This is a genomic window from Planctopirus limnophila DSM 3776 (genome assembly GCF_000092105.1).
Taxonomy (GTDB): domain Bacteria; phylum Planctomycetota; class Planctomycetia; order Planctomycetales; family Planctomycetaceae; genus Planctopirus; species Planctopirus limnophila.
This window is the reverse complement of sequence record NC_014148.1, coordinates 4,832,817-4,890,487: the sequence shown is the minus strand read 5'-3', so window position 1 is coordinate 4,890,487 and position 57,671 is coordinate 4,832,817. Positions and strand designations below refer to the sequence as shown.

The 57,671-nt window shown below is 53.9% G+C and carries 46 protein-coding genes (1 of these 46 only partly in view); 17 read left to right on the top strand and 29 right to left on the bottom strand.

Going from position 1 to position 57,671, the window contains the following annotated elements; all coding sequences use genetic code 11:
• On the top strand, positions 1-341 hold the 3' portion of the coding sequence (locus PLIM_RS19570) for an ExbD/TolR family protein (RefSeq protein WP_230849347.1). The gene continues 118 nt to the left of window position 1, outside the view; only the last 341 of its 459 coding nucleotides appear in the window; the start codon falls outside the window, past its left edge; the stop codon is at positions 339-341.
• Between the two features lie 341 nt (positions 342-682).
• Here the strand turns inward: PLIM_RS19570 and ald are convergent, their stop codons facing one another.
• The 4 genes from ald to PLIM_RS24620 all read right to left on the bottom strand — a co-directional run bounded on the left by ald (position 683) and on the right by PLIM_RS24620 (position 6,647).
• On the bottom strand, positions 683-1,783 hold the full coding sequence (gene ald, locus PLIM_RS19565; RefSeq protein WP_013112047.1) for an alanine dehydrogenase: 1,101 nt from the start codon (positions 1,781-1,783) through the stop codon (positions 683-685).
• 225 nt (positions 1,784-2,008) lie between these two features.
• Positions 2,009-3,187, bottom strand: coding sequence for a type III PLP-dependent enzyme (locus tag PLIM_RS19560; RefSeq protein ID WP_013112046.1), 1,179 nt, complete (start codon positions 3,185-3,187; stop codon positions 2,009-2,011).
• 431 nt (positions 3,188-3,618) lie between these two features.
• On the bottom strand, positions 3,619-3,945 hold the full coding sequence (locus PLIM_RS19555) for a hypothetical protein (RefSeq protein WP_013112045.1): 327 nt from the start codon (positions 3,943-3,945) through the stop codon (positions 3,619-3,621).
• Between the two features lie 395 nt (positions 3,946-4,340).
• Complete coding sequence (locus tag PLIM_RS24620; RefSeq protein WP_013112044.1) at positions 4,341-6,647, bottom strand: thioredoxin domain-containing protein; 2,307 nt, start codon at positions 6,645-6,647, stop codon at positions 4,341-4,343.
• 367 nt (positions 6,648-7,014) lie between these two features.
• Between PLIM_RS24620 and pepT the strand changes: the two genes are divergently transcribed.
• Both pepT and PLIM_RS19540 read left to right on the top strand, forming a co-directional pair.
• Positions 7,015-8,283 (top strand): peptidase T, encoded by a 1,269-nt coding sequence (gene pepT / locus PLIM_RS19545; RefSeq protein ID WP_013112043.1) that lies wholly within the window; start codon positions 7,015-7,017, stop codon positions 8,281-8,283.
• Positions 8,284-8,394: 111 nt separating this feature from the next.
• Positions 8,395-9,921 carry a UxaA family hydrolase gene (locus PLIM_RS19540; protein WP_230849346.1) on the top strand — a complete coding sequence of 509 codons (1,527 nt, stop codon included), beginning with the start codon at positions 8,395-8,397 and terminating at the stop codon, positions 9,919-9,921.
• Between the two features lie 184 nt (positions 9,922-10,105).
• On the opposite strand, the gene PLIM_RS19535 is transcribed toward PLIM_RS19540, so the two are convergent.
• The 3 genes from PLIM_RS19535 to PLIM_RS19525 all read right to left on the bottom strand — a co-directional run bounded on the left by PLIM_RS19535 (position 10,106) and on the right by PLIM_RS19525 (position 13,079).
• Entirely contained in the window at positions 10,106-11,110 is a 1,005-nt protein-coding gene (locus PLIM_RS19535) for a hypothetical protein (RefSeq protein WP_013112041.1), read from the bottom strand.
• Positions 11,107-12,120 (bottom strand): hypothetical protein, encoded by a 1,014-nt coding sequence (locus PLIM_RS19530; RefSeq protein ID WP_013112040.1) that lies wholly within the window; start codon positions 12,118-12,120, stop codon positions 11,107-11,109. Before PLIM_RS19530 ends, PLIM_RS19535 begins: the two co-directional genes overlap by 4 nt.
• Before the next feature lie 185 nt (positions 12,121-12,305).
• Positions 12,306-13,079: a 3-keto-disaccharide hydrolase gene (locus PLIM_RS19525; protein ID WP_013112039.1), complete on the bottom strand. Its 774-nt coding sequence runs from the start codon at positions 13,077-13,079 to the stop codon at positions 12,306-12,308.
• Between the two features lie 419 nt (positions 13,080-13,498).
• On the opposite strand from PLIM_RS19525, the gene PLIM_RS19520 reads away from it, so the two are divergent.
• On the top strand, positions 13,499-14,401 hold the full coding sequence (locus PLIM_RS19520; RefSeq protein ID WP_013112038.1) for an alpha/beta hydrolase: 903 nt from the start codon (positions 13,499-13,501) through the stop codon (positions 14,399-14,401).
• A 122-nt stretch (positions 14,402-14,523) separates the two neighbouring features.
• Positions 14,524-15,675, top strand: coding sequence for a cysteine desulfurase family protein (locus PLIM_RS19515; protein ID WP_013112037.1), 1,152 nt, complete (start codon positions 14,524-14,526; stop codon positions 15,673-15,675).
• 2 nt (positions 15,676-15,677) lie between these two features.
• Here the strand turns inward: PLIM_RS19515 and PLIM_RS19510 are convergent, their stop codons facing one another.
• Positions 15,678-16,409, bottom strand: a complete 732-nt coding sequence (locus PLIM_RS19510) for an RraA family protein (protein WP_013112036.1) — start codon at positions 16,407-16,409, stop codon at positions 15,678-15,680.
• 339 nt (positions 16,410-16,748) lie between these two features.
• Between PLIM_RS19510 and PLIM_RS19505 the strand changes: the two genes are divergently transcribed.
• Complete coding sequence (locus PLIM_RS19505) at positions 16,749-17,066, top strand: hypothetical protein (protein WP_148227195.1); 318 nt, start codon at positions 16,749-16,751, stop codon at positions 17,064-17,066.
• 24 nt (positions 17,067-17,090) lie between these two features.
• On the opposite strand, the gene PLIM_RS19500 is transcribed toward PLIM_RS19505, so the two are convergent.
• The 9 genes from PLIM_RS19500 to PLIM_RS19450 form a co-directional block, all read right to left on the bottom strand.
• Positions 17,091-18,032, bottom strand: a complete 942-nt coding sequence (locus PLIM_RS19500; protein ID WP_013112034.1) for a UDP-glucuronic acid decarboxylase family protein — start codon at positions 18,030-18,032, stop codon at positions 17,091-17,093.
• A 206-nt stretch (positions 18,033-18,238) separates the two neighbouring features.
• Entirely contained in the window at positions 18,239-19,078 is an 840-nt protein-coding gene (gene hemQ / locus PLIM_RS19495) for a hydrogen peroxide-dependent heme synthase (protein WP_013112033.1), read from the bottom strand.
• Between the two features lie 196 nt (positions 19,079-19,274).
• Positions 19,275-21,185, bottom strand: coding sequence for a biosynthetic arginine decarboxylase (speA, locus tag PLIM_RS19490; RefSeq protein ID WP_013112032.1), 1,911 nt, complete (start codon positions 21,183-21,185; stop codon positions 19,275-19,277).
• A gap of 109 nt (positions 21,186-21,294) precedes the next feature.
• Positions 21,295-22,236: a flotillin-like protein FloA gene (gene floA / locus PLIM_RS19485; protein ID WP_013112031.1), complete on the bottom strand. Its 942-nt coding sequence runs from the start codon at positions 22,234-22,236 to the stop codon at positions 21,295-21,297.
• A gap of 422 nt (positions 22,237-22,658) precedes the next feature.
• Entirely contained in the window at positions 22,659-24,635 is a 1,977-nt protein-coding gene (locus PLIM_RS19480; RefSeq protein ID WP_013112030.1) for a metallophosphoesterase family protein, read from the bottom strand.
• 159 nt (positions 24,636-24,794) lie between these two features.
• Positions 24,795-26,027: a hypothetical protein gene (locus PLIM_RS19475; protein ID WP_013112028.1), complete on the bottom strand. Its 1,233-nt coding sequence runs from the start codon at positions 26,025-26,027 to the stop codon at positions 24,795-24,797.
• Between the two features lie 586 nt (positions 26,028-26,613).
• Entirely contained in the window at positions 26,614-27,210 is a 597-nt protein-coding gene (locus PLIM_RS19465) for an RNA polymerase sigma factor (RefSeq protein ID WP_013112026.1), read from the bottom strand.
• Positions 27,211-27,684: 474 nt separating this feature from the next.
• Positions 27,685-28,017: a hypothetical protein gene (locus PLIM_RS19455; RefSeq protein WP_148227194.1), complete on the bottom strand. Its 333-nt coding sequence runs from the start codon at positions 28,015-28,017 to the stop codon at positions 27,685-27,687.
• Positions 28,018-28,058: 41 nt separating this feature from the next.
• Positions 28,059-28,352, bottom strand: coding sequence for a hypothetical protein (locus PLIM_RS19450; protein WP_148227193.1), 294 nt, complete (start codon positions 28,350-28,352; stop codon positions 28,059-28,061).
• A 315-nt stretch (positions 28,353-28,667) separates the two neighbouring features.
• Here PLIM_RS19450 and PLIM_RS19440 point away from each other — a divergent pair, with 315 nt between their 5' ends.
• Entirely contained in the window at positions 28,668-31,139 is a 2,472-nt protein-coding gene (locus PLIM_RS19440; protein WP_013112023.1) for a sialidase family protein, read from the top strand.
• A gap of 32 nt (positions 31,140-31,171) precedes the next feature.
• Here the strand turns inward: PLIM_RS19440 and pelA are convergent, their stop codons facing one another.
• Complete coding sequence (gene pelA / locus PLIM_RS19435; RefSeq protein WP_013112022.1) at positions 31,172-32,224, bottom strand: pectate lyase; 1,053 nt, start codon at positions 32,222-32,224, stop codon at positions 31,172-31,174.
• 269 nt (positions 32,225-32,493) lie between these two features.
• Positions 32,494-33,459: a WG repeat-containing protein gene (locus PLIM_RS19430; RefSeq protein ID WP_081440320.1), complete on the bottom strand. Its 966-nt coding sequence runs from the start codon at positions 33,457-33,459 to the stop codon at positions 32,494-32,496.
• A 673-nt stretch (positions 33,460-34,132) separates the two neighbouring features.
• Here PLIM_RS19430 and PLIM_RS19420 point away from each other — a divergent pair.
• Together PLIM_RS19420 and PLIM_RS19415 are read left to right on the top strand one after the other, a co-directional pair.
• A complete protein-coding gene (locus PLIM_RS19420; protein WP_013112018.1) occupies positions 34,133-34,489 on the top strand; it encodes an ArsR/SmtB family transcription factor in 357 nt (118 codons plus the stop codon).
• A gap of 133 nt (positions 34,490-34,622) precedes the next feature.
• Positions 34,623-36,056 (top strand): complex I subunit 5 family protein, encoded by a 1,434-nt coding sequence (locus PLIM_RS19415; protein WP_013112017.1) that lies wholly within the window; start codon positions 34,623-34,625, stop codon positions 36,054-36,056.
• Between the two features lie 282 nt (positions 36,057-36,338).
• Here PLIM_RS19415 and PLIM_RS19410 read toward each other — a convergent pair whose 3' ends face one another.
• The 6 genes from PLIM_RS19410 to PLIM_RS19385 form a co-directional block, all read right to left on the bottom strand.
• A complete protein-coding gene (locus PLIM_RS19410) occupies positions 36,339-37,520 on the bottom strand; it encodes an alpha/beta fold hydrolase (RefSeq protein ID WP_013112016.1) in 1,182 nt (393 codons plus the stop codon).
• Between the two features lie 127 nt (positions 37,521-37,647).
• On the bottom strand, positions 37,648-39,246 hold the full coding sequence (locus PLIM_RS19405) for a c-type cytochrome (RefSeq protein WP_013112015.1): 1,599 nt from the start codon (positions 39,244-39,246) through the stop codon (positions 37,648-37,650).
• Positions 39,247-39,274: 28 nt separating this feature from the next.
• Positions 39,275-41,371: a YjhG/YagF family D-xylonate dehydratase gene (locus tag PLIM_RS19400; protein ID WP_013112014.1), complete on the bottom strand. Its 2,097-nt coding sequence runs from the start codon at positions 41,369-41,371 to the stop codon at positions 39,275-39,277.
• 172 nt (positions 41,372-41,543) lie between these two features.
• Positions 41,544-43,340 (bottom strand): FAD-binding oxidoreductase, encoded by a 1,797-nt coding sequence (locus tag PLIM_RS23290; protein WP_148227192.1) that lies wholly within the window; start codon positions 43,338-43,340, stop codon positions 41,544-41,546.
• An 80-nt stretch (positions 43,341-43,420) separates the two neighbouring features.
• Entirely contained in the window at positions 43,421-44,407 is a 987-nt protein-coding gene (msrP, locus tag PLIM_RS19390) for a protein-methionine-sulfoxide reductase catalytic subunit MsrP (RefSeq protein ID WP_013112012.1), read from the bottom strand.
• Positions 44,408-44,467: 60 nt separating this feature from the next.
• A complete protein-coding gene (locus PLIM_RS19385) occupies positions 44,468-44,785 on the bottom strand; it encodes a hypothetical protein (protein ID WP_013112011.1) in 318 nt (105 codons plus the stop codon).
• Between the two features lie 818 nt (positions 44,786-45,603).
• On the opposite strand from PLIM_RS19385, the gene PLIM_RS19380 reads away from it, so the two are divergent.
• From PLIM_RS19380 to PLIM_RS19370, 3 genes are all read left to right on the top strand, one after another.
• Complete coding sequence (locus PLIM_RS19380) at positions 45,604-46,692, top strand: FAD:protein FMN transferase (protein ID WP_148227191.1); 1,089 nt, start codon at positions 45,604-45,606, stop codon at positions 46,690-46,692.
• Positions 46,693-46,937: 245 nt separating this feature from the next.
• Entirely contained in the window at positions 46,938-48,152 is a 1,215-nt protein-coding gene (locus PLIM_RS19375) for a DoxX family protein (RefSeq protein ID WP_013112009.1), read from the top strand.
• Positions 48,153-48,317: 165 nt separating this feature from the next.
• Complete coding sequence (locus PLIM_RS19370; protein WP_013112008.1) at positions 48,318-49,874, top strand: Gfo/Idh/MocA family protein; 1,557 nt, start codon at positions 48,318-48,320, stop codon at positions 49,872-49,874.
• A gap of 120 nt (positions 49,875-49,994) precedes the next feature.
• On the opposite strand, the gene PLIM_RS19365 is transcribed toward PLIM_RS19370, so the two are convergent.
• Complete coding sequence (locus tag PLIM_RS19365; protein ID WP_013112007.1) at positions 49,995-50,648, bottom strand: response regulator transcription factor; 654 nt, start codon at positions 50,646-50,648, stop codon at positions 49,995-49,997.
• Positions 50,623-51,807, bottom strand: a complete 1,185-nt coding sequence (locus PLIM_RS23285) for an ATP-binding protein (protein WP_013112006.1) — start codon at positions 51,805-51,807, stop codon at positions 50,623-50,625. Before PLIM_RS23285 ends, PLIM_RS19365 begins: the two co-directional genes overlap by 26 nt.
• 184 nt (positions 51,808-51,991) lie before the next feature.
• Here PLIM_RS23285 and PLIM_RS19355 point away from each other — a divergent pair, with 184 nt between their 5' ends.
• The 4 genes from PLIM_RS19355 to PLIM_RS19340 all read left to right on the top strand — a co-directional run bounded on the left by PLIM_RS19355 (position 51,992) and on the right by PLIM_RS19340 (position 54,949).
• Positions 51,992-52,798, top strand: coding sequence for a MotA/TolQ/ExbB proton channel family protein (locus PLIM_RS19355; protein ID WP_013112005.1), 807 nt, complete (start codon positions 51,992-51,994; stop codon positions 52,796-52,798).
• Positions 52,799-52,874: 76 nt separating this feature from the next.
• Positions 52,875-53,330 carry an ExbD/TolR family protein gene (locus tag PLIM_RS19350; protein WP_013112004.1) on the top strand — a complete coding sequence of 152 codons (456 nt, stop codon included), beginning with the start codon at positions 52,875-52,877 and terminating at the stop codon, positions 53,328-53,330.
• A gap of 1 nt (position 53,331) precedes the next feature.
• Positions 53,332-53,847 (top strand): ExbD/TolR family protein, encoded by a 516-nt coding sequence (locus PLIM_RS19345; protein ID WP_013112003.1) that lies wholly within the window; start codon positions 53,332-53,334, stop codon positions 53,845-53,847.
• A 67-nt stretch (positions 53,848-53,914) separates the two neighbouring features.
• Positions 53,915-54,949: a hypothetical protein gene (locus PLIM_RS19340; RefSeq protein WP_013112002.1), complete on the top strand. Its 1,035-nt coding sequence runs from the start codon at positions 53,915-53,917 to the stop codon at positions 54,947-54,949.
• Between the two features lie 123 nt (positions 54,950-55,072).
• Here PLIM_RS19340 and bfr read toward each other — a convergent pair whose 3' ends face one another.
• Positions 55,073-55,558 carry a bacterioferritin gene (gene bfr / locus PLIM_RS19335; RefSeq protein ID WP_013112001.1) on the bottom strand — a complete coding sequence of 162 codons (486 nt, stop codon included), beginning with the start codon at positions 55,556-55,558 and terminating at the stop codon, positions 55,073-55,075.
• A 428-nt stretch (positions 55,559-55,986) separates the two neighbouring features.
• Positions 55,987-56,883 (bottom strand): UbiA-like polyprenyltransferase, encoded by an 897-nt coding sequence (locus PLIM_RS19330; RefSeq protein ID WP_013112000.1) that lies wholly within the window; start codon positions 56,881-56,883, stop codon positions 55,987-55,989.
• 429 nt (positions 56,884-57,312) lie between these two features.
• Here PLIM_RS19330 and PLIM_RS19325 point away from each other — a divergent pair, with 429 nt between their 5' ends.
• The gene (locus tag PLIM_RS19325) at positions 57,313-57,492 is read left to right on the top strand and encodes a hypothetical protein (RefSeq protein WP_052301635.1); all 180 of its coding nucleotides are present in this window, start codon (positions 57,313-57,315) and stop codon (positions 57,490-57,492) included.
• Positions 57,493-57,671: the final 179 nt, after the last annotated feature.

Sequence of the window (57,671 nt, the reverse complement as noted above, 5' to 3'; positions counted from 1 at the left end):
AGAGCAGCGATGCTCCTCTGGTGCCGGATATCAAGATCAAGCTGATTTCCGATGCCAATGGAAACCTCGCTCAGCTCAAATTTGGCGAGCGTAATCTCGGTGTGGGAGATGGAGCTTTCGAAGCCTTAGGGGCCGAAGTGCTCAAGATCATTGGCACTCCCGGCAACCCAGCCACCAAAGATATCGAAGTCGAGATCGATGCCGACTACGAACTTCACTACGAGTATGTCATCAAGGCGGTTTCACACTGCACAGGCAAGATCGATCCGCAGACCAAACAGCTTGTTCGCTATGTCGAGAAAATCAAGTTTGCCCCGCCGCGACTTCCTAAAAACAGCTGATCTATCACAGCAGGCAATTCAAGCGGCCCGGATGGTTATAAGAATCATCCGGGCCACTTCACGTTTATGATCCGAGGCTTAAGCCCAATACAGTTCGTCTGTGTGGCTGGGGTCAAACGTCTTCGTTTGCCCCCAGATCATTTGATACTGGTTGTTCGAAGTCATTTTGATGGGGAGTTATGAGGAAGTTTACCGATGCATCTGTGCTGGTGAACTCGATTGACCAGGGGGCGGATGAGGACATCCGACCCCTGCCACCCTTTCTTCCCTCTCCCACGCAGACGCGGGAGAGGGTTCCAGACTAAGGACATTGCCCCAGAATTTGGGTGTGAATAAGCCTGTTACAGTTCGGTCAGGGGCAGGTGGAACGTCTTGGCGACGGCGGCATTCGTCACCTGACCCGCATGAATATTCACGGCCCGATTCAACCCTGCATGGCCTTTGCACGCCGGCAACACGCCCTCTTTCGCAATCTTGAGGATGTAAGGGAGTGTCACGTTACACAGTGCATAGGTACTGGTACGGCCCACTGCGCCGGGCATGTTCGTGACACAGTAGTGCACAATGCCATCGACGACATATGTCGGGTCGGAATGTGTCGTTGGCCGAGTCGTTTCCACGCATCCGCCCTGATCGACAGCCACGTCGATAATCACTGCTCCATGCTTCATGTACTTCAGGTCTTCGCGAGAGACCAGATTGGGTGCTCGGGCACCTTCCACCAGCACAGCTCCAATCACCAGATCGGCGAGCTTGAGCTGCTGCCGGATATTATGTCGGTCACTGAAGAGCGTATTCACATTGGGAGGCATGATGTCTTCAAGATAGCGCAGCCGATCCACGTTGATGTCGAGAATCACCACGTCGGCCTGAAAGCCTGCAGCAATTCGAGCCGCATTCTTCCCGACCACACCACCACCCAGAATGGCAATATGAGCTGGTGCCACACCCGGCACTCCCGCCAGTAAAATCCCGCGGCCCAGTTGTGGCCGTTCGAGATACTTGGCTCCCTCCTGAATACTCATACGGCCAGCGATTTCACTCATGGGAGTCAACAGCGGTAAATCGCCCTGCGGCCCACGCAAAGTTTCATAGGCTATCGCCGTCACTCCACTCTCGATCACATTTCGAGTGAGCGTCTCACTGGCGGCAAAGTGAAAGTAAGTGAAGATCGCCTGGCCAGATCGCATCAGAGGGAACTCAGCCGCCTGTGGCTCTTTGACTTTGACGATCAGATCCGCCTGATCCCAGACTTCTTTCGCACTTGCCACAATCTGGGCGCCAGCCTCGGCATACTCTTCGTCTGAAATCCCACTGCCGACTCCCGCTCCCGCTTCAACCAGCACGGTGTGTCCAACACGCTTCAATTCCTCGACACCTACGGGGAGCATGGCCACGCGATACTCATCAACCTTCACTTCTTTCGGAACACCCACCCGCATGATCGCCCTTCCGCTCTAGCTCAATTCTGAAATGAACGCCTTGTCATTCCACTATATCGGTCATTGCCATTGTGGGCGATGTCAACAGATGCCGAGAGGGCGAGATTCATAGGATCTCGACCTCGACCTCGACCTCAATGACCAACAAAAAACCGTTCATGGCGTATCCACCACGAACGGTTCAAAAATCAGCCATCGTCAATCAACGACATGAGTGACCTGGAATTACTCCACGCCGATGGCCTTCACAAGATCGAGACCATTGAATGTCGAGCCACTGGCGTTGGTGTATGAGCCCATCGAAGGGACGAGAATCAGCTCGCCGATTTCCAGGTTCGGCAATTCCTGATCACGGCTGACCACATCTGTGGAATCGCATGTCGGGCCAGCGACCACACAGGGGAAGCAGGGACGATCCAGATGATTTTCGGCCATCAGGTTGAAATCGGTGTGATCGTAAACCTTGCCCGAGAATGAACCATAAAGACCATCGTCGATGATGTATTGTGTCGCTCCGTTAGGACGGACAGACTTCCCGATCACACTGGTGATCAAAGTCTGCGTATCCGCAGAGATCACACGGCCCGGCTCAGCAATCACCCGCACAGGCAGGTCGCCAAAGTGGATTTCGAGTGACTGGCGGACGATATCGCAATACGTTTCGAGGCTGATGATCGCTTCACGATAGGGAGCGGGCATCCCGCCACCAATATCGAGAATCTCGAGATCGATCCCTTCGCAGGCAGCGTCATCAAAGATCTGCCGCACTTTGGCCAGTGCACGGTCGTAGTCGCCTGGCTCCAGAGTTTGTGAACCCACATGGAACGAAATGCCACGAACATTCATGCCCAGCTCGCGTGCCTGACGGAGCAGATCAACCGCTTCGGAAGGAGCACAACCAAACTTGGCCGAGAGGTTGATCATGCTGGAAGCTGACGACATGGCGACTCGCAACAGCAGGCCGACATCAGGCGTCAGGCGATGAACTTTCTTGAGTTCTGTCGCATTGTCATAAACGAACAGACGCACGCCGGCTTCGTAGCAGGTCATGAGATTATCGACCGTCTTGCAGGGATGGGTGTGCAGCATCTGCTCGGGAGTAAAACCTGCCTGAAGAGCAGCTTTCAGTTCACCGACAGAGCAGATATCCACAGAGCCACCCAGCCTGCGCAGCGTGCGGAGAATGGTCAGGTCAGGATTACTCTTGGCAGCGTAGAACAGCTCCACACCAGGAAGACCTGCCTGAAGAATTTCATAGTTCCGAGCGACAACCGAGCGAGAGACACACATGAGAGGTGTGCCATACTCGGCGGCGAGTTCCTTCGCCTGCTCGAAAGAAACGACAGGTTCAGCAACGCGGTAGCCAACAGCGGATGCAGTACGGTCATCAAGAATTGCAGCCATGACAACGCTCCAGCAGGTAAACGGCAATCTTTTGCCGGTGGGGGATGCGAACGGGAAAAAACGGGGCGAGAAACTTCATTTCACTCCATGCGGCTGAAGACATTCGTTTGGTCTCTGCTCTGCGACCTGAGTGGCTGAGAAATCTCAGTCACTGAGAGTCGCACGACTGTCTGGAGTTCAAACCTGCCAGATCACTGAAGTTCGGGCATTGTGCTGAATTGCTTATTAGCAATTGAGTCACTGAGATTCGAAAACCAGGCAGAGGTGACAGAATCAGAAGGTGTTTGGAAGATCGCCTGTTGTTCAGCCAGTAACTGGCTGCCAGAGAAGCGTCAAACAGTAAACCTTCTGTTCAACCTAAAGAACGCCGTCCGCGAGATAGCTCACTGCAGCGACCGTTTGTTTACCCCCGCCGGCTGCGGGCAGCGGTATCATCGCTTGAGGAGGGGTGTTCGACTCAAAAGGCACAATGAACCATCCAGCCGAAGTGCATGAGTGCAGGCGGAAAGCCGAGTGCGTTTGCTGATACCTGTGGCCAGCGTCATCACCTGATCAACCAAGGCCAGCGAGCGAATGGCCGAATCATGGCGAATCGCTGAGGCCCGGCGGCGGTAGACAACACTGAGACGCCCGGAAAACATGCGGGCATTCATCGCCGAGAGCCAGCGACGCAGACCACCAATACCCAAACCCGACTCCGCAAAGCTCAGCGGAGCTGGCAAAACTGCCGGGGTGTGGATTGTCATGGTCTGTGGCATACTCGGTTTGACCCTAAGTTGAGTGTTTCGACTGCGGGATAATACGAACACAAACCGCCTTGGCCAAGATAAACCCGGACAAAATTCACCAAGTTCGGGAAAATTCGTCCGGCAGAATCGGCCAGAAGCCCTCTCCAAGGAGTCAATCTCGCCGATCCAAGCACCTGGCCTAGATGAAAACGTTGTTTTTCCCGAGAAAGATCAATCGCTCTGACCAGGAATTAGGTGTCCCGTAACATTCGCCGAATTCTCATCACGAGATTTCGACCGCCAGACGAGGGGAAAACAAGTCGATTTTCAAAAAAATACAGTGGCCAGTACACGCCTGGCCACTGCGAAATCGATTTATCTTCTGGAATTCGTCCCAACTTGGACTGCAAATGGCCGGAAAGGGACTATTTCCGTTCTGTCAGAGGCACAAGTTCTTCCCTTCGCGGCAAAACCTGTCGCTTGAAGGCGGTCGAATTGCTCGAAACCCACGGTCTCGGCCCGAGAGCTTCACGAGCAGGCTCTCTGGCAGGTTCAACGGCGGCCACTGATTTTTCAGACACCGACGAAGCTGTCTGCCGCTGGTTGTCGTCCACTCGGAGTGAAACCGGCAGACGCTGCGACTGAGAGTCAACCTCTCCCATCAGATAGGTCATGAACGTCTGGCTGGCACGATTCAGAACCACAATCCGACTGTTATCTCCCGCACCACCGCGTGGACGCACAATGCAGATGATTTCCGCATCGGGCGATTGATTCATCAATGCGGCCTCAGCAGCGGCATTCGTGCCACTGTTATTACTACCCGCAGCACCTGAAACTGCGCGATTGTTACCACCCCCAGCCATCAGGATGTCACCCATGGCTTCAGACGAACTTCCTGCATCAGCCGTGCGGGCGGCACTGGCGACAGCCGTATTCGCCCGGCCTCGACCTTCTCGTCGAACGAGAGCACCCAGCCGATGCTTTTCGAGCATGGTGCAGATGGGTTCCAAACCGGCATAAAGACCACGGCGTTCTTTCGTATCGGCAGCAATGCACACACCAGCCAATTGACCATCGGCTCGGAACAGCCCGCCACCGGAGCGACCCTGAATCGGCACTCCTGTGCATTCAATGTTTTCCGGCCCGTTGTAACGGTTGATGGCTGTCACCTTGTGACTTTCGCGTGAAGGATTGGCGCCTCCACCGCAGCCAATACTGAACATCTCTTCGCCCGGCCCGAGTCTCACATCCACAGGGGATAGCCGGGCCAAAGAAACGGCCTTTTCGGTGGGAATCATGATCAGACCCACATCCGCATCGAGATTGAAATCCATCACTTCGCCAAGGTAGGTCCGAGGACTCCCTTGAGCCTGGAAGACATCCACTTCGACAACAGGCTTGGATTTCAGATCACGGAAAATATGCCCGCAGGTGATGATCGTCGTGCGGCCAGCCTGGCTATCGACAATGGTTCCCGATCCATAGTTCGACATTCCACCCTGGCTGTCGCGAACTCGAATACGCACACTGGCCAAAGTGGGATCAACATGAGCCACTGTCATTTCGGCATCGTCTTCTGCATTGTTCCCGCGAAAGAGTTCGTTGGCGGGAGCTGCCGGTGGCTTAGGTTCTGCAGGAATAGAAGGATTGGCCGATCGGGTCAGGCCCATGCCTTCGCTAATCGAATTGAGAATTCCAGTGCGGGGAGCGGCGGGGGCATTGCGAGGGTTGGAGACAATTTCTGCTTCCAGACGCGATGATTCACCCAACACCGTGGTGGGTACGCCGTCGGCATCGAATGGTGAACTATTGGTCTTGGGCAGTGGTTTTGAACCTGGAACTGCCAGTCGCTCCTGCTGACCACGTGCGAGTTGTGAACCCTGCACGGCCTGCTCAGCCATCCGTCGCAATTGAGCTTCGTTGGTCATGCCGACAATGCGATTCACTTCTTTGCCGTCGATCACGAGGATAAATGTGGGCATGGAATCAACGCGAAACTGACGGGCGAGATTGGGTTCCTGATCCACATCCACTTTGCGAATCGCATAACCTTGTCTTTGCAGTTTCGAGACAATCGGGCTCATCTGCTGACAGGGCCCGCACCAGGAAGCGGTAAAGTCGAGTACGACAGAGTTGGCCGGTGTCCCTGCAGCTTTCAGCGTCTGATTCGAACCCCCCAGACCAGCCGGCCATGTCGTGGGACAGACAATGGCAACCACGGCGGCCACTAGCAAGGTCATCGTGAGAGCCATGGCACTCGCGAGACCTGCTGTGCGGGAAAGTTTGCCGTGAACGAAAAATCGAGAACTGCGGATTGTCGCTGGAAGCTCAGGCTCAAAAGCAGAAGCAACCGGTACTTCCGGAGTTGTCGCCTCGGCTGTTGCATCCGCTTCAGCAATGATCGAGCGATGGGACAGGGCAATCTGCAAGGCATGGGCCTGTGTCTTCGCAGGCTTAGAAACTTGATCGTGAGATCGAGAATGCAGAGATGACTTATTGGAAGATTCAACGCCCGATTCAGAGACTACGGCTGAGCGGGAAACTCTCGATGCTTCCTGAGTCAGCTTTGTCTCAGGGAGGGAGTTCACCTCCGCAGGCCGACGGGAGCTATCGGCAACAGGCACCGGTTGATCAGCCGATGGGATTTCTCCGTACCAGCCGGGAACCTGTCCTGCAAACGACTCGGTCGTGGGCGAAACATGGCGTGCAATGGTCGAATCTCGATCCATGCAAGGCCTCCTTGCCTTGTTCGACTTGTAAATCTTTCCAGAACGATTGGTAAAACTTACTAGCGTTTTTACCAATCGCATCTGGCCCGAAGTGATCGTCATCCATGACTCGCAACTTCGGCGAAGCATGCGGAAGTTATCCTCCGCAACAATTTAGCTCAAGACAAACTTCTGCAGACACCTTTTCCGAGGAGCATGTACTGAACATTCAACTCGTGGAAGCGACGGCAGAATCTGCCGAAGAACCATAACAGCAGCTCGCGTGCCAGTTGCTTCGATTGCCTTGTTCATTCGCTTTTTCTGAGAAACACAGTCACGCTAAGCCGTATCGTTTCTGCATAGTGAGCTTCGTTTGCAAAGGTTGTCCATGACTCCCGCTACTTGCCATTTTCGAGATGAACTCCTGGAACGATTCTTGCGCTATGTGCGCATCGAAACGACGGCGGACGAAACCAGCCAGACTGTTCCCAGCACCATGAGCCAGCTCGATCTCTCCCGACTGCTGTTCGCGGAATGTGAGGCCATGGGGTTGGCCGATTGTTCGATGAGTCCTCACGGGGTCGTCATGGCCACAGTCCCAGCGACCATTCCGGACGGAGCCGGGGGGAAGAAACTTCCCGCGATTGCCTGGATTGCTCATGTCGATACTTCACCTGAGTACAGTGGGAAAAACGTTCAGCCCATTGTGCATCGCCATTACGATGGCCGGGACATTCATCTGCCAGCCGACCCTCGGCAGATCCATCGCCCTTCCGAACAGCCCGAACTGGCTGCTGCCGTGGGACACACCATCATCACGACCGATGGCTCGACACTGTTGGGTGGCGATGATAAAGGGGGCGTGGCTGTCATCATGCAGGCTGCGCGAGAACTGATGCGCAGTGATCTTCCCCATGGGCCGATCCGGCTCTGCTTTACCTGCGATGAAGAAATAGGCCGCGGCACCGATCATCTCGATCTGGCGGCTCTCGACTGCATTTGCGGCTACACACTCGATGGTGGTGGGCAAGGTGTCGTCGATAACGAAACATTCTCGGCTGATCAGGCCGTGATCACTGTCAAAGGGGTCAACACCCACCCTTCTGTCGGCAAAGGAGTCATGGTCAATGCCATTCGTATTCTGAGTGAACTCATCGCGCGCCTGCCTAAACTCGCGGTTTCACCAGAAACAACCGACGGCCGCGACGGGTTTATTCATCCTTACCATCTCGAAGGGGGAGTGGCCCAAGCTTCCGCCCGGCTCATTCTGCGAGACTTCGAAACCAGCGGATTAGCAGCACAGGCCCGGATCCTGCAATCGATCGCAGAGTCGTTGAAGGTCGAATATCCGCGTGCCACGATCGAAATCGCGATCCATCCGCAGTATCGCAACATGCGCGACGGATTGGCCAAAGAACCCCGAGCTGTGCCGAAGGCTCTGGCTGCCATGAAAGCCGCCGGGATCGAACCGATATTGAGTATCATTCGTGGCGGAACGGATGGTTCTCTCCTTACGGCTAAAGGTTTGCCTTGCCCGAATCTCTCGACTGGCCAGCATAACCCGCATTCGCCACTCGAATGGGCCAGCCTCGATGAAATGGAAGTGGCTGTCAAAGTACTGATTCAGCTCGCTATCGAGTGGGGTAAGCTCGAATAAGCCGTTCGTCATCGCGTCACTGCAAAAAGTCAAGTCGCCTGGAAAAGTGAGCCTGCTGTGTTCTCAGAGCCACCTCGATTGCTGCAGTTATCGCCAGTGGATCATGTTGCGGTGGCAACACAGAATCTGCCAGCGGGTTCTGTGACGCACGAAGGCCAGGAACTTCTCATCAGGCAACCAGTGCGTGCCGGGCACAAGGTGGCCTTGCTTCCGATCGCAGCAGGAACACCCATTCTCAAGTACGGCCAGCCATTCGCCATCGCTTCACGAGATATTCTGGCAGGCGAACATGTGCATACTCACAATGTACGAGTGATGGGGCCGGAGGATTGCCAGCAATTGGCGAAGCCGAATTCAGCCAGTTCATCTCATGATCGATCAACAAGCCCGACAACCCATGTTGAAAATGAGATGACGTTTGCCGGGATTCGGCGGCCTGATGGCCGGGTGGCCACGCGAAACTATGTGGCAGTTATCGGCACAGTCAATTGTTCTTCCACTGTGGTGCGAAAAATTGTGCGTGCCATTTCACAAGATCTTCTGAACCAGTACGAAAACGTCGATGGAGTCATCCCGCTGGTGCATAGTGGTGGCTGTGCCATGGAGTTTGGCGGGACAGATCATCGGCAGCTGGCACGCATTCTGGGTGGATATGCCAGGCATCCCAACATTGGAGCCTATCTTCTGGTCGGGCTGGGCTGTGAAACAGGACAGGGATCTTTTCTGATCGAACAGGAAGGACTTGTGCAACTGCGGCGTTCCGGTGAAGTTCAGCAGTCGGCACCACCATTGCTGGTCAATATCCAGGAAGCGGGTGGAGTCCGCCGAACGATTGAACGCGCGCTGGCGGCTTTAAAAGAACTTCTTCCCGAAGCAAACAAGTGCCAGAGAGAATCGATCCCCGCCAGCGAACTGGTGATGGGTTTGAAGTGCGGTGGCAGTGATGGCTTCAGCGGCCTGACGGCGAATCCAGCACTTGGTGTCGCCAGCGATCTGCTGATTTCTCAGGGTGGGACAGCACTCCTTGCGGAGACGCCGGAAATATTTGGTGGCGAGCATCTTCTGGCATCGCGATCGATCGATTCAGAAGTCTCTCAGAAGTTACTTGATAAAGTCGCCTGGTGGCGTGCCTACGCCGCTAAGTTCGGCACCACGCTCGATGGCAACCCGTCGTTTGGGAACAAAGAGGGTGGCCTGACGACGATTGTCGAGAAATCGCTCGGAGCGATTACCAAAGGTGGTGCTTCGCCACTGGTCGATGTCCTCGATTATGCCGAGCGGGTTCGTCATCGCGGGTTGAACTTTATGGATTCACCCGGCTACGACCCTGCCAGTGTGACCGGCCTGATTGCCAGTGGTGCCCATGTCGTTTGCTTCACCACAGGCCGGGGAAGTTGCTTTGGCTCCAAGCCCGCTCCTACTCTCAAAATTTCCACCAACACCTCGTTATTCGAGCGACTTTCGGAAGAGATGGATTTTGATGCAGGTCGCGTCCTTTCCGGAGCTTCGATCTCACAGACAGGCCAAAATCTGCTACGGAAGGTTCTCAAAGTCGCCAGTGGTGAAAAGACCTGCAGCGAGCAGCAAGGCTTCGGAGACGATGAATTCTTCCCCTGGACTCCCGGGCCGGTACTGTAACGACCTCATACCATCACAACTTAGCGTGATCGCGAGCCAAGGGTGGCCACGCCATCCGCATGTGGCTTTTGAACCCTCGCCCGCGTCTGCGTGGGAGATGGCAGGGTGAGGGTCTTCTGCATTTCTCTTTGTTGAGTGATGCAAAAATTTTGCTTCTACGTAACTTGCACCGGTGAGCGGATTACTACAACAGCCAGTCGAACTGCAGCCAGTCTTTGAACAGGAATTCGAGCCGCATGGTCAAGAGTGTAATTCGGCCCATGACGGTATAGGCGAATGATGCACCGAAGGTGATCATCAGCACAAAGACTCCCATTCTCGACAGCCTGCCAAACGCCCCGCGATGCTCAATTGAAAAGATGAAGTAGCTGAGACTGCTGATCACGCAGGCAATAATCGACGTATTTCGCAGCGAGAGCAGCCAGTCGATTTTGAGTGGTGCACCGGCTTCAGCACTGTTCGGGACCATCACGACCAGTGGCAGGATGGTGCTTCGAATCTGCTCGACAAAATCTGATTCGATAATCAAGACCAGCCTCAGCCCTGCCATCGTTCCCACAATGAGAGCTAACGGCCACCTTGCCAGCCAGCTGAATGAAGGGATCAGTCGGGCCAGCAGCATGGCTCCGAGAAGTAATGGAAACAGTGCGGAGAGATCAGGAGCGGTATACCCGAAAATCCGCCACGAGCCTGGAGGAATCTGCAAACCAGGGAGCACTGTCGCCTGAGCCAGATCCGGAAGCAACTTCGCGAAGACCAGCGGCACCAGACTTGACCAGAAGGCGACCACAAACCAGTAGCCGGCAGAGACACCCACCATCAGCGACTCGGCCAGTTTGTAAAACATGTTGTCGCGAAAGAGCGATGAAAAGACAGCCAGCGTAATTGCTGCCGCCAGCCAGACTCCTAACGTTCGTTGCCACGAGATAAAACCTTTGGCCTTCTCTTCGTCCGTGGCATTAGGTTTCAACTCGATATAATCCGGAATCAGAGTGTTGTTTTTGGCCTTAATCGTTTGGGCTTGAACGTAGACTGTTCCGTAAAGACCTTGCTTATAAACGCCCCAGCCCACCAGAAAACAAAGGCCAATAACCATCAACGAGATTTGAAACTTCCACCAGAAATCCCGCGGAGGACTGCCCGCGACTCCTAGATCTGTGGAAGATGCCATATCGGCTGACTGATTCATGCCGGCCCTCCTTGAGCAGGAGTGACATCGGCTCGATGAGAATTTGCACCCACACCATAAACATTGAGCGGGAAGCAGCGCGAGAGGACGTACAGAATATTGCCAGTCACAATCAGGCAAATCATCAACAGATGGGCCCACAGTTGTGGCCCCATACGCTGTAAACCTTCGTTGAGTTTGGGCTCTGCAAACCTGGGATACTTTTCAGAAAGAGCGGCTTCGTATTCAGCGGCTCCTTTAATCGCAGCGAGAATCCCCAGCACGCGATCCGGAATGTAAGGGTACAACTGCGGGCCTTGCACTCCAGTGCAACCAACCGCCATCGGTGTGCGTGTGGTCGTGGTGGCATATTGCACCCATTCCTTGGCCCCCGGATAACCTGCCGAAACATTCAGCAGCAGATCAAAGTCCTTTAGCTTATGGATCCCTTCCATCATCGGAATGTTTTCCAGACTGGTTCCTCGGGCATCCGTGGGAAAAAGGGCGCGAAGATTGTCTGCCACCTTCTTGATGGCGACCACCTCGCCGGCCTGATAGCCCAGAAACATCCAGTCTTTGCCATATTCGAGATTCTTCTCGGCGAACTCATCATTCAGGACTTCATTGGTGTTCTCATTGATCAGCGGGGATGCGGCTGGCCAAAGCGTCATCAGATAAATCTTGTGCCCCCGGCTGGCGAGATGACGGAGGAACGAAACCGCCATCGGATTCAGTTCGGCTGCAGAGGCCGGGTCGTAATCCATCGAAACCAGCACGCGTGAGCCCGGCTTCAACTCTTCAATATGATTGAACACCGCTTTGACGTTCGCAGTCGGCTTTTCCGGGAATGTTGCCTTAGTGAGGACAGGAATACCCACGGCCAGCAGCATCAACAGAAAAATCCAGCGGCGATCAATATTCGCTGCCCCCAGCTTGGCGAGCAGATGACCCCAATGCAGGGGCTGTCGAGACGACGACGATTGATCATCGTCTGCCTTCGAAGTTGTTGGCCCTGAGGGTGTGGAGGACATACCGTTCTCTTTGTCGGACATCTCGCCCGGAGGCTTGAAAGCGCTCCCTCACGGGCGAGTCATATCATGTTCAGTACGCTAATCGGTTGCTCGCGTGGCCGCTACTGCCATCCGTGCAAAATCAGCCACACACCAGTCAGTTCTGATCTGTAACGGTCTGTACTCTGTTGGCTGGTCGTAAGTCGTTAAGGCCGCTCGGCTGCAATCTCGGGAATCTCACGAATCCAGATGTTGCGGAACCGGACAGGATTGCCATGAAACTGTAATTGGAAAGGAGCCTCCGGTGGATGGGCCTTGTACTTGGGGGGAGAATCCCAGGCGGTCATGCCGAGAATTTCCGTGTGGTTCTGAATCAAGACACCATTGTGAAGAACGGTCACATACCCGGGTTTAAGCAGAGCCCCTTCAGCACTGAATCGGGGCGCATTGAAAATGATGTCGTAACTTTGCCACTCGCCGGGTTTGCGGGAGGCATTGACCAGAGGTGGCTTGGTCTTATAGAGCGAACCGGCCTGACCATCGAAGTAAGTCGGATTTTCGAACGAGTCGAGAATCTGAATCTCGTACTGACCCATCAGATAGACACCGCTGTTGCCTCGCCCCTGGCCTTTGCCTTCGACCTTTTCGGGAGTGGCCCATTCAATGTGGAGCTGGCAGTCACCAAAACTCTCTTTCGATGAAATCCCCCCACCCTTAGCAATGGCATAGCCATTTTCAATGACCCACTTCTCGCCACCCTGAAACTGATCAAGACTTTTGCCATCAAACAACACCAGGGCATCGCAGGGGGGATCGCCGGGATTTGTGCCAGGTGTCACGACAACAGGCTCAGCCCAGCGAATCCCGCTCACCCATTCGCCAGAACTCACGATTCCCGCACCGGCGACCAGCACGGCACAACTGATCATGGCAACTCTGACAAAACGGGGTCGATTCGTGCCCCAGCAAGACAACTTCATGATGACCATCCCTCTCAGAAAACCAACAATGACTCTGATCACGGCAGCATCTCACTATGGCCCATTTGAGGCCTGACCTCAAGAATTGAGTGTGAAAAGTCTTCTGGACGAATCTGCGAGATCTATTGAGCGAGGTTCGTTGTGGCAGGTATCTGAACCAGACAGGGGATCAGTCGCGAAAGCAGGGGCTTGCTCGTCGTGTGGAGGAGATGTCAAAATCGAGGCCATCGCGGGCAATCCCTGATACGTTTTCTATGACCTGACAGCGTTCGATGTGATGTATGCAATGTGCCATGCTTGCGGCTCTGGGCAGGCATGCCTTCGCAGGTCACAACGTGCTGTTGTTTACTGGATAACTTACGAGGTTGATCAGATCGCTACTTCCCGTGGAAATTCACATTTCATTGCAGGACAAACAGATGCCAACAGGGCTCGGACGGAATTGCGATTCGGTTGATCTGCTGCACCCCCTCCATGCGTTGACGACTCTTTGCCTGGTGCTGACAGGCGTGATTGTCTCCAGCGGTGTTGCTGCGGCACAGACTGGGCCAGAGACACCCGCAGCCCGAAATGTGGCCTATGTCGAAAATGGCCATCAGAGGCAACGACTGCACGTCTACCTGCCAGCGACCGGAAAGAACTGGCCACTCGTGATCTGGATTCATGGTGGCGGCTGGGAAAGTGGAAATCATGACTATTCACCAGCGCGTTTTCTCGTGAATGAAGGGTTTGCAGTAGCGAGTATTGGCTACCGGCTTTCGACGGATGCTCCCTTTCCGGCACAGATTCAGGACTGCAAGGCTGCCATTCGCTGGTTGAAAAAGCAGGCCCCCAGGTTCGGCTACAATCCCGAGCGTGTCGGTGTCTGGGGTCAATCCGCCGGCGGTCACCTCGCCAGTCTGGTAGGAACCACCGGGGCCGATTCGATCTTTGATGTGGGTGCAAATCTTGAAAGTAAAAGTAACGTGCAAGTAGTGATTGATTTCTGCGGGCCGACCGATCTTTCGCTCTATGGTCAATCGAAGGCCGATGACACTCTGGGAAGGCTGATCGGCGGACCGATTCAGAACAATGCTGCCAAAGTGAAGGCCGCCAATCCGCTGAGTTATATCCAAAAAGATCAGCTTCCCGCTTTTCTGATTGTGCATGGCGATCGCGACAACATCGTTCCCATCAAACATAGTGAGCTTCTGGTGAACGCACTCAAAGCCAATGGTGGCGATGTGACCTATCATATTGCCAAGGGAAAGCAGCACGATGTCCGGGAAAATGACACGCCCCAGAGAGTGACTGCCTTTTTCAAAGCGAACCTGCAGAAGTGATCTCTTTCGACAATGTTTAATCTCGCCAGATTCTTGAGACCTTGTTCTCTCAAAACCTGGGCTAGAACGAGGTGGCGACGAATAGCTTCGACAAGCGAGTTGGCAATGGTAATGATCAAGGCATGATTTATCTCGACCATAATGCCACGACGAAACCACTCCCTGAGGTGGTTGAAGTGGTTTCGAACTGTCAGCAGGAAGCCTGGGCCAATCCGGGTTCGCGCCATGCCATGGGCCGACGTGCCAGACGAGTTCTGGATGACAGTCGGGAATCGATTTCGAGCCTGCTCGGCGCCGCTCCTGAGGAATTGATCTTCACATCAGGAGGAACGGAATCAATCAATCTGGCGCTGCGAGGTCTCGTGGGAACCCGGCCCGGCGTCATTGTGATGGGCTCGGGAGAACATCCTGCCACCGTAGAAACCTGCCGCTGGCTGGCCATGGTGCAAGGTCACAAGCTGCTCGAAATTCCTGTCAATTCTCAAGGTGAGTTGAGAACACCCGACCAGTGCGAGATTCCCTGGGATGATGTCCGACTGGTGACGATTCTCTGGGGGCATAATGAAACTGGTGTGATTCAACCGATTGATCCATGGAGCCATGCCTGCCGCGATCGAAACATTCCATTGCATCTAGATGCCGTGCAGATGATTGGCAAAATGCCACTGGAAGAGGTGTCGTTTCGAAAGACCGGTGCGACCGCCATCAGTTTTGCCAGTCATAAGTTTCATGGCCCGCGCGGAATTGGGGGTTTGCTCCTTTCGCCAGCAGCGCGGTTAACACCACTGCTCACGGGCGGGCACCAGGAACGAGATCGCCGGGCGGGGACAGAGTTCACACCACTGGTTGCGGGAATGGCGAAAGCCCTGGAATTGTTTGCCCGGGAAGGAAGTTCCGCATATCAGCGCATGATCGAGTTGAGGAAACTGCTGGAGGATCATCTTCTCGATAGTTCTGCCCCGGCTCATGTGTTTGGAATCGAGGCTTCAAGCCGCCTGCCCAATACCATTCAAGTTGCCTTCGAAAATGTGCCAGCAGAGGCTTTGCTGGTGAATCTCGATCTGGCTGGTATCGCCTGTTCGGCTGGCAGCACCTGTGCCAGTGGTTCGATGGAGCCTTCCCCCATCCTGCTGGCCATGGGGGTGCAGCCAGAGCTTGCCAAGTGCTCGATTCGATTGAGCCTCGGGCGATTCACCACGCGCGAGGAAATCATGAGTGCGGTTTCCATCATTGCCCGCACTGTGCAGCGCTTACGGGATCAGGCTGCTCAATAGACTTAATGAGTTTTAAGCAATCGTGACCTGACCTCAGCAATATGAGCCGCACAGGCTTTGCGAGCATCGTTAAAGCCTGCGACTGTTCGAGATGGATCTTTGAGGTAACCGAGGACAATGGCTTCGGCTTTCGCAAGTTCACGGCAGACATCGGGAACTTCGCTCGCGATTTCCGGCGGTATGGTACTCACTCCATTGCGGTCGCCATGAAGCAGATCGCCGGGATAGATGGTGATGCCACCCACTGTGACAGGGACGTTGATCGCGAGGATATGGCAATACCCATGGGCAGCGATGGAGCCACTGGTAAAAGCGGGAAACTTGAGGGGAGCGACCTGATCGAGGTCGCGACCGGCACCAGAGGTGATGATGCCTTTGGCACCAAAACTTTGATAGGTCGTACACATCACTTCGCCGAATGTGGCCGAAGCGACGGGCTCATCCAGATCCTGAAAAACGATCACGGGCGGGCCGGGAATACTGGCCATGGCTTCAACTTGTGCACCCATGCTGCCGTAAGCATCTCCGCCACGGGGTGGCTTCTGGCTGCGGAAGGTGCTGGTGAGAGCAAAGCCGACCATCGGTGGAAGATCCGGAAAGCAGGCCCGGATGGACGAATTCATGTAGCCTTCATTACGAGGCCGGAGATCCCAAAGCTCGACCGCATTGCAGATCGTGGGAGTATCGAAGAGTGCCAGTTCCGTGAGGGTTTGCGGCGAGATGACTACGGACATGAAAGATCCCGGAAGAAAATGTTCAAGATCATCGGCAATCACAATTGAGATCACTCAAGGGAGTGACAACCGGTTCTCAGATGCTCTGCTCAAGTTGTATCGCATACTTGCGCGTCGATTGCATTATCGCCGTACGCTTGAAAAATTGCGAACACGCATTTCCGAAACCTGTCCACCAGCCTGGCTAGTCACATCATTACAATCGAAAAGGCGAAAAGAGTACTACGTCTCGCGATCGAAGCATCCGTGCCCATTCTTGTTGCGGTGGTTGATTTGTGTCTACGAGATGATTGATACCATGACAGTTTTGCCAGTCACCGCTTATGAGCCAACGGAGGAATGATGAAAGAAATCAAAATCAGTCCGGAGGAACTCCGGGCAAAACAACAAGCTGCTCAGGCTGGTCGAGTCAAAGACAGTGCCGGGTTGGTTCGTGCGATGAAGGCTGCTGGTGAGCTGACACATTCAGGATGGTTACGTCGGCAAATTCATGAACATCGAGAGATCCCACTGGAACTGCTGTGTCAGTCAGCAGACATCACTTCCGCACAGCTAAACGACTTCCTGGAAGGTCTGGGACCATTGTCTACGGTGCAGGTGGATGCGATTTGCGCTGCTTTGGGAATCATTCCAGCAGGTACCGAAAAGGTCGCTTGAGTTGATCAATCCAAACGTTCGAAACTAGTCAATACCCAGCTGCTGTCGATAGTAATGGACGGTCTTCTCAAGACCTTCCGCCAGTGGAATCTGCGGCTCCCACTTCAGCATCGCTTTCGCGCGGGTGATATCCGGGCAGCGCTGTTTCGGGTCATCTTGAGGCAGGGGGCGGAAGTCGATGGTGCTCTTTGAACCTGTGGCTTTGAGAACCTGCTCTGCGAGTTCGAGCATGGTATATTCCCCTGGATTTCCGATATTCACCGGGCCAGTATGAATCCCCTGATCCATCAGTGCCATGATGCCGCGCACGAGATCATCGACATAGCAGAAGGAACGGGTCTGGCTGCCATCACCATAGACAGTGAGTGGCTCCCCTTTGAGAGCTTGTGTGATAAAGTTCGAAATCACCCGCCCGTCGTTGGGATCCATCCGCGGGCCGTAAGTGTTAAAGATGCGGACAATGCGAATCTCGAGCTGATGAGCCAGGTGATAGTTCATGCACAGCGATTCAGCAACGCGCTTCCCTTCGTCATAGCAACTGCGTGGCCCTAACGGATTGACATGCCCCCAGTAATCTTCGGTTTGAGGATGTACCACCGGGTCGCCATAAACTTCCGAAGTGCTGGCCTGCAGGATGCGGGCTTTGCAGCGCTTGGCCAGACCCAGCATGTTGATCATCCCCAATGTCGAGGTCTTGATCGTCTTGATGGGGTTGTACTGATAAGCCACTGGCGAAGCAGGGCAAGCCATGTTGTAAATGCGATCGGCATCAAGTGTGATCGGATGGACAATATCGTGATCCACCAGTTGAAACTGCGGATGATCTTTCAGGTGAGAAATATTGGCCATGCGGCCTGTGAAAAAGTTGTCGAGGCAGATGACTTTGTCGCCTCGCTCAATGAGACGGTCACAAATATGACTTCCCACAAAACCTGCACCACCAGTGACGAGTACTGTCGCAGCCACGGATTACCACCTGCGTGAAAGGAGATTGAATATCTCAACGTCAAAAATTGCACGACCAATAACGACCGTGCGTCCGTCAGGATTCTCCCGCCACCTGTGGAGCGTTCGCAAGACGGAAACTCCCTGTTTACTCAAAAGTGAACAGAACTCTGTACTTGTCTCGGGGTTTGCTGCCTTCAAGTGGCGGCAAACAACCCGCAGAATCGTTACAGGCGGATATGATCGAGTGCGTCTTTCGGGTCGAGAATGTAGCTCGTATAAAATGGTCCAAACTCGGCATAGTGAGCCGAGGCATGGTCAAACCGCATGGTGTAAACAATCTCCTTGAGATATTCCGGAGTTCGTCCCCAGAGAGTGACACCCCACTCCCAGTCATCGAGTCCAGTGGAAGCGGTGATGAGCTGCGAGACTTTCCCTGCGAAAGCAATGCCACTGGTGGCATGTTCGGCCATCAAGGCACTGCGCACACTGAAAGGCTCTTCGTACCAGTTGGCGAGTGGAAGCCGGGCCTTATTCATCGGGTAAAAACACATCACGGGCCAGGCGGGGAAATCCGGGCAGAGACGCTGCTGATTCATCATCGGGAGTCGCTGGCGATACCCATTCACCCGGGCCTGAAAAGCTGGTTCTTCGGGATTGCCACCTTCACGAATCAGTCGTTCAGCGAACTGCTCGACGGTGGGAACGTACTCTGAAACCTCGGTAATCGAGACGAATGAGTAAGTTGGATCGAGTGCGACACCCAAGGTACTGGCCCGGATCTTCTGCCGCAGCCGTTCAATTTTGAAGGGGTCGGCATCCATCAGCATGAGCGAAAGATCAGCCCGATGCCCCGCCACGACAGACGTCTGTAAACGGACAGGAGCCTCAGGGGCATCGGGCCGGAGCAGTTCTAAAAGTTCTTCGCGGCCGCTCGCCCGCTGGCTGTCTGTCAGACGGGCATAATGGGCCTGATTGACCTGATAGTAGATGTGCAGGCAGTGCCAGCCTTCGCGGAGAATGGCTGAAGGTGGAGGAAGATCTCGCTGTGGGGCTGGATGATTCATGGAAGGTCACTTGATCGATAGACAAATCCGCAGGATGAAGAATGTCCTCATCTGTGTGCGATTGTAGTCTCTGGGGCGACTGAGTTCACGCGGGTCGAATGAGGATGACTTTCATGCTTCCTGAGGACTCATCACTTCGAATGAAGCTGAGGAACTGGCCGCCGAGAAATCTTTCATCGAGCCACGAGGAAATTTCTCAACGTGAAAGATAAGTGGTATCAGAAATCATGGCCTCATAAGCCAGAGCCAGTTGATCCAGGCGTTCTTCGGAAAGGTTGCCAGCCTGCCTGCGAATCTCGAGCTGCTGCTTGTAATTGGCCAGCAGCTGTGCCCGGTCGTAACGGGCAAAGGCCACCATCTCTCCCAGCTTGCTCCCCTGAATCAGCTTGGTAATGTGCCACCTTCCTTCGGCATCCATCACCACATGCGCCTCATTGGGAAGCCCGAACAGATTGTGGAAACTTCCCATCACTTCCTGATAGGCACCCACTAGAAAAATCCCCAGATAATACGGCTCTTCCGGCTTCCATTTGTGAAGCTCAAGAACTTCCCGCACATCTTTCAGATCGACAAATTTGTCAATCCGCCCATCCGAATCGCAGGTGACATCCACAAGTGTCGCAAAATCGGTCAAAGGTTCGTCGAGCCGATGAATGGGCATAATCGGGAAGAGTTGCCCAATGGCCCAGCTATCAGGGACCGAGCGAAAGAGCGAAAAATTACACAGGTACTTCGCAGCCAGAATACGCCGTAAGTCTTCGAATTCTTCAGGTGGCGATTTGACGCCATCAGCTTCTTTCAATGCCCGCGCACACGTTTCCCAGAAGAGGACTTCCCCTTTGGCCCTGTCTTCCAGACTGATCAGCCCGAGATTGAACTGCGTGTGCAGTTCGTCTTTGTGCTCGAGTGCGTCGTGATAAAACTCAGTGAAATTCTTGCGATTGATCCCGTCGCAAAGCGCTTTCAGTTCGACAATCACCTGCGGGTCGTCATCATCAACAGTCACTTCGGGCTTATCATCGGCAAAAGTTTCAATCTCATCGCGAATGCTGGTAATCAGGACGGCATGATACGCCGTCATCATGCGGCCGCTCTCGGTCACCAAATGTGGATGCGGCACATTCTCTTCATCGCAGACCGATTTGATCGTATAGACCACATCGTTCGCGAACTCCTGAACCGTGTAGTTCATCGAGGATTCAAAGCGGGTCTTCGAGCCATCGTAATCCACACCCAGGCCGCCACCGATATCCATCGTATCGATGGGAGTGCCCAGTTGCCGGAGTTTGGCGTAAACGCGGGCGGCTTCCTTCATCGCCATTTTGACGCGTTTGATCTCCGTGATCTGTGAGCCGATGTGCGAGTGCAGGAGCTTGAGTGAACTCAGTCGGCCACGATCTTTAAGCAGCCGGACACAATCGAGCAGCTCAGACGTCGTCAGACCAAACTTGGCGGAATCACCACCCGAAGAGGCCCATTTGCCAGAGCCGCGGGAATACAGTTTTGATCGCAGTCCGATCATGGGCATGACGCCGGTTTCATCTGCCAGATTGAGCGTGGTGATCAACTCGCTGAGCTTTTCAATCACGATGACGACGTTCTTGCCCGCTTCGACCCCCAGCATGGCCAGGCGAATAAACGAATCATCCTTAAAGCCATTACAGATCAGCAGCGAATTGGGATGCTGCACCTGAGCCAGGCCGGCATAAAGTTCGGGCTTGGAACCACATTCCAGACCCACGTTGAAGCGGGCTGAGTCTTTGAGAAACTCTTCGACAACTTCCCGACGAGGATTCACCTTCATCGGGAAGACCGGAAAGTGTCGGCCCTGGTAGCCGTATTCTTCGATGGCCTGAATGTAAGATGTGGCCAGCTTTTTAAGCTGATTGGTGAGAATCTGCGGGAATCGCAGGAGCAGTGGAGTGTGCAACTTCCGTTCATCGCGCAGGGAATTGACCAGCTCGAACAGATCGAGCGATCGTGGATCATCGGCGGCGGGCCTCGCAATCAGATGGCCCTTCGAATTGATATCGAAGTATCCCGCTGACCAGTTTTCGACTCCGTAAACGTTCTGCACAACCTGCAGTTGTTCTTCGTCCATGGACATGGAGGTTGCTCTATCGCTGAGGAGTCACTGGTGATTTACAACACTGGTGAAATACAACACGGTTGCTGTCAAGCGGGTGATGGATCACCTGCAGGATGATATAGCCGCACTACTTTGGATTTGCACGGAGTGAACCATTGCGATAGGCGGCTGCCATGGCCAGTGGAATCTGGGCTTCGGCCAGCACCACTTTCGCCTGGTTTTCGACTGTAAGGGCCCGCATTTCCTGTTCGGCAGCAACGGCCCGAGCTCGACGCTCCTCGGCTTTGGCACGGGCGATTCGCTTATCAGCTTCTGCCTGATCGGCCTGGAGCCGGGCACCAATGTTGTCACCCACGTCGATGTCGGCAATGTCGATCGAGACGATCTCATAAGCGGTCTGGGAATCGAGCCCCTTATCCAGCACAGCCTTGGCGATCAGTGAAGGATTCGAGAGGACATCGTAATGGGTCTGGCACGAACCAATCGCCGAGACGATCCCTTCACCCACGCGGGCAATCACCGTGTCTTCAGTCGCACCACCGACCAGTTGGGAAATGTTGGTTCGCACAGTGACGCGGGCTTTGGCTTTGAGCTGAATGCCGTTGCGAGCGACGCCATCGAGTGTGGTGCGTCCGAAGTGAGCCGGATCGGGGCAATCAATCACCTTGGGATCGACACTTGTACGAACAGCTTCCAACACATTGCGGCCCGCGAGATCAATCGCCGATGCGGTATCCCAGTCGAGGTCAATATTCGCCCGGTGAGCCACAATCAACGCGCGGACAACGGTATTGATATTCCCGCCCGCCAGCATGTGAGCTTCGAGTTTGGAGCGTGTGATGCCGGAAATTCCCGACTGGGTGGACATGATGAGTGCATCGACAATCTGCGGCGGATTGATCTTTCGCAGCGACATGAAGAGCAGCGAAAAAGGATTGATCCGCACACCGGCAAAGGAGGCCCGCAACCACAGATTGAAGTACGAAGCCAGGGCGATGAAGAGAATAATGCCAATGATCGCGAGGAAGATCACTCCCACGATGATCAGAGCCGTAATGATCTCATTCATAAAGGTTTTCCCTGGGTTTCGCTGAAGGAAAGAGCTTGAATTGAACGGGAGTCGCCACACATCGTCTGATCTGGCAGACGAGCCCGTCTTGGAGTAACGAGTATTCTAGGGAAGTGGATCATGCACCCGCAAGACGCTGGCATCGACATCTGTTCAAAAACCTGTACAGCGATGTGCTTAGGCTCAAAGAAATCGGGGACTCAGCTGAGCGCCTCATCACGCTGTTCACAATCTGCGCGGTTTGAATCCTCAATGTTGATTTACAACTACTCATACGGATTCCAGTATTCGACCGCGCTCCCTGGTATGGGGTGGCTGGGGTTGAGCGTCTTCGCGAACCCCCAGTTCATGCCAAAAATCGCTGGGGGTTCGCAGACTCAACCCCAGCCACCCGCCGACGCAGTTGTTTATTGGAATCCGTATCAGAATTTGACCTGGCGACTTCCGGCCATGTCCTTTGGCCGAGGCTCCAGGCCTTCCATCGACTGAGCGTCCGGTCGGTCCCGGCCCACTTTGACCGTATGCTTACCAGTCGAATAGACCCGTGGCTGGAAGCGGGTTCCCTGCACGCGGACTGCGTAAAGAATATCTCCAGTCGCTTCCTCGATCACCTGAACCACAGGATTCTCAACCCCTTCGAAGATCAGTTCCGGCAGCCAGCCTTGAATCGCGCGACCATCGTTAGCATCGAGCGCAATGGTCACTGGCCAGCCGGGGAACTGGGCTTTGTCTCCTTCGCTGACCTTTGAAAACCGCGGCCAGCACTCGAACGTAATCTTTCGCGACTTCTTGTCGAAACGGATCAGGCCGTAGCCATCGGCCCTTTGCTGTTCGTTCTGAATGTTCTCGGGGTTGGCGTAGGCCAGCATGCTGATCGGATTGCCAAGTCCATCTTTGAAATCACCAGTCCAGGGCAATGGGCTGTTCGGAACGGGATTCGGCCCGGCCTGCTCATCCAGCGGATGCCACCAGCGACCATAGATTGTGTTCACAAGGGCGGGACTGGTGAAACCAAACGGGCCGTCGCCGAACGTCTCAATACCATGCTTGACGACGACCGCCAGATGCTGGTCGCCACAGAGATGCGGAGCCCACGCGCGACGAATCTCCCGGAGAGCACGATTGCGACCACTTTGCGGCCAGCCATTGCAGTCGAGATCGGCCAGCAGTCGGCTGTTCGGTCCGCCATGCATATGGACCGCTCCGCAAAAGGCGGTCGCAGAAAGAACACATTTCATCTCGGCACCGCCGCTGTAATCCTGCGACCACTCGTGCAGGAACTTCTCCTGTCGCGGGCCGAGCAGTTCGAGACCAGGCAGGTCAATACTCTTCGGGTCATACGAGGGATCATTGATATGGTCAGGACGCGGTCCCATCTGCGGGATCATTCCAGCAGGACCGGTCTTGAACTTTCGATCTTCGAGAATGGCAAAGTCGATGCCACCGACAGTCATTCGCGTGAAATAGACCGAAATATCCCGGTTGACTGGCGCGGGATCGGGTGCATCGGGCAGATGCCATGATTGCTGCCGCTGGACCTGATTGACGTATGCGACCGGGTACCGATAGCCTCCGTCCGCATCGCCTTCGATGTGCGATTGACCACCTTCTTCGCCCCAGAGATTCGGATGGCCGACATCGTGATCGTCGGGAATGCAGACCGTGGGCCGGTCGCGGATGATGTCGCGGAACTGCAAGCCGAATTCAATCCAGCCGGCAGTGTGTTCGGTGTGGCGATAGGTCTGATCACCACCGAAGAAAAGAACATCAGGATCCTGAGCGCGGAGGTTATCGACAATCTCTGTGCGTGGTCCGATGGTGCGACTGCTGTTACAGCTCATGTTGGCGACAACGATCACCTCTTTCTCGACAGGATCGCGACGGATGAGGCCTTCAAACATGGCCTTCTCGCCGTGACGCACTCGATAGGGAACGTTCTTTGAACCATCCCAGCCCTCGACGCGAAAATGGGCATCCCAACCCGGATAAAGCACCTCAGTTCTGGCGATCTCCTTCCAGTCTTCGCCTGCGGGTCGGACTTCGAGCCTGGCCACACGCTCTTCATCGGGCTTTAGTGGAAAGAGCTGGGCACTCAGCTTCAGCACGCCATTCTGCTGCGTGTAATACGCGAAGCAGACCACCTCATCTCGCGGCACATTCATCGAAGGCGGTGCCGCCGGACCGCCAGCCGCTTTGGTTTTGCCCTTGGCGTTCTTGTTCGCATTCGGCGTTGCCGCCAGCGCCCCTTTGTTCCACCACTCGCCGGTCGTCAGCGATTCCAGGTTGGGATACTTCTCTCCAAACGGTGGCACGGCAGCAGCAAAAGCGCGGGAAATACAAGACTGTCCCAACAGAACCACAGGGGCAATCTTCAGCAGCAGGCGGCGTGTCAATTTCATGGGTGAACTCTGAAGAGGTACTGCATGAGAGGTATTGAGCGTTTTGAAGCAGTAATAATACTACGTCATCAGTATCAGTGTCAGACCAACGAGGAAAATCAAGGCGACGTCCGATCAATCGTTATGGAACATCATCTTGATTTCCCTGGAACGATGAGTCTAACTCTCGGTGCCAACCTTCAAGATGACATCACCAGAGCTGCTTGATAAATGGAGTTCAAAGCCATGGGCCATTTTCTGATATCGAACCATTTTCCCGTCGATTGGTGTCAATGAATTCTCACCGTCCCGGAGGACCCTTAACGCCTGTTCCAGTAACTGACGACGAATATGCAGTTGCTCTTCACGAGTGATGACATTTCCAATTGATGGCAGAGCTGTGATGGTCAGGCAGCGTCTTAAATCGGCCTTGTCCTTTAACTGTTTGGCAGCTTCAATCGACTTTTCAAAGGCGTCGACTTTGGCCTTTCGCTGATCGATCGGCAGGCTGGCAATTTGGGCCAGAGTATTGAAATCATCGCTCAATTGATCAATTTGTGCATGAATATCAGCAATTGACAAAGTTCTGATTAACTCGGCCCGACGCTGTCCCTCACGATCCTCTGGCTTGGGATCCAAATTGCAGGGGACACCGATCGACAGACAAAGCGCTGCAAACAGTTTTTCGATTGAGGGAGAATTGCCCTGCTGTCGAATCTCGGCTTCTAGTTTTCGTTTCAACCAGGTACCAAAAATCTCGCCTTCCCATTGCATGGCAGTGGCAACAGTGACCGTTGGTGGCAGCAGTGCAAGTTCTTTTTCAAGACGATCCCGTTGATCTTTTGTTAACGCCGGAAGTTGGCGGGCCAGAAGGTCAATGGCGGCCTTTTCAATCGAGGCATTGACCAAAATCGAAATCAGAAGGGGACTGCTGGCACAATCCCGCGCCATTTTCAGAGTTGCCAGAACATCATCGATCGCTGCATCGTTCTCACCCTCAGCAAACCGCTGTCGAGCCCTGAGAAGACTAACGCGACTGAGTTCTCGCAATTTCTGGACGTGCGGTAGCAGTAATTCGGGGCCAGCGCTCATGTCCAGTTGCCAGTCACAAGGAGTCACCTGGCGGGCACGCTGCATTTCATGCAAGGCAATACGGTATTGAGCAAAAATTGGTTTTAGCTGATCAGAAACTGGTGCTTCGTCGCTGGAAATGGCGGCTTCGAGAACCTTCTTCTGCTCTTCAGTCAGATTCGGGATCGCATAAAAGGCCTGCCAGTAGATAACAGCCGCGTTGGGAGCAGCAGCCATCTTGACAACTGGCGCCGATTGAGGAACGACTTCAGCACGGAGATGTGAAGAAGTTCCGCCAGATATCAGTAATCCCAGAATCAGCAGGGTCGTTGTTCGTTTCATTGTACATTTCCTTGCCATACAGAGGGAGGTTGAGATGAATCGTTAAAGACATGTTCCGAACATTGAGCGAGGAGTTTGTCGAGGGACTCCTCTGACTCAGACGCTGCTCGACGAAGTGCCATCAATGTTGGCACTGACCGGGAAATGGAGGCATCCGCAACGATGACTGGAGCATCAGAGACAACCTGCGAAGGAGTGGGCAGGGTCGGATCGACAGATCTCGCGACTGAAGGCTGATGTTCTCGTGAGAAGAATGGGCTAAAAAGACCTATCATCACCAGAATACCGGCAGCTACCAGTATGGCGCTCACGAACGCTGTGACAGAGTATCGCTTTCTCCTGGGTATCTCTGACTTCAACGAAAGAAGGGTTTGTTCGATGAGGGCCACACGGGCTGAATCAACTTCAGGTTTTGCAGTCCTTAAGGCCCCTGTGAGATTCTGCATTTCCACAAAACGCTCCTGGCATCCTGCACATTGGCCAAGATGCTCCCGGAGTTCGCGGGATTCGCTTTCCGTCAGACAGCCAGCAGCGTGCAGGCTGATCTCCTCAAGGCGAGTTTCACAAGGTGTGAGTGAATCGTGCATCATGGTTTCACTCCTGATTCCCCGGTGTTCGAGAAAAGGTTCACAGTGATTTTTTGTTGCCGCAGTTTTTCCAGACCGTTGTGAAGTCTCGATTTGACTGTTCCCAACGGAACATCGAGTGCTGCCGCTATGTCTTCGAGGGACGCTTCGGCAAAAAAACGAAGCTCGATCACCTGGCGGTGTTCATCGGGAAGCAAAGCCACCGCCTGCCGCAGTCGTGATGCGTCTTCGTTCAGTTTCAATTGGTGAACAGGATCAATCGTTTCAGCCGTCATGAGAGAAGCTGCATCGAGAAGCCACGAGTGCGGTTCTTGCAGCGACTTCTGTCTGAGAGATTTCAAGAATCGATGCCTTAAAATTCCGTACAACCAGGTGGAAAACTGGCACCGGCCATCGAATCGACCGATGAAACGCCACCCTTCCAGTAATGCTTCTTGCGTCAGATCCTCTGAGAACTGCTGGTCTCGGCAAAGAGTGAAGGCACAACGCAGCAACGATTCTGAGTGCCGGCGGGCAAGTTCTTGAAAAAGACCTGACTCCCCCGCTTGTATGCGGCGAATCAGTTCGCTCTCGGAATAAGTGCGATTGCCTTCCATGCCCTTTGATTCCCTGCTTCACGGAAAAAGGTTCAGCACAATCTCACGATTTTTTCACATGCACAGCAAAAAGTTTGTCGGACGACTTACCCTCAAAAAAGGTGGCACGTAATCGATCGGAAGAGGCTAGCTGCTCATTTTGTCTTACCGATAACCAAGACCAACGGGCAGCCGGCATGATCATCAATTTTCAGCGAACACGCGTTGCCACTCATTTCGGTACAAATAGCGATCAGGAAAGAAGGCTCCAAACTGCCCGTGAAGCTTTTGATTTCCTTGCGAGTTGCCTATCCAACTCCCCCTTGATCATCAAGAAAGACAAACCCCCAAGTGCATCACAGGCCTTCAGTGGGAACAGAATGTCCCAGCAAGAAGCTGATGCCATCTTCAACAGCAGGCGGCGTGTCAATTTCATGGGAGAACACTGGAGAAGTATTGCTTGAGACGTGTTGAGCGTACTGAGCAGTAACAATACTAAGCCATCAGTAACAGTGTCAGGCCAACCAGGAAAATCAAGGCGGCTAACCGCCAATTCTGTCGGCTGTGAGCCGATGAGTAGAAACTTGCCCAGATCATGATGAGGATTGCGGCCACCCAACAGATGATCGCCAAAGGGGCCATCACTTCCAGGAAGACATTGAGTTTTCGAAAACCGTCGGCAATGCTCCCATGATTCCGGTCAGGAATCCATTCGGCAATGATGAAGAAAACCGGGATGGCCATCACCAGAGGCGACCAGCCCAGAATTCGAGCCATTCGCCAAAGTGGCACTTGTCTCGACGTTTGAAGCTGAGTGACAGGATCCATCTGAGTGATATCAGGCTCACGCAATTTGAATAAATCATCTTTCAAGGCACACCATATTTCGCGAAGAAACTTTCAATTTCTTCGTCCGATGCCTGCCAACCTGCTCCCCGAGTTTCTTGCATGGCCACCAAGCCCAGGAGCGTTACCAGATCTTCGGCAGAAAACTGAGTCGTTGTGTCTTCGGCAACCCAAATCATGCCTGACTCAGTAAATGCTGATGGTTCTTTGACAATCGACAATCCCCTCGCAAGGAGTGCAAGATACGCCGGAACAATCGTATTACCAGCGTTTGTTAGCTGTGATTTCATAAGTAATGCCTTGTAGATTCTACACATTCAATGACGGCTGTTGTTGATTATCTTTGGGTCTAAATGTCCGTAGATTCTAGAGAGAGTCTGTATAGATGAAAATGTTTCTCCATCATGTCGTTCATGACGAAGAGGTTGTGGTGATTCTTAAGATTGTTGCTCTTGGGGAGCCTTGTGGCCTCTGTCCTTGAGCCGGGCAAGTCGTTACAAAGAAGTTGCTGCTGGTCAATGACTTTGCTCTTTGCCACTCGGTTTTGTTTGCCACCTGGGTTTGTTTGACAGCTGGTTTGTTTACATCACGGATTGACATCTCCTCCTTTTTTGCGAGAAAGGCACGTGCTCATGCCTCGGTCGCGCGCTTTATACATTGTTGTTTCTGAGAACCTCAAAGAGTTCACCCGCTGTCTGAGTTTGTTATTCCTGGGAGGAGTGTGCTGCTTTCTGGGAGGGCAAGTCACTCTGGGGGCAGAGACTTTGCCCGGACGCGAGATTCTGGATCTTTCGCTGGTTCCACCGGTGATTCAGACCCATCCCGGGCCCGAATATTCGCCGGAGCAGCTTGACTACTCCATGACCATCGGGATTGAACGAACGTCCAAAGGACGTTTGTGGGCCGCCTGGGTGGCGGGTGGAGACAGCGAGAAAGGATTTTTTGTGCTGGGCCTGAGTGATGACGATGGCCAGACGTGGAAGTCGCCACAACTGGTCATTGATCCACCCGAAGCACCCACAGGTTTGAAGCGTCGGATTCTTGTCGGAAATTTATGGACTGATCCCACCGGCAGACTCTGGCTCTTTTTCGATCAATCGATGGGCTATTTTGATGGTCGTGCCGGGAACTGGGCGATCACGTGCGATGACCCCGATGCTGCATCTCCTGTCTGGTCGGCTCCACGCCGGATCTGGGATGGTTGCACGCTCAATAAACCGACTGTCCTCAAGTCGGGGGAATGGATGCTTCCCGTTTCATTATGGGATCGCGGCAAGATCGGTCCTGCGGAACTCAAAACCGCTGCTCCAGAACTCGACCCTTACCGCAAGGCCAATGTCCTGGTTTCCCAAGATCAAGGAAAGACGTGGAACTATCGTGGCGGCGTCGCCTTTCCTGGCCCGCAGTTTGACGAACATATGATTATCGAACGCAAGGATGGCACACTCTGGATGCTGGCCCGCACCACAGAAGGGATGTTTGAAAGTCTCTCGCAAGATCAGGGAAAGACCTGGAGTCAGCCTGAAATGGCGATGCCGCATATCCCGACGAGATTTCATATCCGTCGGTTGGCTTCAGGAAGCCTGCTGCTGGTCAGGCATGGCCAGGTGGATGAACGCACAAAACATCGGACACGACTGATGGCGTTCCTCTCACATGATGAGGGCCAAACCTGGGGCGGCGGACTGATGCTCGATGACCGGGGAGGAGTTTCCTACCCGGATGGTTTTCAGGCTCCCGATGGAAGAATCTACATTTCGTATGACCGCGAGCGGGCGAAAGAGCGGGAAGTGCAGCTGGCTGTTTTTCGGGAAGAGGATGTGGCAGCTGGAAAAATTGTTTCACACGATGCACGCCTTCAGGGAGTGATCACCAAGGCCATGGGCGGGCTTCTCGAATCAAAATTGCCCGGCGTGAAAAAAGACCCCGTGGCGCAGCCAATTGACGTGAAACTTCTCGCCATGGTCGAAGGTTCGCAGGGTCGATGGAAAGACAAAGCTCTGCAGAATGCGGAGTTCGACCGTACAACGATTGCCTATGATGGTATCACACCGAACAAATTGGTTTGCGACACGACACTGCGTCAGTTGCCGGATAAATCGTGGGCGCTCTACCTGCTGGCGGGTGACGACATCGAACCATCGCCAGGGAACTACATAGGCGTCGTCAAAAGTCTGGATCAGGGAAAGACCTGGTCTGCGATCCAGGAGGTTCCCACCGGTCTGCCGCGCAGTGGTCTCACCAGTGGACAAGGTGCGACCGAGGTGATGGTGCATCGCGGCAAGTTAACCATGTTCTTTTCGACGCACTCTGAAACGTGGGGCCGAAACTGGCAATCATGGATCATGACCAGTCCCAATCAGGGCCGGGCCTGGAGCAAACCCAGATTGCTGCCAGGACGATTGGGCCAGTTCACGTTCATTCGCAACCACATCGTCACGAAGGATGGGCGAATTATGGTTCCCTTCCAGCATTATGAAGGGCCGGGACCAGATGTTCCTCCGCCACCCGCGGAAGATCGCCCCTGGCACAAGGCGCTAAGGCATTATGTGAGCAATCCGCGAAACGGAGTGCTCATCAGCAGTGATCAGGGGGAAACGTGGACAGAGTACGGCAACATCCGTCTCACCACAGATGATCGCTACCATGGCTGGGCTGAGAACAATATCGTCGAGCTGGACGACGGTACGATCAAAATGATCATTCGTGGGGATCGACTCGGTGGTGTGCTATACATGGCCGAATCAATAGATGGCGGCAAGACCTGGCCAAATTTTGCTCAAAAAACCGAGATTCCGAATCCTGGTTCGAAGGCGACCATTTACAAGCTGCGTGATAATGGTGTCGCCATGCTGCATAATCCCAATTCCAGTCACCGCAGTCCCCTTTCCTTATGGGTCAGCTATGATGGGATGAAAACATGGCCTTATCGAAGGGTGCTGGTTAAAGAGTCTTCAGATGGCTCTCAGGGGCGACTGAATTATCCGGATGGGTTTGTCAGCGAGGATGGTTATCTCCACTTTGCTTACGACGATAACCGTCACCGAGCTGTTTATTACGGTGCCAAACTTCCCCAGCTTGCGATTGACGAAAATTCTCCATAAGCGCGGCATCAGTTATTCAATAGATATCGTCGCTATGAACTCACTTTGAGCGAGATTTTCCGCCTCCATTTGGGGTAATCATCGCTCAGGAGTTTTTGCGGCCAGGTGCCGTACCAGGCGTAGCCATTGCGTCGTTCGTAGCCAATCTCAGCCAGCGTCGCTTTAGGAATCCCGTCGCGATCAACGAAGACCGGCTGATTGGTCTCGATCTGGTAGAAACGAGCCCATAGCGGAGGAGCATGTTCATCAGCCACCACCACTCGATTGATCCCTTCGGGGCCTTTCTTGTCTTTCTCGGTGGCCACGCGAATGCCTGTGAGTTTTGATCGCTCGAACCACGCGATCGCGGCATCCACAGACTGCACAATCTCGGGCGATGGATCATCAATGCTCATCAGAAAGCGGGTGATTCCTGCCGATTCGCACCCGCTGAGCGTTGCCAGTTCAAACGTTCTCGCAGGCTGTGGGCGAAAGTCGATTTCGTCGTGCTGCGCGCACCAGACTGTCAATGTGCCCTCAACCCGGATCTGACACTTGAGAATGCAGTCGATTCCCCGGCTCACAGCAATGGTTGCCGCCTGGCGGCGATGGTCATCGACGAACTCGTATCGATCTGCTGTCGCGACTTCCCGCAGGAATTCGAGCAGACGCACCATCGCACCATCATTGAATGTGATATGGCGATGATAGCCCGCACCCGGCGGTGAGAATTGGGGCCAGCCGCCGTTCTGGTATTGCCCTTTCAGGATGTATGCGAGGCCACGGTCAAACGACTGGTGGTACTTGGAATCTTTTGTGGCCTTATAGATACGAGCCAGAAATCGCAATTCATCGGTCGTCGCTCCGTTATCGTAAGTCCCTTTGAGCTGTGAGCGATCGCCGGTATAGCGAGCGGCCGTTGTATCAACATTCTTGGGCCAGCCGCCGGTTTCACTCTGGAACGAGAGAATACTTTTCGCAATTCGCTGTGCCTCGTCTCCCGCAAACCAGGCATCGCTCTTCTTAAGAAAATCCTTCGGCCGAGCATCCGCGATTTGAGCGACCAGCAGCAACGCAGCGATGATGAGCCCGCATCGAAAGATCATCGAACTTAACCTTTGCCTATTGATTACCTGCAGGAATTAACTTGTGTCGAAGAATTTTAGCGATCTATTGGCGTTTTGTATGGCGGCCGTCACTCACGACGTGCCGAGCTACGTCTGGGCAAATTCTGCCCCGGTGAATAGTATGATCCCGTCCGGAGTTGATGAACGCTTCGAGGATGAGCAGAAGAACTGGTGGGTTGCGCAGAGCCTTAACTCCACCCGGCCGCACTTCTCTTGACGATGGCGTCGTTACATGTGTTGAAGATCTCCTATTCGCCGAGTGGTCGGATCCATTCGCCTTTTTTGTTGATATAGCCCTGTTTGCGGTCAAAAGCGACCTCGGCCACGCCGTGGCGAAAGCCGCCGTAGATCCAGCCGTATCGACCAGGAATCACTGGTTGGCCCGAGCGATCGATGAAACCCCAGCCTTCTTCGCCGAGATTGACGCCAGCAAGCCCTTCCGAAAAATCGTTGGCGTACTCGAAGCGTGGGGGAATGGCCCACTCGCCGCGTTTGTCGATGTAGCCGCTTAACCGGTTTTTATAAGCTCTGGCCAGCCCTTCGGAGAAAGCAGCGGCGTACTCAAATTGCGGCTCGATGACGACCTGTCCCTCAGCATTCACATAGCCATACAGACCCTGCTTGCGGAAAGGAATGAGTTCGTCCTGCTCGCCCGTGGCGTAATGTTCGGGAAGAGGTTCCGGGACACGATTGCCGGCACGGTCAATAAACTTGTAACTGCACTCGACCCCCACGTCGGCAATCAGACTGAGCAGGATCCCTTTGTAAGTGGCAACACCCACCCGGGCGATTCCATTGCGAAACTCTTCCGCAGCATCGAACTGTGGTTGAATGACCACCTGGCCCGTCTTATCGATGTAGCCCAGTTTGTCGGTGTGCCGCTTGTCCTGAAACTTGGCCAGACCCTCGGAAAAGGAACCCACGCTGATGAATTGCGGTTCGATGACCATGCGCCCGGTTGTGTCAATAAACCCCCACTGGCCTTGCTGAAGAACGGCTGCGAGTCCATCGTGAAAAGGCAGTGCCTGTTCGAAAGCAGGCTTGATGACAATCTTGCCTTCGGGATCCATAAACCCCGCTTTGCCGTTGACCGTCACAACAAAGAGGGGTGGCCCAACAGGTTCGACTTGTTCGGGAGGAACCAGTTGCGAGAAAGAAGCAGAGGGGATAAAGATCATCAGCACAATCGTTGCGAGAATCGGTATTCGCATCATGTTCTCCAAGCTTCTGACTAACGAACAGGCTCAATCGCAGCGGGTGCCGAGTGAGTATTGAGTTTTATAAATCTTGCGTGCTTCTGTTATTGGAAGCTGTGCTCGGCGCTGCGTGTGTATGACAGTGATTTGTGACGTGTGCCAGGAGACCGAACGCACATAGCACGACACCGCCAATGAAGGGGGGTAAGCCCCAGTCGAGCAAATGAACGCCTATCTCGCGATTCTCGGCAGGACCAATGTCCGCAAGGATTCCGAGAAACCCCAGAGCAGCAAAACCGAGGGGTAGCAAAGAGATCAGAAGACTGATCATTCCCAGGGCGAGCGAGATGGTTTTGAGATGCCGCACAGCCCTGCTCCTGACAAAAGTTTGTACGCAGTCGATTCGAATAAAACTACCGCTTGAGCTTTGCCTGTGGGTGGATATTCGACTGTCGCTAGACCGCATTGCCCCATCACAGATTGCGGATGCGGGATGAAATTGTCAATTTTTTCCGCATGCCGGTCCAATTCGTTGCGACAGGTCGTGGACTGAGAGGTCCTGGGAAACGGAGATGCCATGGATGCCTTACCACCTTACGGGACTGTCAGGTAGATCGGATTGATTTTCTGAGCCGCATCGTATATTCGATTATGCGAATGTACACAGAATCGAATGTAAGGGCAGGTCGTGATGTTGGAGTCGCTGCGGCAATTCAAGGCGGGGATTTTTCAGGCACTTGGCCACCCGACACGAGTCGCTGTTGTCGAGTTTCTGAGTCACGGCGAGATGTCGGTCGGCGTGCTCTGCGAAAAGATCGGTGTGGAACAGGCCAACATCTCTCAGCACCTGGCCATCCTGCGAAACAAACACATCGTTGAAACCCGCAGGGATGGCAATCAGATCTTCTACCGCCTTCGCGACCCCCTGTTGGGTGAGGTGTTGGAGAAAATGCGGGAGTATTTCTTCGCCCACCTCGGTGAAGTGATGGAGATGATGCAGGAAGAGAAAAAGGGAGCGAAAAAGTCCGAACAGAAAGCCAGGCGATGAGACGCGTCCACTCCGTCCACACCACCTGGCGGTGTTGTAACCGGCCAGTGCAACCCACCTGGGGCACACTTCTTGAATTGTTTTCAGCCGGGTCTGCTGAACTGCTTCCGCCTCTTATAGGGAAACATCTGTAATGGTCAGGGCTATTCTCGATCCTACTTCCATGGCACTGTTGCTGCTGGCTTGGCCGCTGATTCTTAACCTGCTGACGATCATCAAGTCAAAATCGAAGCTCTCATTTTACTCGATTTCCATAATATCCACCGCTTGTATGGCGGTCATTGCGGTTCTGCATGGCCCTGAAAGCGGTTCGATTCGTCTGGGTAACTGGATTTCGTTCTCTCTTGACAGATCCTCGTGGATGTTCGTGATTGTTGTCTATTTATGCTGGAGCGTCACATTACTCTATTCCGTGGGCTATATATCAGCCCACCTTTCAAATCAGGCTGAATCATTTCACAAGTACATGAATGCGACCGTAGGATTGTCGGTGGGGGCCGGGCTTTCTGATAACTTCTTCACACTGCTATTTTTCTACATTGCGGCGATACCAACGATTGTTCCGCTCATTACTCTCAGAGGGGGAGACGCTGCCCACCGCGCGGCAAGATTCTATGTCAAATCAACACTTTGGCCTGTACTGCTCATTGTGCTCCCTGTCGTCGCATGGAATTTTCCGCTGGGCACCCCTTTTGAACAGATCAGTATTACAGACTTCGGGTGGAGCCATGGCAAAGCGTCCATCATTCTCGCCCTGATCATTGTGGGGCTTTCGAAGAACTGTGTCGCCCCGTTCCACTTGTGGCTACCAACTGTTTCTATCGCCCCGGCACCTGTGACTGCCATGATTCACTCGGTCGCGTCGGTGCAGGTGGGAAGCATCGTGTTATTCAAGATCGCCAAGCATGTTTACGGCATGGAATTGCTTCGTGAATTGAGCGATCACTTTCTTGAGACGGGGTGGCTGATTTACTTGTGTGGCTTTACGGCCATCTATACGGCGTATCGAGCGTGGAAGACGCCGGATTTGAAAGAGCGGTTTTCGTTCTCGACCGTCGGCCAGTTATCCTACATTATTACTGCGATTCTGGTCGGAACGCCGGAGAGCATGCAGGGGGCGATGCTGCACATTATCACGCACTCGATCGCCAAGCTGGGATTATTCTTTTGTGCCGGAGCCTTTCTCACATCATTTGGAAGTGTCCAGGCCCCTCAAGTGGCCAACGCGATTCCCGGTCGGCGGTGGCTCGGCGTGGCGGGTGTGCTCTTTGGATTATCCATCAGCGGCTTTCCGTTTTTTGCCGGTTACTATAGCAAGGACATTATGCTGTTGGAGGAAGTTCATCGGCATCACTACGCCGCTGCAGGATTTTTACTCATCGGTAGTTTTCTCAACTTTGTCTATATCTACCCTCTGATCCGTGCGACTATTCGGCGAGCGACGACAGCGACGCCCGCCCCGGCTCCGCTGCCTTTCGCCATGGCTGCCGCAATTGTTACGTGTGTGGCATTTATCCTCACGCTTTCGGCAAGTGCATTTTTCTTGATGCGATTTGTAAGTGTGTAGTTGCGACGGGCCGGGCGAGGGTCTTTCTAATCGATGTGAATCTCTTGCGTATATATACTCTGGGTCGCCACTCATTAAGAAGCGTACTGCGATGAAGTCACTGGTGGATTTTTCGCCAACAACGTGCGAATTTCCCTCATCCCGGCCTTCTCCCGTCGGAACGGGAGAAGGAGAAAAGGCCATGTCTGCATGGTACGATCGGAGTCAACTCAACTCGGGTGCAAATGAAGAGATCTGGCCCCAGCCACCCAGTCGGAGATAGGAGAGATTGTTGCTTGCTGATCAGTCTCTGGGAGACTCTGGAGGTGGCGGGAGTTTCTGGTCGACCCTGAAAATCGGTTCGTTTTGTCCCTCCGCACGCAGTGACCCGGTTTGCAGAAACCGCAGGGCGTGTTCACCAACGGCCTGATCACGCATCATCAGAGCGTGGATCACCGGGATGGTGATGAAGTCGGCTGCTCCGGGCAGGCGTGTGCTGGTCACTTCGACTGTGCCGTCGTCATCCCCTGCGATGAACGGGTTCCAACCTTTTCCGTCGCCGCGAACACCAGCAATGACAGCGAATTCACACGGCGGAATGGGGAGACTGGGGATCACTCCCTCAGGATCTGTGACAAGCTGTTGACCTGCCGGCCCGAAGACGGTTTTGAAGAGCAGAGTGCCCTTCAAATGGTCAGCCATCCGCGCTCCCTGATTCGGAGTGCCCAGCATGACGAGCCGTCCAATGCGGGGATCATGATATTTCTCGAAGTAAGCCCGCGTCACCAGTCCACCCATGCTGTGCACCACCAGATGAATCTTCTCGACACCTTCCAGCCCGCTGATGCATTGATGCAGGTACTCGGCACACTCACGAATATCGATCTGAGTGCTGGGATAATCGAACTCCAGCCCGGTCATGTCATGCTTTTCCGCCAGGCGTGCCAGTGTCGACATCGACTTGGATGACCTGACGATTCCATGCACGAAGATGACCACAGTGCCGGACATCGACGGAATGTGGTCCTTCTTTCGCAGTTCATTCAGTGCCTGATGGCAAGCTTCGAGCGTCCCGCTGGCCAGACGACGATCGTGACTGTCGAGTAATCGATAGTGGCCCGTGAAGACATTCTTTTGAATTCGGAAGTGATGGAAGAAATGGACATCACCCCAGAATTGGCGGCCACCCAAAGTGCTCGACCAGATGCTTCCCTTGGGGTCTCGAAACATGGCTGCCATCGGATCATCCTCACCAGCGGGGGTTTCGGCAGGCTGGGCCTCCACCAGAGATTTGACCAATGACAATCCGTTGGGAGGAAGAACTTCAGCGCGTCGGTCCAATGGTGGCTGGCCTGCCTGCTTTGGGGCTGATCCCTCTTCCTGGCCTGCTGCTGATACCGTGGTCAAAGCGACTGTGCACAGCCAGACCACACGGGCAGAGTATACCATCGAGGAATTCAACAGTTGCCGAAAAAGTTTCTGCATGCCTGAACTCCCGGAAGCCGCCCGTTCACGAAATCAAACTGAAATGACAAATGAAACTTGAGAATGATAAACACTTTTTCAGCCATTCACTCACACTGAACGACCAGCTGGCGATTGTCCAGAACCATCACAAAGTCTTGAGGTATTCCAGGAGAGCTTTTTTCTCATCGGCGGTCAGTGCACTCGGGTAATCGTGCCCGACAGATGACTTGCCTTTGAGCTTCGTATCGAAGTAGCGGCGTCTTTCAGCGGGAGTTTTGATACCTGTCGGCAATCGGCCGAACTCTTCCACTTCGAGACCTACTTTGTTCGTATCGTAACCATTTTCAGTTCGTTTCCAGACGGCAGGGCGATTCTCGGGATGAAGGACATGCCAGAGCGTGGGGACGCTGCCATTATGAAAATACGGAGCACTGGCCCAGATACCGACCAGTGGAGGTGCGACATAACCGGCGGGTTCGATGATCACTGGATGATTGCCGTAATCGCTCATCCAGCCATCTTTCATCCATTGGCGATGTGTAGCCGTTAATGCCTGCAGTCGAACCGGATCAGTTCCCACATCGCTGATGGGAATGACTTTCTGTTCGTACTTCACAACATCGCGTTTGGCTGTGGTGAGCGCATGCAGCGGGGTGTCGGCGGGAAATTCCCGATCTGAAACGAGGGTTCCCTGGCCATAAGTGCCATGACAGCTGGCACAGTTTTTCTCGAAGACGACTCGGCCTGAGGCGGCCAGTGTGTCATCGACGGGGAAGGGATAGGCCGGTGCCTCGACAGATTCGATCCATTTTTCGATGGCTCGGAAATCATCTTCCCAACTGTAGATTGTCGATTGGCCGTTCACTGGCAAGAGCATGAACTGCATGAGAGGGCGGTGATACTTGGGAGCGAAACCATCGCAGTAGAGCGAGGTTTTATATTTGACATTCCAGAAGGGTGGAGCATCGACATCGTGATGAATGACTGGCGGAACTGTTCGTGCCAGATCAACCGACATGTCCGGGCGGCGGAAGGTCCCCAGGATCACTCCAAAGATGACGGAATTGGTCGTGCCATTGGTCACATTGAGTGGAATCGTCAGTGAGGCCGTTTCCAGATGTGCGAGAGTCTCTTTGTTAGCGAGCTTCACCTGACGAAGATCTTCGGCAAGCGTTTGCAGGGCAAAGTGTGAATTGGGAAGGCCCGCCTGTGATTGGCCGGCCACTTTACCGCCGTGGCAGGCGAGGCAGGTCATCACCCAATTCCCGGATTCTGTTTTGAGATATCCCAATGCGGGAGTCCCAGAAACAGCATTCTCCTTGCTGGATTCGGCAGACTTTTGCTGGGGATCTTCAATCAAGCCATAGTACGAGAAGAGAAGCTGCCGCTTCTCGTGCGGGGCAGCCTGTGCATACTTCGTTTTCCAGGGCTCGGGCCAGACGGTCCAGAGCTGCTCCAGGTGGCGATCATGAAAGTCTGCCGGAAGAAAAGGTTTGGATTTGAGGATCCGATAGCCATCCTCTGCGGTGACTTCCTGAGGATTGGCCTGCTGTGGAATTAAGACTGTGGGTGAATCGCTGGCCTGGGTGAGCGGAGCAAAAAAACCAGCGATCAGCAGAAGTGCCAACGCGATCAAGAGATTCGCCAGATGCCGTCTTGTACTCATCCCGAAAGCTAATGGGGCATTGAGGATTGGTAAGGCATGCTTGCTCAGAGCCGCAAACATGGCACGAAGGCAGTTCATGTTCTGGCGATGCTCCGATTGATCAACATCAGCAGCTGCTTCGTCCATGCGTGGTGGCGAGCAGGTCTGTGCCGGATTCTGGATTTGAGGAGCCAGCCGCGGGGTTGCTGCTGGAACTTCCTTCACCAGATAAACTGCAGGGAGCAGTCCCCATCCGAGGTGCATTTGCGAGGGCGTTGACAATGGCGTCGACATCGTAGACACATCCTCCCCAGGTTCCGCCTCCTAACTGCTGCAATGCTGCCCAGAGCCTGGTGTCGGCCGGAAGTTCTGGGTCTGGAGCTAATTTCGGGTGAGGTGTACGCCCTGCTAGAATTCTAGCACCATGTTCGGCTGTGAACGTGGCATCACCTTCGCCAATGAAGTTTATACTTCCCGTCAAGTTCCGCGTATCGATCCGTACTTCGATGAGATCATTATCGCGGAGTTTCCCAATCGGGCCACCCGCGAGAGCTTCCGGGCCGACGTGACCAATGCAGGCCCCCGTCGAAACCCCCGAAAAGCGGGCATCCGTGATCAATGTCACCTCTTTTCCGAAGGGGAGATACCTCAGGCTGGACGTGATTTGATACGTTTCTTCCATCCCACAGCCCAAGGGCCCACGCCCGGCAAGAATGAGAATATCTCCTGCCTGGACTGCGGGCTGAGACTGGCCTTTGACCGCACGAATCGCTTCCCGTTCCGTTGCAAAAAACCGCACGCGGCCAATCTTGTGGTAGACACCATTCGCATCCAATGTGGACTTGTCGATGGAAGTGGCTTTGACAACCGAACCTTCGGGGGCAATATTCCCGCGAGGGAAGCAGACAGTACTGGTCAATCCACGAGCCTTCGCCAGTGCGGGGGGCATCACCACGTCATCGGGATCGACGCCATCCCGCTCATGCAATACCTGACGGACACGTTCGCGACGTTCACTCTTTTCCCACCATTCGAGAACGTCACCGAGTGGTTTGCCAGTGGCTGTCAAAGCATTCAGCTTGAGGAGGCCTAAGGCACGCAAATGGAGCATGAGTTCCGGAACACCTCCAGCCAGGAAGAATCGCACAGTGGGGTGACCTACGGGCCCATTGGGAAGGCAATCCACCAACCGGGGTGTCGCGAGGTTGATCCGGTTCCACTCTTCGACCTTGGGCCGCTCGAGACCGGCAGCAAAGGCGATAGCCGGGATATGCAGCAGCAAGTTGGTCGAGCCACCGCAGGCTGCATGCACGACCATCGCATTATGCAGCGAATCGGCAGTGAGGATCTTGTTCATCGAAAGACCTGTCAGCCGCTGTGTCACGACAGCTCTGGCTGAACGGACGGCAATATCCAACCAGATCGGCTGGCCTGAAGGTGCCAGAGCGGCATGTGGTAAAGACATTCCTAACGCTTCAGCCACAATTTGCGACGTGGCGGCTGTCCCGAGAAACTGGCAACCACCACCTGCTGAACCACAGGCGCGGCAGCCTGCTTCGGCAGCATGTTCCAGCGAGATTTCGCCTTTGGCATAACGGGCACCGATACTCTGGACTTTCCCGGTATCTTCGCCCGAAACAGGAGGCAAAGTGACTCCGCCAGGGACAATCACACACGGCAGATCGTGCATCGAAGCCAGTGCCATCATCATGGCGGGAAGGCCTTTGTCGCACGTAGCCACACCCACGACACCTTCCCGCACTGGGAGTGACCTGATCAACCGGCGGAGCACAATGGCGGCGTCATTCCGATAGGGCAGGCTGTCCATCATCCCCGTTGTGCCTTGGGTACGGCCATCACAAGGATCGCTCACATACCCGGCAAAGGGTAATCCCTCCAGACGATCGATTTCTTCGGCAGCAGCACGCATCAACAGGCCGACTTCGTAATGGCCCGTGTGATAACCCAGAGCAATCGGGCGGCCATCTTCGCCGCGAATACCACCTTGTGTACTTAAAATGAGGTATTGCGGCCTCAAGACTTCGGCGACAGGCCAGCCCATGCCGGCATTTTGAGTGAGACCAAACAGATCGCCACTGGGAGCATTTCTCAACAGTTCGTCGGTGAGTGGCAAAGCACCTTGCGGGCCAGGGCCACGAGTTTCAATCTGCCAGAGATCAGGAGTCTGTGAATCGACAAGGCTTTCAAAGGTCGCCGGTTGCATTGCGAGGCTTTCCCGATGATTCATTCCGCGCGGAGTTCGAACGAGCCAACGTCAGCGTGCAGAATTTGAATTTCACCGACAAATCATCGGCTGACGGCTCAGGCCTTATGTTAGCACAAAGCCGGCGTGGGTGCGTGAGATCAACCCATCAAGAGGAGTCCAGGTCAGCTTGTCAGGCCTCAATCACCAGATGGCTGAAGGCGCGGGCCTGGCAGGGGAGGATATGGCCTTGTGCTCGTTCCTGTGGCGTAAGAGCTTCGTGGACATCCATCACGACTTCGCCACTGATGAGTCGCACACGGCACTGGCCACAAACACCGGAGCGGCAATCGTAGGGCCAGTCGAGTCCCGCGGCTTCAGCCGCTTCGAGCAGATTGTTGTAGCCACTCAATTCGATGGTTTGCCGGGACGATTGCAAGGTGGCTTGAAACTCGCCCGGAGTTGCGGAGTGCGTGGTGAGTTCGCGTGAGGAGGTCGCTGTGGTATTGGCTGGAGACTCCACAGGCAGAATCTCAGTCGCCTCTTTTTGTGCAGCTGGTGAGACGAAGGCTTCGGTAAAGATCTGCTCGGCAGGGACTCCAAGTTCAGTCAGAAGCTCACGAGTGGCATCCATCATGGCGTCGGGGCCGCAGAGATAGACCTGGCGCTGGGGCCAATCGTGCAGGCATTCGCGCAGCCACGAGGTATTGATCCGTCCTTCACCTCGCCGCCAGCCATCCGGCACCATCCAATCATCCATCTCTGGAGATCGAGTCAATGTGACGGCCACATGAAGATTGGGAAATCGATGGGCCAGATGTCGCAATTCGTCGTAAAAGATCAAATCTTTGGGTGATCGATCGACAACGAGAAAGTGGATTTCGCCGGGCCAGCAGGTATCGGTGAGGTAACGAGTCATCGACATGAGAGGTGTGATTCCCACACCACCCGAGATGAAAACGACACTTTTCGCCTGGCGACCATTGAAGAAGAACTTTCCACCTGGTGCCGATATTGAGAGAAGATCGCCTTCTTGCAGGTGCTCGTGCAGATACCGCGAGACGAGGCCATGTTCCTCCCGCTTGACAGAGATTTCGCAATAGCCCGATTGGCTGGGGGATGATGCGATGGTGTACGAGCGACTGACGAACTTTCCGTCGATGAGTACTTTCAATGTCAGGTACTGTCCGGGTTCAAAGGCAAACGGCAGGTTGTTGCCATCGGGAGCCACGAAGCGAAAGGTCTTTACAAGAGAAGTTTCGTGAAAGACACGCGCCAGCTTGAGTTCACCTGTCCAGAACCTGGGCCGACCTGTCGCAGTGGCTGGTGATTTGACGGAGGTGTGGACGGGAGAGTGAGACTTGGAAGTTTGCAGGAGCTTTTTCAAAGGAAGACGCATGAGCAGAAAGGCGCCCAGGACAACAGCAAAGGCGAGGGGCTGGCGAATATCGGCTTTCACCTGCATGAAGTAATGGAGGACGGCCAGTGCTCCTACGATGTAGGCTGTGCGATGCAAGAGCTTCCAGCGTTTGCCGCCGAGTCGATTGATCATGGCGTTTGTGGAAGTGACAGCCAGGGGGACCATGAGCATCAGTGCGGTCATGCCTACAAGTAGGAACCTGCGTTTCGCGATTTCGTCGAAGGTACTCGACAGGCTCAAAGCGCGATCAAATCCAAAGTAAATTCCGAAGTGAATGGCCGCATAGAAGAAGCCAAACAACCCGAGAATACGACGAAAGGCGACCGGGGTCGTCCAACCCGTGACAACTCGAAGTGGTGTCACAGCGAGGGACGCCATGATGAAGAGCAGGGAGACGTAGCCTGTGGTATGGATGGCCTGTCCAATGGCGTTGCCACCGGTTTTACCCTGTAACGCATCCCAGCCCAAAAGTGCCAGGGGGATGAGACCATTGATAATCAGCAGCAGCTTCCAGAACTGAATCTCACTCACGCGGCGGCCTTCCCGAGATGCATGGATTAACGCGGACAATTCAATTCCATCTTCGAAGCCAACGGAAAGTTGCCCTGATGGCTGCTCCTGAGCGGCGGCCCCCTATCGGCGGACAGGGATCAGTAGAATTTTCGCAGATTCATTCCTGTATAGAGAGAAGCGACCTGCTCTTCGTAACCGTTGAACATGAGGGTTTTGCGACGCCCCAGTTCGCCAATACGCTGTTCAGTCGCCTGGCTCCAGCGGGGATGATCGACTTCCGGATTCACATTCGCAAAGAAACCGTACTCGTGAGGTGCGAACCGATTCCAACTGGTGGGGGGTTCGTCGGCCAACAGCGAAATTTTGACAATCGATTTGATGCCTTTGAAGCCGTACTTCCAGGGAACGACCAGCCGCACGGGAGCACCATCCTGGGGTGGTAATTCTTTGCCATACAGTCCTGTTGCGAGCAGAGTCAAAGGATGCATGGCTTCGTCGAGCCGCAAACCTTCGACATAGGGCCAGTCGAGAACAGGCGAGGCCTGCCCGGGCATGCGGACAGGATCGAACAATGTTTCGAACGCCACATACTTGGCTGCAGATTGGGGCTGAACGGCTTCAAGAATTCGGGCTAAGGGAATGCCGGCCCAGGGAATGACCATCGACCAGGCTTCGACGCAGCGCATGCGATAGATGCGTTCTTCGGGTGGGCTGAGTGCTTTCAGCGAATCCATGGTGAAAGTGGTGGGCTTATCGACCAACCCACCGACGTCGATTTTCCAGCCCTCAGTCTTGAAATTTGCAGCGGCTCTGGCCACCCCTTCTTTCGAAGTGGTGAACTCGTAGAAGTTGTTGTAATTGATAATGTCAATCTCGGGGGTCAAAGGTTCATCCACTTTGAACCCCTGGCTGGCCAGATTGGCATCCGTATCAGCAGGACGTACCAGACCCTCGATCGCGGCGGTGTTGGCCTCTTTCTGGGCAGGTTGTTTGAATGCACGATAGATGCCAACTGTGGCACCGACAGTGCCCAATGCAATGGCTGCCCGCATGATCTGCCGGCGATTGAAATAGAGTTCAGGCGGTGTTACTTCCGCATCAGAAATCTTTGGATCTGTGGACATTCCCACCTCACTCTCGACGTTTCAAAAGACGAATGTGGGCCAGTGCTGACAGCCGGAAGCTTACTTCTTCTCGCCGGCCATATCTGGTGCCATCATCGCGGGAGGTTTCATCTTATCGTCACTTTTCATGGCTGGTGCCATCATACCATCTGACATTTTGGGATCTGCCATCATCTTTTCGCCAGCCATTTTTTCGCCGGCCATCATGCCATCATTCATCTTCGGTTCACTCATCTTCGGCTCTCCCATCATGGGAGCCATGGCAGCACCACTTCCTCCTGCGGGGGCTGAACTTGTGGTTGAGGCTGCTTGACCACAACCAACCACCAGACCCATCAAACCTGCGCCAGCCCACATCCAGACGGTACGACGATGCATGTGATTTTCCTCAATACCGGGTGAGCTTAACGTAGAGAAAGTTCTCGCAAGCTCATACCCTTTGCCACGAATTCGATTGGCCAGTCAGGCCACATGACCATTGAGATCAGGAAGATGTGAGAAAGGTGACACGCCGTGCAAAATTCTTCGGAAATGCAGGCTGAAGATGGGAAGCCAGGCTAAGGGCTTGTGAAAACTGCAGACGTCGATCTGTGATGTCTAAGTGTCTCATGCAAACTGATGTGCTTCGGGGAAGTCGCCCGATGATGCGCGAGGTTCAATTTGCGGGACTGTAAAATTGCGGGGCTATCAAAGAGCGAGGGGTTGGAAACCTTGCGATTTCCAACCCCGAGGCTCGTGCGATACCCTATCGAGTGTTCTTAGTGGAATTCGGGATCACGAAGAATCGAATTCGCAGAACGTTCTCTAAGGACATGGCCGCTACGAGACGGTGGCTCTAAGCCAGTCCGTCGACTGTCACTAGGATTTGCCACCTCGCTGGCGACTAGAACTAAGACAATTCAAACGACCACCTCCTTTCTACAGTTTATAGATCGTCCGCCGGATTCGATCGGGGTCACCTCCGATCACATCTCCAGCCGGTCTACCGTCGCACTACGTTTGTGCGAACTGTCGGGATTATTTACTGAGTTTTGAACAACGGCAAGACCGTTTTAGCGAAGGAATCGCGAATTTTTGATTTTGATCGCCTCTCTGGCCGCACTTTTCTCAGTGACAATCCCGAGAGACTCAGTTGCTTTGGGCTCTGTTCACCGAAGATAATTCAAAAACAATTAAAGGTTTGGCAGGTAACAGAAGTGACGAATCCTTCGGCTGATCGACGTGATTTTCTGACGGGTCGGCTGGCACAACAGATTGCTGCTGAAGCGGCACTTCGATCTGCCGACTTGCCAACTACAGAGGTACCAACTCGTGGGCCAGTCCTGCTGCTGCAAACCACAGCCATGGCCTGCCATTTCGACGTGATCCTGAATCCTGATGGCCCGGCTCTGCAGGTGGAGGCCGCTTCCGAAGCACTGGATCTGGTGCATCAGCTCGAAGCGATGATGACGATCTATCGTCCCGAAGCCGAGCTGGCGATCATTAATCAAACGGCAGCGCTTGAGCCTGTCGAAGTCAGCGGTGAACTGTTCGACTTATTGATCGAAGCCCGGGATCTGGTCGCGAAAACGGAAGGGGCGTTTGATCCCACCACTGGGCCACTGATTGCCGTCTGGAGAACAGCTCGGAAGGAAGGTCGCCTGCCAAGTACAGCCGAACTTGAAGCTGCACGGCAACTGACGGGCATGGACCAGATTCAGTTGGATGTGGCGTCAAAAACGGTCCGATATCGCCAGCCCGGTGTGGAGCTCAATCTGGGTGCGATTGGTAAAGGATATGCGGTCGATTGTGCCGGGAGGCATTTGAGTTCGCGTGGGATCGACCATTGGCTGGTGCATGGTGGAAAGAGCAGTGTCCTGGCTCTGGGAGACCATGCGGGGCATGGCGGCTGGCCTGTCGGATTACGCGATCCTCTGTTGCCGCAGCATTCGTGGGGCACGATTTTATTGAAGAATCAGGCCCTGGGAACCAGCGGAACAGCCGCACAGGGGTTTCGAGTCGGTGGACGGCGGTATGGTCATATTCTGGACCCTCGCACGGGCTGGCCTGTCGAAAACGTCCTTTCTGTCAGCGTATTAACGGCACGAGCGGCCCTGGCAGACGCACTTTCCACGGCTTTTTTCGTGCTGGGGGTCGAAAAGACTCGACTTCTCTGTGATAATTCAACAGATGTCGGTGTGTTGTTGTTTACCCAGTCCAGTCGTCAGACGGCTGCGGAAGCCACAATCATCAACGTCCCTCCAGAGATTCTTTACCCTGCCCGCTCACCTGCCGCCTCATTCTGAGCTGATGGATTGAGTTCTCTGGATGCTCCCAAGCTGGTTTGATGATGATGATCACTGATTCGCAGTGGTCAGAGTAATCGAGCAGGCCGTGGGTTCGGTCTGATTCTGTTGCAACCCTAAGATTTTCATCCGAGAGAAAGGCTTTGATTGCCCAGGCTGTGATTCTGCTTCAATTGAGATTGATCAGTGTGAGATTGATCAGTGGCAGATCCAGTTCCAGTGAGTCGAAGTCATGAGGTTCGAGAGTGAACGGCGAAGACCGCAAGATCTCCCAACTGGCCTGTGTGCTACTGGTCACTTTGCGATTGTTTATCGGTTGGCACCTGCTTTACGAAGGCTGGTGGAAGATTGATACGCAAAAGTCGCCTCAACCATGGTCTGCCGAAGGCTACCTGAAGAATGCAACCGGGCCCTTGCGTGGGTTCTTCCGGAGTCTGCTGGGCGACCCCAACGACTTGCGTTGGGTCAACTACGATTACATGTCGAACAAGTGGGACGACTATGCCAATCGGTTTCTGGCACATTACAACATCGCTGACGATGCTCCTGAAGCCGGTCGCCTGATGTATCTGCTCAATGGGCCTGCTCAGTTCAGCGCGAAACTCGAGGCACTTCCTCCGGGAGTTACGCAGGAGAAAATGGGTCGGCTGGCGCAGTTCGATCCTGCGAAGAAGATCCTGTCTGTCGATGGGAAGCAGCATCTGCTGGCCGCCGAACGTGATCGACTTTTGAGTCTGGTGGATGCTTCTGCGGCTGATACACCACCTGCCGTGGCTTACAAGAATGCGGTGAATTCGCTTTACAATCAGGGAACGAGGCTAAGTTACAAAGAGCGCCTGGCAGTGCTGTTGAAGGGCGATCCGGAGCGAGTCGGCGTCATTCAACGTGAGAAAGACGGCAAAGAAATCGAGAAGCGGATTGGCGACATTGAGCTTTATCAGGCACAGATTGAACGCTACGAAGCCAATCATGCTCAGGCGAAAACGAAGTACCAATGGGATCATCTCGAAACTCAGTGGCGTGAATTGCAGGATCTTCGCCGGCGTGTTGTGGGGCCGGTTCAGGCTCTTGAACAGGAACTGCGTGATTCTGCCGAGAAGCTGCTTTCCTCAGATCAACTGGCCATGGGGCCTGTTCCTCAACCTTGGACCGAAGGTCGAGTTCTCAGTTGGCGAACCATGTGGAGCCTGACGATTTTTGGTTTCCTGCTGATTATCGGTCTGGGAACCCGGTTTGCTGCTGTGGGGGGTGCCGGTCTGTTGATGCTGTTTTATCTGGCAGCACCACCCTGGCCGGGAACTCCCGAAGCTCCGGGGATCGAGCACAATTACATTGTCAACAAAGTCAATATGGAAGCTTTAACGCTTCTGGCGATTGCTGCCATGCCCACCGGTCGCTGGTTTGGACTGGATGGGCTGATTTACAGCTTTTGGAAAAGCCGTCAAAAATCCAGAGACTAAATTTCCCTGAGGTTCAAGTTCTTCAGGCATCCTTGTGGTGATGTTCGTATCCCTCACTGCGAGTTACCTGACGGGTTGATCTCGGGCTATCGAAATATTGCCAGCAAGTTTTCCCAGTATTTGTTTTTTGCATTTTGTCTCCTTCAATCCTCCGAGGACTGAATCATGCAGCTCACACCCGAACAGGAACGCCTTGGTAAAGATAACTTTCATGAGGCTGTCTCGTTTTCCCGGCGAGATATGCTGATCGGGGCCGCTGCCGCTGTTCCAGGACTGGGAGCGGCTTACTTCGGCTACCAGAAGCTTTCTGGAAACCCGGTCAAGGTGGGCTTCATCGGTACAGGTGACGAAGGAAGCGTCCTGCTGACCCAGCATCCTGCCGAGTACATGGATATCGTTGGAATTGCTGATATTCGTCCCACCAACCGTCTGCGGGCATTGCATGGTGACGGGAATGAAGAACGCATCGGGCTGATCAAGAAGCTCGGTCGCGACAAAGCCATGAGCATTACGCTCTACGATGATCACAAGAAACTTCTGGCAGACCCGAATATCGAAGCGGTCGTGATTGCAGTCCCGCTGTGTCAGCATTATCAGGTGGCGTTGGATGCCCTCAATGCAGGTAAGCATGTGCTGACCGAGAAGCTCATGTGCCACTCGGTGCAGCAGTGTAAAGATCTCATCATGGCAGCCCGCGAGAAGAAAAAACTCCTCGCTGTGGGTCATCAGCGGCACTACAACGTCCTGTACGATAACGCCAACGATCTGATCCAGAAGGGATTACTGGGTGATATCAAGTTCATCCGGGCTCAGTGGCACCGCAACAACAGCTTCCCCGGACGCGACAGTTGGAGAAAGAACGTCCCGGCAGATGACCTGCGGGAACTGACTGCCATCGCCAAAGAAAAGGGCTTCGCTTCGGCGGATGAAATGCTGGCGAAAGAATATGGCTACCCTTCCGCCCACAAACTCGTCAACTGGCGAATTTACAACGACACAGGCGCTGGACTGATGGCCGAATTGGGAAGCCACCAGCTCGATGCAGCCAGCATCTTCCTGGGTAAGGTTCAGCCGATTGCTGTCCAGGGTTATGGCGCCAAGAACTTCTACGGCGTTAAAGGAATTGGCTCTTCGGATCAGCAGGCAGATGACCGGGATATTGAAGATCACGTTTACGTGACCTTCGAATTCCCCGGGCCTCATTACGCGGAAGACAAGAACGATGTCTGCGTGGTGACTTACTCTTCCATCAGCACCAATCGCTGGGAGCCTTATGGCGAAACCGTTTTCGGCAGTCGCGGGACACTCGTGATGAAGCAGGAGCTTGAGGCCATGCTCTTCAAGGAATCCAGCCCTTCCACAGGTGGTGGCGGCGTTGATCAACGCCTGTATGTTCTCGCAGGGAACGACGGCAAGCCCGTGCTGCAGGCCAGCGACAGTGGCGGGCCTTCACGACAGGCGGCTGTGGCCGATATCGGCAAGGTGAGCCGGGGCTATACGGAAGAAATGGAACATTTCGCGTTCTGCATTCGCGAAGGCAACTTTGGCAAAGCGAGCGAAGGCGGCCTGCGCTGTCCGGGCGAGCAGGGGATGAAGGATGCCATTATGGCGCTGACATCGAACCTCGCGATGAAGCACAAAAAGCGGATTGTCTTCAAGCCCGAATGGTTCGACCCCGCCAGCCCGCTGGTTCCTGAAACGGATCCCGAAATCGTGGGCTGATCCGTCGCTCGATCAGTTAAGCACTCAGGCAGTTCAGTGTCGTTTTATGACATTGAGCTGCCTTTTCTGTTGAGTGAGCTTGATGTGCTGCGTAGAAGGCTTTTGAGGGAGATGTGCCAATCAAGGGGTATCGTTCAACCAGCCCATCTTCATGGCGAAACGCACCAGCTCCGTGCGACCTCTCAGAGAGAGTTTCTGCATACCGCGGGATTTGTACGTCTCGACAGTTTTCAGGCTGATATCGAGTTTGGCAGCGATTTCCTTGGCCATGTGTCCGGCAGCAATCAGCTTCAGGACTTCCGTTTCTCGCTCGCTCAGACTTTCCGCGCCGGTCAGACGACCTGAAGTTTCGTTGAAACCGAGAGTTTTCACCGCTTTCGATTCTTCCTTCGAAGGGAAAACTTTCTCGCCAGCTGCAATTTTGCGAATGGCCACGATGAGTTCATCGGCTGCAGATCTTTTGGCCAGATGTCCTGCAGCACCCAGGTTCCATGATCTTTGCAGAGAGTCGAGGTCTTCATTGGCAGTGACCACAAGAACCTTAGGGGGACGCTTCTGATGTTGAAGCTGTTCAAGTAGTTCAAACCCATTGAGATGCGGGATACTCAAATCGAGAACGACGACATCAGGCAATGTGCGCGCAATAATCTTGAGCCCTTCGGCTCCATCAGCGGCTTCTCCAACGACTTGAAGATCCTTCTGGCGTTCAATGAGCAGTTTTAAGCCCGTACGCACGAGTTCGTGATCTTCAATGAGCGCGACTTGAATCGTCATGCGATAGCTTTCCGAAGTGATCCAACCGGACTTTCGCGAACACAGTTGTACCGTTGCCGGGGGATGATTCAATTTCGAGCGATCCACCCACTGCTAGAAGTCGCTCCTGCATTCCCAGTAAACCCAGGCGTGAGGGACGCACCTCGACAATCTGCTGCCGATGAACCTCGAAACCCACGCCATCATCCTCAATGATCAGATCCAGGCGTTGATCGTGGGCCATCAGCAGAACACTGACGTGACTGGCCTGGGCATGCCGGGCCACATTGGTGAGTGATTCCTGAAATGTGCGGTAGAGGGCAATTTCGACCTCTTCAGGAATGACCACTTCAGGACTGATTCGAGATTCAAAGTCAGCCCGCAGACCCGAGATTTCGCACCATGTCAACAGGTGACTGCGAATCGCGGAAACGAGTCCGTGATCATCAAGTTCGGGAGGCCTGAGATTGAGGGCCAGCGTATGAATCTCGCTGGAGATGCGATCAATCAATTCGGAGGCTGTGCGAAAGTATGCCGTCTGGCCTGGTTCGTTCGGGAGCGAATCCTCGATCAGTTTAAGTGCCAGTCTTAAAGCCGTCAGATCCTGTCCACATTGATCGTGCAGTTCCCGGGAAATTCTCCGTCGTTCCTCCTCTTGAGCCTGAACGAGCTTTCTCAGGAGTCCCACCACAGCTTGCTGGGCCGATTCTTTTTCGCGCATTTCGTTCTGCAGCAGCGATTGCTTTCTCCACAGTCGATCTGCGTTCTCTCGGGCTTCCCATTCGGCTCGCTGGACAAGAAAGAACAAATAGATAATCCCTGCACCTGTGGCGATATATGAGACAGCACCAACCTGTGCATCGATCCCGCTGACATAGAAAGAACCTCTCGGGCTGGCAAAGAAGTAAAAAGCCGAAAGAAAACCCAGAGTGAGCGCGAAGGTCGCAGGACGAGGACCGCAGTACCAGGCGATGGTCGAGGTGGCAGCCAGATAAGTGATGTAAGGAAATTTTTCGCCAAAGAGTGGATCGACAATTGCCCGGAGAAATGTTGCGAGAACCACGAGCACAATCGCCAGCAGGTACTGCGGCCACTGAAAACTCGCATGTGATTTCTCAGTAGTCTCCCGTTCGGACATGGAGCTCGAATGGGCGGAGATGTTGGTATCAGAAGGATTCATAACCTGATGATCTCATAGTCACGCCGGAAGACGATGTCGGTGTTCTCCCTGACAAGAAGATTACCGTTTTTCCTGACAGGAAATCCTCTGGATGACTGAGCACCATTCTCTATCGAAGATTGGTGATTTGAAATATCGACGCGAAATTACATCCAGCCATCATAGCGACAGCCAAAGGCCTTTCATGAGCTTCGTTACCAGAAGAATCGCAGCCACATTTGTTTACCCATTAGCGATTCTGATTGCCTTAACGATCGTTCTCCCTCATCAAGTGGCATTTTCTCAAGAAGAAAACGCTGCTGCTGCAAAACCGGCTGCTGAAGCCGGTGAGCACCCACCCGCTCAAAAGATGTCAACGCTAGCCTGGCTGATCCATACCTCGGGCTGGATTGGTTTTGTGCTCTTTGTGATGTCGATTTATCTCGTGGCCAAGATTACGCAACTCTTCATGAGGCTCAGGCCACAGAACATCATGCCGGAGGATCTGCTTGAAGAGTGGGGTGAAATGCTGAATAAGCGAGACTATCAAGGGATCTACCGGACAGCCAAAGAAAGCGACAGCGAACTGGGAATGCTGGTTGCCAATGGGATTACCTCTCTCAATGGAGGTCTGGCCGAAGCGCGAGACAGTATTGATCGACACGGGGAGCTGGTGGCTGTGGAGATGGAAAAGCAAATCAGCATGCTGGCAGTGATTGGCTCACTGGGGCCGCTGATTGGATTGCTGGGTACGTTGAAAGGGATGATCGCGAGCTTCAGCGTGATTGCCATGTCGGAAACTCAGATGAAAGCCAGTGAAGTTGCTGGCGGTATTTCTGAGGCACTTCTGATTACGTTCGAAGGAGTGGCGCTCTCTGTTCCGGCGATCTTCTTCTTCGCGCTGTTTCGTAACCGTGTAGCGACACTGAGCCTGGGTGCTGTCAGTGCCGCCAATGAATTGATTCGTCGCATTCAGAATACGGCGTCTTCTCGACCTGCTGCCACGACGTAGCGATCGATTCAAAGGTGGGTGCCAGTCAGTCTCAAGTGGTTAAGGCCGTTAAGCGTCGTTCGGGAAGGGTCAGTGCATGTCGGGGCATTCTGGCGAAGGTTACGAGCCCAATCTGACGCCCATTCTGGATATGGTCTTTCAGTTGATCACCTTTTTCATGCTGGTGATTAATTTTAAGGGTGCGGCTCTGGATCTCTCTTTGAGGTTGCCTGTTTTAGGTTCAGCGCGGCCACTGGAATACATTGGTCATAACGAGCCGATCACTCTCAACATAGCCGAAGATGGAACTGTGAAGTCTTATGGCGAACTGATCGACCCTGAGAAATTCATCGCACAGGAAGCTCGCCTGCAGAAGTTGCAACAGGAGGGTGTTTCCGGCAAGAAAGCCTCCGATGAATTGACGACACCCATCATCATTCGGGCCGATCATTCGATACCGTTCTCGACAATCAACGAGATTATTCGGACTTGCCAGAAGAATGGCTTCCGCAGTTTTGCCCTCAGTGCCATGAGTAAGCAGGAGGGACGATAAGATGCGAAAGAGAAAACAGCGCGGGCCAGGAACTGTTGAACTCAATATGGCAGCGATGCTGGATATGGCATTTCAGCTGCTGGCATTTTTTATTCTCACGTTTCGTCCCAGTCCGGTGGAAGGACATCTGCAACTGCAGATGCCGCCCCCGACACCTGTGACGCAGATGGAAACAGAGAAGATCAAACCTTCCACAGACAGTGGGGGGATTCCACCCGATCTTCAGACGCTGAACATCTATCTGGAGAGTGATGCGGCTGGTCAGCTCGTCGGAGTAAAAACCGGGCTGAGAACGATTATTCAAGGCCCCTTTACACCGGCAGCAGCCGATGTCTTGGGAGAGCAACTGAAGTCGTTACTTTCATCCGGGACAACGTCCTTCGATAAAGTGCAGCTCCATGTCGATAGCCAGTTACGCTACGAAGAGCTGATGAAGATCGTCGATCTGTGCACAATCCAAACGCTTCCCGATGGAACTCAGCTCAGCAAGGTGAGCTTTGTCGAAAAAACGAAGTGATTGACAGCTCAGAACGTGCGGCGTTCTGACGGGGAGACACCTCGACAGAATTTGAGCGAGGTGAATTGTGGCAAGGCGAATCATCCATCCCTTTGGCATGTCGATCCCTGGTAACAGGGTCTTTTCGCTGCTGCTGGTGCTCGTCATCCTATGGGTGATGTACGATACGATCCGTCAGCCACTGCGTTGGCGGTGGCTGGAAAAAGATAACCTTCCGGCAACAGCCGAAGTCGTGGGCCCCGGGGATGTCGAGGAAAAGGAACAGGTTGTTCCTGCGCCTAATGATCAGGATGAGGCCGAAGTCGCCGAGTTCCATCGTCTCGAAGAATTGCTCAAAGACAAGCTGGAACTTCGTCCGCGGGAGATGCCGCTCTACTGGCGGCTGGTGGCATGGGCTAACTCTCAAACTTTCGATGAGCTATGGACTCGATCGAAGAAGGTAACATTCTCTCAACTGTGGGAGCAGCCGGATAAATTTCGCACGCAGCCTTTGCGGATGCGAGTTCATGTCCGACGTGTCCTGGAGTTCGATGCTCCTGAGAACCCACAGGGAATCAAAAAAGTCTATGAGGCATGGGGGATCACCGATGATTCGCAGTCTTACCCTTATGTGATTGTCTTTACTCAAAAGCCAGCCGGTTTGCCGATCGGCCCGGAAGTCTGGGCAGATATCGACTTCGCGGGTTACTTCTTGAAAATCATGGCCTACAAAACCTACGACGTGAAACGTGGAGCACCGCTGCTGATTGGCCGCATCAAGCTGGCACCTATTGAGAAGGTTCGCCGGAAAATGGCTGAGGAGGCACAGGATCCGACGATTTATTGGATCTATGGGTTTGGATTCGCGATCACCATCGGGTTGGGCTTCATGATGGTACGCCGTGCTCTGGCGCCGGCTTCGAGAAAGGTCGCCACCAAGCCTCAATACTTTAGTTCCCCGGATGAAACGACAGATGCACCCAGGCTGACTTTTGGTTCAAACCTGGAAAACTTCGCCTCACCGGCTGCGGAGCCAGCACCTCTTCCCGTTGTACCTGATTTTCAGATTGAGACTGAACCACAAGTCGAGAAAGACCCTCCACCCCCGCCGTCAGGTGCATAAACTTTGGCGAGTGGGTGTCGAAAGATGAGCACTACATGAAACAAAACGGGTCGAGAACGCAGGGAATGCATTCTCGACCCGTTGATACATGATCCTGCAGTGCTGAATGATGCAAGAGCTGAATTAATGCTCTTCGGGGAATTCGCCGATCATCTGGGCGAGATAGTGCTGGATGCCCATCTTGCTGATGAGATCAATCTGGGATTCCAGCCAGTCGACATGGCCTTCTGATTCCACGAGGATCGGGGCGATGATTTCGCGGCTGCCGTGATCTTTCTCGGCCATACAAACTTCGACCGCTTCGTTGTAGGTCTTCACGCCTTTGGATTCGAGTTCGAGGTCGAACTTGAACTGTTCTTCCACATTCGTCCCCGGGCGGATCACGTCGTAGCGGGCGATTTCAGGGATCCCTTCGAGATACAGAATGCGGTCAATCAGCTTCTCGGCATGACGCATTTCACCAATCGACTCTTCGTAGTGCTTTTTGGCCAGTTTGTGCAGGCCCCAGTTGGCACACATTTTGGCCTGAACGAAGTACTGGTTGATGGCTGTCAGTTCGATTGTCAAACCGGCGTTCAGTGCATCGATGACTGCCTGGCTACCTTGCATGTTCGATCCTCTTTCAATTCTGTGGAAGCGGCCCACCTGATCACTCCTCTCTCGAGGCATTCAGCAGGTTGATCCGGCTCGTAAAGCATGTTGGCAAAGGGCTTGTTAAACGGCTCTCAGGAAACAACTGCGCGTTGTTGGTCGCGAAGACATGCTTGCCCAGAGCTGCAAGCATGGCACACAGAGCGCTGTCGTTACATGGAAAGCGAATTAATTAGCAGATTTTAGGTCGCGCGCAGTTTCTTCGCCATGTTGGGCTCATGAACTCTCGAAAGATTTCTCAAGTTGAAATTCAGTCCGCAGAGATTTTTTCATGCAATTCCAGACGATTGGCATTGTGTCTCAATAATGCACAGGAACGCCCCGACAATGCGAACAACAGGATGTCTCACGGCATTTCGTTCTGCCTCAGAGATATCATCTATGAATCAAACAGGGCTGATCCATCGGTCAAGAATGGCGAGACCCAGAATTCCGAGGCTGATTACGGCATTCACCTGGAAAAACGCCTCATTAACTCGCGAAAGATTCTTTGGGCTGACAATCGCATGCTCATAGATCAGCAAGAGCGAAATACAGGCGATCCCCACGAGAAAGATCATTCCAAATCCAGCACTCCACCAGAGGCCAAACAGGCAGAGCACCACGATCAGATGGCTCGCGGCAGCCAGCTTCAAAGCTGCCGGAATGCCCCAGCGGCCCGGGATACTGAAAAGACCCTTCTGTCGATCAAAATCGGCATCCTGGCAGGCATAAAGCAAGTCGAAACCACCGACCCAAAAGAACAGGATCGCTGCCATCCACAGGGGTGGAGCATCCACCCGGCCTGTCAGGGCAATCCAGGCGGCAATGGGTGAAAGCATGAGCGCAGCCGATAGCCAGTAATGGCACAACACCGTAAATCGCTTCGCCAGTGAATACCCCAGCAGAAAGATCAGCACAGGGAGAGAAAGTGCCAGAGGTAGCCAATTGGGCCAGAAGCAAAGTGTGGAAAGGACAAAACCAATCGAACAAATCACGGTGAAAAGCAGCACGGCGGCATTGGAAAGTAACCCTGCCGGAAGATGACGACCTGCCGTCCGTGGATTCAGTGCATCGATGTCCTGATCAATCCAGCGATTGAAAGCCATCGCTGCGGAGCGTGCGAAGACCATGCAAAGTAAAATGCCAGCCAGATCCTGCCAGCGAAAAGTGATGCCGGGCGTTTGCCAGGCGAGAATTGCTGCCAGAAGAGCAAACGGCAAAGCAAAGACCGTGTGGCTGAAGCGGATCAACCCCAACAGCCTGGTCACGGTGCTCCACGATTCTGTCAGGACACTCGACATACTGGTTCCTCAGAGGACAACCTGAGCCAAAGATCGCCCCCATCCATCTACTGTACGGAAGATACCGTCGGATTATAGTCATCGAGACTGTTGTGTGCTCGTGACGACTTTTGTCTCCTGGAAACCCCTGATTGAATATATACAAGCGATCATGTATCAATGAGGTGTCGGAGTGCGGTGAAGGGCGGATTATTCCTCTCTTTCGTCGAACTCGCCCTGCAGCAGAGCTGTTACGGCTCGTCAACGGGGCCTGCTCTGGCGTCAGCCCGTTGTCTCACCTTATACTCTAATTAAGAAGTCAGGAAACATGGGCTATTCTGTGAATGGGTACTGTTCCACCAGCACTCCTATTTTTTCAGCGTAACCTCTGGTTGCATCTCCCACATGGCAAAGTGATTCTGGAAGGTCGGCATCAATATGGCTTTGAGTATGCCCAAGAAGATCATCTACGCTTCATTTGCCGCCTGCGGGCTGGTGGGTCTGGCTGCCATTCTCGATCTGATTATTGGCATGCCCTTTGGCGGGAATGTCGTGTTCGATGTGCTCTTCCTGCTCTCTGCCGCCGTGATTGTTTATCTGGGTTACGATTCGCTGAGTGAAATGGCCTGAGGCTGCTGGCGAGCTTTCGATAGCAGCATCAGATGATTGGAAGATGTGTCCTCGCGTTGCTGTTACTTGCAGAGGCAGTGTGAATACCCGCCTGGCTTATTGATGCCGATAAAACCAGCATTCGGCTCATGGTCGCCAGGTTGTCAGTGACCATCATCGATCTACCATTCCCTGAATCG

Coding starts and splice junctions, on each gene's coding strand:
- ald (WP_013112047.1), bottom strand. CDS start 1,783: ATGCGGGTGGGTGTTCCGAAAGAAGTGAAGGTTGATGAGTATCGCGTG.
- PLIM_RS19560 (WP_013112046.1), bottom strand. CDS start 3,187: ATGGCTGCAATTCTTGATGACCGTACTGCATCCGCTGTTGGCTACCGC.
- PLIM_RS19555 (WP_013112045.1), bottom strand. CDS start 3,945: ATGCCACAGACCATGACAATCCACACCCCGGCAGTTTTGCCAGCTCCG.
- PLIM_RS24620 (WP_013112044.1), bottom strand. CDS start 6,647: ATGGATCGAGATTCGACCATTGCACGCCATGTTTCGCCCACGACCGAG.
- pepT (WP_013112043.1), top strand. CDS start 7,015: ATGACTCCCGCTACTTGCCATTTTCGAGATGAACTCCTGGAACGATTC.
- PLIM_RS19535 (WP_013112041.1), bottom strand. CDS start 11,110: ATGAATCAGTCAGCCGATATGGCATCTTCCACAGATCTAGGAGTCGCG.
- PLIM_RS19530 (WP_013112040.1), bottom strand. CDS start 12,120: ATGTCCTCCACACCCTCAGGGCCAACAACTTCGAAGGCAGACGATGAT.
- PLIM_RS19525 (WP_013112039.1), bottom strand. CDS start 13,079: ATGAAGTTGTCTTGCTGGGGCACGAATCGACCCCGTTTTGTCAGAGTT.
- PLIM_RS19520 (WP_013112038.1), top strand. CDS start 13,499: ATGCCAACAGGGCTCGGACGGAATTGCGATTCGGTTGATCTGCTGCAC.
- PLIM_RS19515 (WP_013112037.1), top strand. CDS start 14,524: ATGATTTATCTCGACCATAATGCCACGACGAAACCACTCCCTGAGGTG.
- PLIM_RS19510 (WP_013112036.1), bottom strand. CDS start 16,409: ATGTCCGTAGTCATCTCGCCGCAAACCCTCACGGAACTGGCACTCTTC.
- PLIM_RS19505 (WP_148227195.1), top strand. CDS start 16,749: ATGATGAAAGAAATCAAAATCAGTCCGGAGGAACTCCGGGCAAAACAA.
- hemQ (WP_013112033.1), bottom strand. CDS start 19,078: ATGAATCATCCAGCCCCACAGCGAGATCTTCCTCCACCTTCAGCCATT.
- speA (WP_013112032.1), bottom strand. CDS start 21,185: ATGTCCATGGACGAAGAACAACTGCAGGTTGTGCAGAACGTTTACGGA.
- floA (WP_013112031.1), bottom strand. CDS start 22,236: ATGAATGAGATCATTACGGCTCTGATCATCGTGGGAGTGATCTTCCTC.
- PLIM_RS19480 (WP_013112030.1), bottom strand. CDS start 24,635: ATGAAATTGACACGCCGCCTGCTGCTGAAGATTGCCCCTGTGGTTCTG.
- PLIM_RS19475 (WP_013112028.1), bottom strand. CDS start 26,027: ATGAAACGAACAACGACCCTGCTGATTCTGGGATTACTGATATCTGGC.
- PLIM_RS19465 (WP_013112026.1), bottom strand. CDS start 27,210: ATGGAAGGCAATCGCACTTATTCCGAGAGCGAACTGATTCGCCGCATA.
- PLIM_RS19455 (WP_148227194.1), bottom strand. CDS start 28,017: ATGGATCCTGTCACTCAGCTTCAAACGTCGAGACAAGTGCCACTTTGG.
- PLIM_RS19450 (WP_148227193.1), bottom strand. CDS start 28,352: ATGTGTAGAATCTACAAGGCATTACTTATGAAATCACAGCTAACAAAC.
- PLIM_RS19440 (WP_013112023.1), top strand. CDS start 28,668: ATGCCTCGGTCGCGCGCTTTATACATTGTTGTTTCTGAGAACCTCAAA.
- pelA (WP_013112022.1), bottom strand. CDS start 32,224: ATGATCTTTCGATGCGGGCTCATCATCGCTGCGTTGCTGCTGGTCGCT.
- PLIM_RS19430 (WP_081440320.1), bottom strand. CDS start 33,459: ATGATGCGAATACCGATTCTCGCAACGATTGTGCTGATGATCTTTATC.
- PLIM_RS19420 (WP_013112018.1), top strand. CDS start 34,133: ATGTTGGAGTCGCTGCGGCAATTCAAGGCGGGGATTTTTCAGGCACTT.
- PLIM_RS19415 (WP_013112017.1), top strand. CDS start 34,623: ATGGTCAGGGCTATTCTCGATCCTACTTCCATGGCACTGTTGCTGCTG.
- PLIM_RS19410 (WP_013112016.1), bottom strand. CDS start 37,520: ATGCAGAAACTTTTTCGGCAACTGTTGAATTCCTCGATGGTATACTCT.
- PLIM_RS19405 (WP_013112015.1), bottom strand. CDS start 39,246: ATGAACTGCCTTCGTGCCATGTTTGCGGCTCTGAGCAAGCATGCCTTA.
- PLIM_RS19400 (WP_013112014.1), bottom strand. CDS start 41,371: ATGCAACCGGCGACCTTTGAAAGCCTTGTCGATTCACAGACTCCTGAT.
- msrP (WP_013112012.1), bottom strand. CDS start 44,407: ATGTCCACAGATCCAAAGATTTCTGATGCGGAAGTAACACCGCCTGAA.
- PLIM_RS19385 (WP_013112011.1), bottom strand. CDS start 44,785: ATGCATCGTCGTACCGTCTGGATGTGGGCTGGCGCAGGTTTGATGGGT.
- PLIM_RS19370 (WP_013112008.1), top strand. CDS start 48,318: ATGCAGCTCACACCCGAACAGGAACGCCTTGGTAAAGATAACTTTCAT.
- PLIM_RS19365 (WP_013112007.1), bottom strand. CDS start 50,648: ATGACGATTCAAGTCGCGCTCATTGAAGATCACGAACTCGTGCGTACG.
- PLIM_RS23285 (WP_013112006.1), bottom strand. CDS start 51,807: ATGAATCCTTCTGATACCAACATCTCCGCCCATTCGAGCTCCATGTCC.
- PLIM_RS19355 (WP_013112005.1), top strand. CDS start 51,992: ATGAGCTTCGTTACCAGAAGAATCGCAGCCACATTTGTTTACCCATTA.
- PLIM_RS19350 (WP_013112004.1), top strand. CDS start 52,875: ATGTCGGGGCATTCTGGCGAAGGTTACGAGCCCAATCTGACGCCCATT.
- PLIM_RS19345 (WP_013112003.1), top strand. CDS start 53,332: ATGCGAAAGAGAAAACAGCGCGGGCCAGGAACTGTTGAACTCAATATG.
- bfr (WP_013112001.1), bottom strand. CDS start 55,558: ATGCAAGGTAGCCAGGCAGTCATCGATGCACTGAACGCCGGTTTGACA.
- PLIM_RS19330 (WP_013112000.1), bottom strand. CDS start 56,883: ATGTCGAGTGTCCTGACAGAATCGTGGAGCACCGTGACCAGGCTGTTG.
- PLIM_RS19325 (WP_052301635.1), top strand. CDS start 57,313: ATGCCCAAGAAGATCATCTACGCTTCATTTGCCGCCTGCGGGCTGGTG.